General features: G+C 67.7%; 44 protein-coding genes, 1 tRNA gene and 2 rRNA genes (2 of these 47 running past the window's edge). 19 read left to right on the forward strand and 28 right to left on the reverse strand.

The window, feature by feature from the left end; translation table 11 throughout:
• The 3 genes from M2351_RS11095 to M2351_RS11105 form a co-directional block, all read left to right on the forward strand.
• Positions 1–2, forward strand: a 2-nt sliver of a protein-coding gene (locus tag M2351_RS11095) for a zinc-finger domain-containing protein (protein ID WP_406567376.1). Its footprint begins 190 nt before the window's first position; just 2 of its 192 coding nucleotides fall inside the window; the start codon falls outside the window, past its left edge; the stop codon is cut by the window's left edge — 2 of its three bases fall inside, at positions 1–2.
• 274 nt (positions 3–276) lie between these two features.
• Complete coding sequence (locus tag M2351_RS11100; RefSeq protein WP_264656130.1) at positions 277–2,367, forward strand: putative bifunctional diguanylate cyclase/phosphodiesterase; 2,091 nt, start codon at positions 277–279, stop codon at positions 2,365–2,367.
• Between the two features lie 89 nt (positions 2,368–2,456).
• A complete protein-coding gene (locus tag M2351_RS11105) occupies positions 2,457–4,142 on the forward strand; it encodes a P-loop NTPase fold protein (RefSeq protein ID WP_264656131.1) in 1,686 nt (561 codons plus the stop codon).
• A 239-nt stretch (positions 4,143–4,381) separates the two neighbouring features.
• On the opposite strand, the gene M2351_RS11110 is transcribed toward M2351_RS11105, so the two are convergent.
• Positions 4,382–4,780: an HVO_A0114 family putative DNA-binding protein gene (locus M2351_RS11110; protein WP_264656132.1), complete on the reverse strand. Its 399-nt coding sequence runs from the start codon at positions 4,778–4,780 to the stop codon at positions 4,382–4,384.
• Entirely contained in the window at positions 4,777–5,148 is a 372-nt protein-coding gene (locus tag M2351_RS11115; RefSeq protein WP_264656133.1) for a DUF6516 family protein, read from the reverse strand. The genes M2351_RS11110 and M2351_RS11115 overlap by 4 nt, the downstream gene beginning before the upstream one ends.
• Positions 5,149–5,585: 437 nt before the next feature.
• On the opposite strand from M2351_RS11115, the gene polA reads away from it, so the two are divergent.
• Complete coding sequence (polA, locus tag M2351_RS11120; RefSeq protein WP_264656134.1) at positions 5,586–8,489, forward strand: DNA polymerase I; 2,904 nt, start codon at positions 5,586–5,588, stop codon at positions 8,487–8,489.
• 32 nt (positions 8,490–8,521) lie between these two features.
• Here the strand turns inward: polA and M2351_RS11125 are convergent, their stop codons facing one another.
• On the reverse strand, positions 8,522–9,484 hold the full coding sequence (locus M2351_RS11125) for a bifunctional helix-turn-helix transcriptional regulator/GNAT family N-acetyltransferase (protein ID WP_264656135.1): 963 nt from the start codon (positions 9,482–9,484) through the stop codon (positions 8,522–8,524).
• Positions 9,485–9,553: 69 nt separating this feature from the next.
• Positions 9,554–10,381, reverse strand: a complete 828-nt coding sequence (locus M2351_RS11130) for an SDR family oxidoreductase (protein ID WP_264656136.1) — start codon at positions 10,379–10,381, stop codon at positions 9,554–9,556.
• A 189-nt stretch (positions 10,382–10,570) separates the two neighbouring features.
• Between M2351_RS11130 and M2351_RS11135 the strand changes: the two genes are divergently transcribed.
• Together M2351_RS11135 and M2351_RS11140 are read left to right on the forward strand one after the other, a co-directional pair.
• On the forward strand, positions 10,571–11,326 hold the full coding sequence (locus tag M2351_RS11135; RefSeq protein WP_264656137.1) for a hypothetical protein: 756 nt from the start codon (positions 10,571–10,573) through the stop codon (positions 11,324–11,326).
• Positions 11,323–12,321, forward strand: coding sequence for a BMP family lipoprotein (locus M2351_RS11140; RefSeq protein WP_264656138.1), 999 nt, complete (start codon positions 11,323–11,325; stop codon positions 12,319–12,321). Before M2351_RS11135 ends, M2351_RS11140 begins: the two co-directional genes overlap by 4 nt.
• Positions 12,322–12,339: 18 nt before the next feature.
• Here M2351_RS11140 and M2351_RS11145 read toward each other — a convergent pair whose 3' ends face one another.
• Both M2351_RS11145 and M2351_RS11150 read right to left on the reverse strand, forming a co-directional pair.
• Positions 12,340–13,524, reverse strand: coding sequence for a pentapeptide repeat-containing protein (locus M2351_RS11145; RefSeq protein WP_264656139.1), 1,185 nt, complete (start codon positions 13,522–13,524; stop codon positions 12,340–12,342).
• Between the two features lie 72 nt (positions 13,525–13,596).
• Positions 13,597–14,346, reverse strand: a complete 750-nt coding sequence (locus M2351_RS11150) for an isochorismatase family protein (RefSeq protein WP_264656140.1) — start codon at positions 14,344–14,346, stop codon at positions 13,597–13,599.
• Between the two features lie 358 nt (positions 14,347–14,704).
• Between M2351_RS11150 and M2351_RS11155 the strand changes: the two genes are divergently transcribed.
• Positions 14,705–15,268, forward strand: coding sequence for a hypothetical protein (locus M2351_RS11155; RefSeq protein ID WP_264656141.1), 564 nt, complete (start codon positions 14,705–14,707; stop codon positions 15,266–15,268).
• A complete protein-coding gene (locus tag M2351_RS11160) occupies positions 15,265–15,888 on the forward strand; it encodes a hypothetical protein (RefSeq protein WP_264656142.1) in 624 nt (207 codons plus the stop codon). Before M2351_RS11155 ends, M2351_RS11160 begins: the two co-directional genes overlap by 4 nt.
• A 31-nt stretch (positions 15,889–15,919) precedes the next feature.
• On the opposite strand, the gene M2351_RS11165 is transcribed toward M2351_RS11160, so the two are convergent.
• The 4 genes from M2351_RS11165 to M2351_RS11180 all read right to left on the reverse strand — a co-directional run bounded on the left by M2351_RS11165 (position 15,920) and on the right by M2351_RS11180 (position 19,919).
• Positions 15,920–17,254 carry a UDP-glucose dehydrogenase family protein gene (locus M2351_RS11165; protein WP_264656143.1) on the reverse strand — a complete coding sequence of 445 codons (1,335 nt, stop codon included), beginning with the start codon at positions 17,252–17,254 and terminating at the stop codon, positions 15,920–15,922.
• Between the two features lie 133 nt (positions 17,255–17,387).
• Positions 17,388–18,257 (reverse strand): UTP--glucose-1-phosphate uridylyltransferase GalU, encoded by an 870-nt coding sequence (gene galU / locus M2351_RS11170; protein WP_264656144.1) that lies wholly within the window; start codon positions 18,255–18,257, stop codon positions 17,388–17,390.
• 134 nt (positions 18,258–18,391) lie between these two features.
• Positions 18,392–19,138, reverse strand: a complete 747-nt coding sequence (locus tag M2351_RS11175; RefSeq protein WP_264656145.1) for a DnaJ domain-containing protein — start codon at positions 19,136–19,138, stop codon at positions 18,392–18,394.
• Positions 19,139–19,169: 31 nt separating this feature from the next.
• Positions 19,170–19,919, reverse strand: coding sequence for a VWA domain-containing protein (locus M2351_RS11180; protein ID WP_264656146.1), 750 nt, complete (start codon positions 19,917–19,919; stop codon positions 19,170–19,172).
• Between the two features lie 223 nt (positions 19,920–20,142).
• On the opposite strand from M2351_RS11180, the gene M2351_RS11185 reads away from it, so the two are divergent.
• A complete protein-coding gene (locus M2351_RS11185; protein ID WP_264656147.1) occupies positions 20,143–20,844 on the forward strand; it encodes an RluA family pseudouridine synthase in 702 nt (233 codons plus the stop codon).
• Positions 20,845–20,848: 4 nt separating this feature from the next.
• Here the strand turns inward: M2351_RS11185 and M2351_RS11190 are convergent, their stop codons facing one another.
• The 5 genes from M2351_RS11190 to M2351_RS11210 form a co-directional block, all read right to left on the reverse strand.
• The gene (locus tag M2351_RS11190) at positions 20,849–21,952 is read right to left on the reverse strand and encodes a BMP family ABC transporter substrate-binding protein (protein ID WP_264656148.1); all 1,104 of its coding nucleotides are present in this window, start codon (positions 21,950–21,952) and stop codon (positions 20,849–20,851) included.
• Between the two features lie 61 nt (positions 21,953–22,013).
• Positions 22,014–22,274, reverse strand: coding sequence for a hypothetical protein (locus M2351_RS11195; RefSeq protein ID WP_264656149.1), 261 nt, complete (start codon positions 22,272–22,274; stop codon positions 22,014–22,016).
• A gap of 93 nt (positions 22,275–22,367) precedes the next feature.
• Positions 22,368–23,453, reverse strand: a complete 1,086-nt coding sequence (locus tag M2351_RS11200) for a hypothetical protein (protein ID WP_264656150.1) — start codon at positions 23,451–23,453, stop codon at positions 22,368–22,370.
• A gap of 9 nt (positions 23,454–23,462) precedes the next feature.
• A complete protein-coding gene (locus M2351_RS11205; RefSeq protein WP_264656151.1) occupies positions 23,463–24,845 on the reverse strand; it encodes an MBOAT family O-acyltransferase in 1,383 nt (460 codons plus the stop codon).
• A gap of 34 nt (positions 24,846–24,879) precedes the next feature.
• Complete coding sequence (locus tag M2351_RS11210; RefSeq protein WP_264656152.1) at positions 24,880–25,371, reverse strand: GIY-YIG nuclease family protein; 492 nt, start codon at positions 25,369–25,371, stop codon at positions 24,880–24,882.
• A 150-nt stretch (positions 25,372–25,521) separates the two neighbouring features.
• Here M2351_RS11210 and M2351_RS11215 point away from each other — a divergent pair, with 150 nt between their 5' ends.
• Complete coding sequence (locus M2351_RS11215; RefSeq protein ID WP_264656153.1) at positions 25,522–26,229, forward strand: DUF2270 domain-containing protein; 708 nt, start codon at positions 25,522–25,524, stop codon at positions 26,227–26,229.
• A gap of 87 nt (positions 26,230–26,316) precedes the next feature.
• Here the strand turns inward: M2351_RS11215 and M2351_RS11220 are convergent, their stop codons facing one another.
• Positions 26,317–27,429 carry a saccharopine dehydrogenase family protein gene (locus tag M2351_RS11220; RefSeq protein ID WP_264656154.1) on the reverse strand — a complete coding sequence of 371 codons (1,113 nt, stop codon included), beginning with the start codon at positions 27,427–27,429 and terminating at the stop codon, positions 26,317–26,319.
• Between the two features lie 146 nt (positions 27,430–27,575).
• Here M2351_RS11220 and M2351_RS11225 point away from each other — a divergent pair, with 146 nt between their 5' ends.
• Entirely contained in the window at positions 27,576–28,001 is a 426-nt protein-coding gene (locus M2351_RS11225; RefSeq protein ID WP_264656155.1) for an Lrp/AsnC family transcriptional regulator, read from the forward strand.
• A gap of 34 nt (positions 28,002–28,035) precedes the next feature.
• On the opposite strand, the gene M2351_RS11230 is transcribed toward M2351_RS11225, so the two are convergent.
• A complete protein-coding gene (locus tag M2351_RS11230; protein ID WP_264656156.1) occupies positions 28,036–28,428 on the reverse strand; it encodes a GFA family protein in 393 nt (130 codons plus the stop codon).
• Positions 28,429–28,570: 142 nt separating this feature from the next.
• Positions 28,571–29,482 (reverse strand): transcriptional regulator GcvA, encoded by a 912-nt coding sequence (gene gcvA / locus M2351_RS11235; protein WP_264656157.1) that lies wholly within the window; start codon positions 29,480–29,482, stop codon positions 28,571–28,573.
• Between the two features lie 254 nt (positions 29,483–29,736).
• Between gcvA and M2351_RS11240 the strand changes: the two genes are divergently transcribed.
• Both M2351_RS11240 and amaB read left to right on the forward strand, forming a co-directional pair.
• Positions 29,737–31,395 carry a thiamine pyrophosphate-binding protein gene (locus M2351_RS11240; RefSeq protein WP_264656158.1) on the forward strand — a complete coding sequence of 553 codons (1,659 nt, stop codon included), beginning with the start codon at positions 29,737–29,739 and terminating at the stop codon, positions 31,393–31,395.
• 22 nt (positions 31,396–31,417) lie between these two features.
• The gene (amaB, locus tag M2351_RS11245) at positions 31,418–32,923 is read left to right on the forward strand and encodes an L-piperidine-6-carboxylate dehydrogenase (RefSeq protein ID WP_264656159.1); all 1,506 of its coding nucleotides are present in this window, start codon (positions 31,418–31,420) and stop codon (positions 32,921–32,923) included.
• A gap of 80 nt (positions 32,924–33,003) precedes the next feature.
• Here amaB and M2351_RS11250 read toward each other — a convergent pair whose 3' ends face one another.
• The 5 genes from M2351_RS11250 to creD all read right to left on the reverse strand — a co-directional run bounded on the left by M2351_RS11250 (position 33,004) and on the right by creD (position 37,833).
• Positions 33,004–33,201: a hypothetical protein gene (locus M2351_RS11250; protein WP_264656160.1), complete on the reverse strand. Its 198-nt coding sequence runs from the start codon at positions 33,199–33,201 to the stop codon at positions 33,004–33,006.
• Positions 33,202–33,328: 127 nt separating this feature from the next.
• Positions 33,329–33,859, reverse strand: coding sequence for a hemerythrin domain-containing protein (locus M2351_RS11255; protein WP_264656161.1), 531 nt, complete (start codon positions 33,857–33,859; stop codon positions 33,329–33,331).
• A 122-nt stretch (positions 33,860–33,981) separates the two neighbouring features.
• Complete coding sequence (locus M2351_RS11260; protein WP_264656162.1) at positions 33,982–34,917, reverse strand: DMT family transporter; 936 nt, start codon at positions 34,915–34,917, stop codon at positions 33,982–33,984.
• 208 nt (positions 34,918–35,125) lie between these two features.
• Positions 35,126–36,445 carry a glycoside hydrolase family 3 N-terminal domain-containing protein gene (locus tag M2351_RS11265; protein WP_264656163.1) on the reverse strand — a complete coding sequence of 440 codons (1,320 nt, stop codon included), beginning with the start codon at positions 36,443–36,445 and terminating at the stop codon, positions 35,126–35,128.
• On the reverse strand, positions 36,442–37,833 hold the full coding sequence (creD, locus tag M2351_RS11270) for a cell envelope integrity protein CreD (protein ID WP_264656164.1): 1,392 nt from the start codon (positions 37,831–37,833) through the stop codon (positions 36,442–36,444). The genes M2351_RS11265 and creD overlap by 4 nt, the downstream gene beginning before the upstream one ends.
• Positions 37,834–38,002: 169 nt before the next feature.
• Here creD and M2351_RS11275 point away from each other — a divergent pair, with 169 nt between their 5' ends.
• Together M2351_RS11275 and M2351_RS11280 are read left to right on the forward strand one after the other, a co-directional pair.
• Entirely contained in the window at positions 38,003–38,695 is a 693-nt protein-coding gene (locus M2351_RS11275) for a response regulator transcription factor (protein WP_264656165.1), read from the forward strand.
• Entirely contained in the window at positions 38,692–40,332 is a 1,641-nt protein-coding gene (locus M2351_RS11280) for a sensor histidine kinase (RefSeq protein WP_264656166.1), read from the forward strand. Before M2351_RS11275 ends, M2351_RS11280 begins: the two co-directional genes overlap by 4 nt.
• Before the next feature lie 13 nt (positions 40,333–40,345).
• Here M2351_RS11280 and M2351_RS11285 read toward each other — a convergent pair whose 3' ends face one another.
• Both M2351_RS11285 and M2351_RS11290 read right to left on the reverse strand, forming a co-directional pair.
• Entirely contained in the window at positions 40,346–41,698 is a 1,353-nt protein-coding gene (locus M2351_RS11285; protein WP_264656167.1) for a sigma-54-dependent transcriptional regulator, read from the reverse strand.
• Positions 41,695–43,353 (reverse strand): sensor histidine kinase, encoded by a 1,659-nt coding sequence (locus M2351_RS11290; protein WP_264656168.1) that lies wholly within the window; start codon positions 43,351–43,353, stop codon positions 41,695–41,697. Before M2351_RS11290 ends, M2351_RS11285 begins: the two co-directional genes overlap by 4 nt.
• Positions 43,354–43,578: 225 nt before the next feature.
• On the opposite strand from M2351_RS11290, the gene M2351_RS11295 reads away from it, so the two are divergent.
• The 4 genes from M2351_RS11295 (at position 43,579) to M2351_RS11310 (ending at position 46,422) form a co-directional block, all read left to right on the forward strand.
• A complete protein-coding gene (locus tag M2351_RS11295) occupies positions 43,579–44,820 on the forward strand; it encodes an NAD(P)H-binding protein (protein WP_264656169.1) in 1,242 nt (413 codons plus the stop codon).
• A 1-nt stretch (position 44,821) separates the two neighbouring features.
• The gene (locus M2351_RS11300) at positions 44,822–45,289 is read left to right on the forward strand and encodes a DUF2269 family protein (protein WP_264656170.1); all 468 of its coding nucleotides are present in this window, start codon (positions 44,822–44,824) and stop codon (positions 45,287–45,289) included.
• Between the two features lie 14 nt (positions 45,290–45,303).
• Positions 45,304–45,903: a DUF4166 domain-containing protein gene (locus M2351_RS11305; protein WP_264656171.1), complete on the forward strand. Its 600-nt coding sequence runs from the start codon at positions 45,304–45,306 to the stop codon at positions 45,901–45,903.
• A gap of 207 nt (positions 45,904–46,110) precedes the next feature.
• A complete protein-coding gene (locus M2351_RS11310) occupies positions 46,111–46,422 on the forward strand; it encodes a hypothetical protein (protein WP_264656172.1) in 312 nt (103 codons plus the stop codon).
• A 268-nt stretch (positions 46,423–46,690) separates the two neighbouring features.
• Here the strand turns inward: M2351_RS11310 and M2351_RS11315 are convergent.
• The 3 genes from M2351_RS11315 to M2351_RS11325 form a co-directional block, all read right to left on the reverse strand.
• Positions 46,691–46,767, reverse strand: a tRNA-Met gene (locus M2351_RS11315).
• Positions 46,768–46,857: 90 nt separating this feature from the next.
• Positions 46,858–46,973: ribosomal RNA gene (gene rrf, locus M2351_RS11320) — 5S ribosomal RNA — on the reverse strand.
• A 125-nt stretch (positions 46,974–47,098) separates the two neighbouring features.
• Positions 47,099–49,061, reverse strand: a 23S ribosomal RNA gene (locus M2351_RS11325) (it continues 783 nt past the right edge of the window).

Consider the following 49,061-nt stretch of genomic DNA (forward strand, 5'->3'; position numbering starts at 1 on the left):
GAGGCCGGGCACCCTCACCAGCACGAACCAGGGCCGGAGCGATCCGGTCCTTTCTTTTTGCCCGCTCGTTCCCGCTGCGGAACGATGCCGCACCGGCCACGATGGCCCTTTCATTGCAATTGTGAAAAATATAAAACGATCTGCCTTGACGTGCGCCGCGATCCGCTTTCTACTTTTTCGCAGCGCAAAAAGAGGCACGAGTCGAAATCCTTCGTTCGAGTTCGAATAATGCTGTTCCCCGAAGGTGCCGCTCTTGCGTCAGATGAGGCCCGATCCATGAGCCAAGAGACGGAAGAGCAGTACAGAAGTATTTTCGAGAACGCGGTCGAGGGCATTTATCAGACCACGGTGGACGGCCGTTACCTGCGGGTGAACCCCGCGCTGGCGCGGATATACGGCTACGGCTCGCCGAAGGACTTGACCGACAACCTGACGGACATTGCCGGGCAACTCTACGTCGATCCCGGCAAGCGGGAGGCTTTCGCCCGCCTGATGGCGGAGCGCGACGTGGTGACCAACTTCGAGGCGCGCGTCTTCCGCCGCGACGGCTCGATCATCTGGATCGCCGAGAACGCGCGCTGCGTGCGCGACGCCGCCAACCGCATCCGCTACTACGAAGGCACCGTCCAGGACATCACCGAGCGAAAGCAGCACGAGGAGAAGATCCGCCTGCTCGCCACGGTGTTCGAAAGCGTGGCGGACGGCATCCTGATCGTCGATCCGGACATGTCGGTGCAGGCGGTCAACCCGGCCTACGAGATGATGACCAGCTTCCAGCCAGAGGAACTGCTGGGCCGTCCGCTGGTCCTGTTCGCGCCGGGCTCGCACGAGCGCAGCTTCATCGAGGACATCTGGCGCGCCGCGCGCCGCGACGGGCGCTGGCAGGGCGAGGTGACCAGCTTCCGCCATTCCGGCGACGCTTTCGCGGCGTCCCTGTCCGTCACCGCGGTGCGCGCGCCGGGCGGCGCGCTGGAGCATTACGTGCTGACGCTGGCCGACATCAGCCAGCGCAAGTACCAGGAACACCAGATCCGCTACCAAGCCAGCTTCGACCGGCTGACCGACCTGCCCAACCGCTGGCTGGTCTGCGAACGGCTGGAGGAGGCGATCACCCGCGCCCAGCGTATGCGCACCAAGGTGGCGGTGGCCTTCCTGGACCTGAACCGCTTCAAGCAGGTGAACGACACGCTGGGCCATCACGCCGGCGACGACCTTCTGAAGCTGGTGGCGAAGCGCCTGCGCAACTGCACGCGGGTGTCGGACACGGTGGGCCGGCTGGGCGGCGACGAGTTCCTGATCGTGGCCCCGGACGCCGCCGACCGCGCGTCGGGCGCCCGTCTGGTGGAGAAGATCCTCTATTCGATGGGCGAGCCCTTCGCCGTCCACAACCAGGAGCTTTTCTGCGGCGCCTCCATCGGCGTGGCCTTCTACCCCGACGACGGCGAGACGGCCGACCAGCTGCTGCGCAACGCCGACCTCGCCATGTACCATGCGAAGCGCAACCCGGAGTGCAAGTTCGTCTTCTACGAAGACGGCATGCGCGAGCGGACCGGCTTCACCCTGGGCCTGGAGAGCGACCTCCGCCGCGCCGCCGCGACGGGCGACGAGTTCGAACTGCATTTCCAGCCCAAAGTGGAGATGGAGCATGGCAGCCGCAGGGTGATCGGCGCCGAAGCCCTGATCCGCTGGCGCCACCCCAACCGCGGCCTGGTCAGCCCGGCCGAGTTCATCCCCTTGGCCGAGGAAACCGGCCTGATCTGGGAAATCGGCGCCTGGACCCTGAAGGACGCCTGCCGCCGCCTGTCCGGCTGGATCGGCGCCGGCCTGGACATCGCCTCGGTCTCCGTCAACCTGTCGCCCCGCCAATTCCAGGACGCCCGCCTCGTCTCCTTCGTCCGCGACGTGGTCGAGTCCACCGGCGTTCCGCCCGAACGGCTGGAACTGGAACTGACCGAAGGCGCCATGATCGGCGACATCGAAAAGGCGGTGACCATCCTGCACGGCCTGAAGGACATCGGCGTCCGCCTGTCCATCGACGACTTCGGCACCGGCTATTCCTCGCTGGCCTACCTGAAGCGCTTCCCCATCAACACCCTGAAGATCGACCGCAGCTTCGTCCGCGACATCGTCCAATCGGCAACCGACCCGGCCATCGTCGGCACCATCGTAAACCTCGCCGACAGCCTGGGCTTCGACACCATCGCCGAGGGCGTGGAGACGGAGGAACAGGCGGAGATGCTGCGCCGGCAGCGCTGCACAAGGATCCAGGGGTTCTTGATCAGCCGGCCGTTGGACGTGGACGCGTTTGAGCGGTTCGTGGCGGAGAGCAATGGGAGTCAAGCGCCGATAGCCCCAGCGAGTTATTGAGTTATAAATAACCGCAAGAGAGCCTAAAATAATTTAGTCTGGGTCGAGCTTTATATTGATAAAATTCGGTGCAATCGGCGAGGATTATCATGTCCACGGAGCTTATTAAGAGCGAGTTGCTGAGCTTCTTAGGAAGAAAAGACGCGGAAGTTCTATGCATTAGCGGAAAATGGGGTGTTGGGAAAACCCATGTATGGAGAAAACAACTTGAAGAGGCGCAGAGATCAGAAAATATTGCTCTTGAGCGCTATTCATATGTCAGTCTTTTCGGTATTGGCTCTCTTGATGATCTAAAATACGCGATATTTGAAAATGTTGTCCCAACAGCTACAGGGGATTTCAATGCTGACATCAACACCTTGAACGGATTTATAGAAAACAGTTCAGGGTCGTGGAGAAAACTCGCGAGATATGGCCAGTCCATTCCATTGATTAAGAACTTTACGGGCGGGGACACTCCTGCCGCGCTCTCGTTTTTAACTATACGTAAACAGATAATTTGCATTGACGATATTGAGCGTCGCGGCAGCAAGTTGGATATTGCGGATGTTCTTGGTCTAGTATCTTTTCTCAAAGAGCAACGCAGTTGCAAGGTGGCTCTTATTTTGAACAATGAACAGCTAGATGATAAATCCAGAGATAATTTCCATGAACACCTCGATAAGGTCGTAGATCTTTTAATATCTTATGAACCGACACCACAAGAATCGACGTCCATTGCCCTGGAAAATTCGGGTAATATTGCGCATAGCATCTCCGAGCTATGCGTCACTCTCGGAATTTCCAATATCAGGGTAATAAAGAAGATTGATCGTCTAGCGCACAAAGTTTATCCCACTGTAAGTGGTTTTAATGATGGGGTACTTAGAAAAATACTAATGTCACTAGTCCTTTTTGGGTGGGCTTTCTATCAACGCGAAACAGCTCCCAGTCTCGATTTTATAGTCAGCAACGAAAGAAGGAGCCTTTTTGGTCGATCGAAGAACGACAATCTGCCCACAAAGGAGGCGGCGTGGAACGCTTTGCTTGAATCATATGGATTTTGGCGGGCAGATGAATTTGATCTAGTCCTTGCCGAAGGGGTAAGAAATGGATACTTCGATCTTACCAAAATACTCGAGCATGGGAGAGCACTGCACGAAAAAATGGAAGCGCTTAGTGCAGGTGGATCGTTCGAAGAAGCCTGGAGACGCTATCACGAATCTTTCGATAATGACCATGAAGAAGTTCTCGATGAAATTTATTCTTCATTCAAAAAGAATGCAAAATACATATCACCTATAAATGTTAATTCAACGGTTGAAATATTCCGAGATCTACATCGGAACGAGCAAGCATCTGAAATCGTAGCATGCTACTTTGAAGCTTTGAACGATGAAAAAGCTTCTTTGAATTTGAATAGTTATCCTTTTCATAATGAAATAACTGACGCTGAATTGAAGAATGAATTCAAAAAGAGATTTTTTGGAGCAAATAAAGAAGCCAATATACCTGAAATTATGCTCAAACTTAAGAGTGGCTGGAACGATAGCGACCTAGCTTTACTAGCTGAAATGGCAGTTGACGAGTACTATAAAATCTTTAAGCAACATCGGGGCAAAGAGCTTAGAACAATTATCAGCGGATGTCTGCAATTTGATATAATGGAACCAACCTCCAAGAACATAAAAGAGATATCGGCGCGCGCAAAGGATGCTCTGAGGAGAATTGCTGGAGAATCACGAATCAATGCTCATCGAGTCAAGAAATTTGGTATATCGATTGAGGAAAAATGAAAATTTTTATAATCTGCTCAAGCTTCTAATCTGAAGGTAATAATTTTGGACATATTGGATTTTGCAAAGCCGGTATGGGCGGATTTTGTGCACTGAGCGCGCATATTGAACGATAACTCGTGTTTTTCTGTGACGTCTCTTGGGTTTCGCTTACGCTCTACCTAACTACGCTCCCACCTGTCTATCACGATATCGCCATAGAGACACGGAGACACGGAGACACAGATGCACGTAAAGCGTCACTCCACCCCGCGCCGCTCTCCATTCGACGTCGTAGCCAGCAGCGGCAGCTCCACCGACACCCGATCATACACCGTCCGCGGAACCAGCGTCCGGCCTTGCCGGTGCAACTCCACCAACCCGAACCGGGCCAGCGTCTTCAAGGTCCGCGACAGGTTCGGCCCCTTGCGCCCGCTCAGCGTTTCCAGTTCCGCGACCGAAGACGGCTTCTCCGCCGCGATCAGTTCCAACAGAAGCTGGTTCTTCGTGGACAGCACCTGCGCAAAGCTCTCAATCGAGGAAAACCAGATCTTCGGTTCGTCGGGCGAGGGTTTGCGCTCGCCGCGGGCGATGGACATCAGCCGGGCCTTCTGCTGCTCATAACTGGCGATTCCCACCTTGACCACCCGCTCGGTCATGACCGCGCTCCCTTCCCCGTCAACACGGCGTCCACCTTGGCGAAGAAATCGGACAGCAAATCCTCCGCCGATCTGTACTCGTAGTAGCTGATCCGATCACCCAGGTGCTGATGGTCGTATTCGACGCGACGCACTCTCCCAGGCCCGCTCCGCTCCCCGGTCAGCTTCGGGGCGTGGGCGTTGTCGATTGCGTAGACCCGCGGCCCTTCCAGGGTGTGCAGGGTCAGCGAGTATTTCACTCCATGCGGCACCGACGGCGACGGCGTCACCCTGCGCGCCTCAATCTTGAACCAGTAGCCACCGCCAACCTCACCGCACTGCCCGTCCATGTCGAGAAGCGCCTGCACTCCCCACTCGTCGCTGGTCATGCCCGCTCCCGCCGTCACAACACTTATCACCGGATGATAGGTTTTTCAATGAGCGGCCGGTCGGCCTCATCAAAAGGCATGCACATCCTGACGACGATCCCGGTGAAGCGCAGGCGCGCCTATTGCCGCATGCAAATGTAGAGAATCACGCAAGCCATACCCGGCGCCTCACCACCCCGCCCGGCGCCTTTCCGCATCGATCCTCTGTGTCTCCGTGTCTCTATGGTTCACCACCGCCCCGGTTGCGCCCAGCCCCCAAATCCGCTAGGATCAAAGTCACAAAGGGGCGAGATCCGCCCAATGCGACATCACCGCGTTTCGTGTTTCATAGCGTTTCACGACGTTTCATTCCGCCCATCGGCCCGCCCGTCCGCACCCCCCTCGACTCTCGGCCCGCCTTCGGCCATGGTAGCGCCCCAAAGGGAAGAGACCGCGCCATGTCCGACGACCAGACCGCCCAGGCCCAGACCGCCGAAGCAACCGTAACGACCACCGCCGCCCCCGCCGGGGACGGCAGCGGCCTGTACCTCGTGGACGGGTCGGGCTTCATCTTCCGGGCCTTCCACGCCCTGCCGATGCTGAACCGGCCGGATGGGACGCCGGTGAACGCGGTGTTGGGCTTCTCCAACATGCTGCTTAAGCTGCTGGCGGACCTGAAGGCCTCGGCGGTGGCGGTGGTCTTCGATTCCAAGCGGCTGAACTTCCGCAACGACTTCTACCCGGAATACAAGGCCCACCGGCCGGAACCGCCGGAGGAGCTGAAGCCCCAGTTCGCCCTGATCCGGGAGGCGACGGAGGCATTCTGCCTCCCCTGCCTGGAGTTGGAGGGGTACGAGGCCGACGACCTGATCGCCACCTACGCGCGCCTCGCGAACGAGGCCGGGCGCGAGGTGACCATCGTGTCCTCGGACAAGGACATGATGCAGCTGGTGCGGCCGGGCGTGCGGATGCTCGACCCGCTGAAGAACAAGCCGATCGGCCCCGACGAGGTGTTCGAGAAGTTCGGCGTCGCCCCCGACAAGGTGGTAGACGTGCAGGCGCTGGCCGGCGACAGCGTGGACAACGTGCCGGGCGTGCCAGGCATCGGCGTGAAGACCGCGGCCCAGCTGATCACCGAGTACGGCGACCTGGAGTCCCTGCTGGCCCGCGCCGGGGAGATCAAGCAGCCGGCCCGCCGGCAGAAGCTGATCGACTACGCGGAGCAGGCGCGGATCTCCCGCCGCCTCGTCCTGCTGGACGACCACGCCCCGCCGCCGAAGCCGCTGGACGAGCTGCGCGTCCGCGAGCCCGACCACCAGAAGCTGATCGACTTCCTGAAGGCCCAGGGCTTCCGCACCATCGTCGGCCGGGTCGAGGCGGAGATGCGCAAGGACGGCACCATCGCCGACGGCGCCGCCGCCTCGCCTGCCCCCGCCGCGGCATCGACGACCGCAACGCCGACCCCGGCCCCCGCGGGCGAAACCCGCAGCCGCCCCGCCGCGCCGACGGGCGTGGATAAGCGCTACGAACTGGTCCAGGACCTCGGCGCCCTGACCGCCTGGGTGGAGCGCGCCCGCGCCACCGGCATCCTGGCCGTGGATACGGAGACGGACAGCCTGACGCCCGCCACCGCGACGCTGGTCGGCATCTCGCTGGCGACGGAGCCGGGACTGGCCTGCTACATCCCGCTGGCCCACAAGCCGGCCGGGGCCGCCGCCGCGGGCGAGCTGTCCTTCGACGCGCAGGAGGCACCGCCGCAGATCCCCGCCGCCGACGTCATGGCCGCGCTGAAGGATGTTCTGGAAGACCCGTCGGTCCTGAAGATCGGCCACAACTTCAAGTTCGACCACCAGCTGTTCGCCCGGCACGGCGTCCGCGTGGCGCCGGTGGACGACAGCATGCTGATCTCCTACGTGCTGGAGGGCGGCGCCCACGGCCACGGCATGGACGAGTTGGCGGAGCTGCACCTCGCCTACACGCCGATCCCCTTCAAGGAGGTCTGCGGCACGGGCAAGAGCCAGATCACCTTCGACCGCGTGCCGCTGGACAAGGCGCTGGCCTACGCGGCGGAGGACGCCGACATCACGCTGCGCCTGTGGCGGGTGCTGAAGCCGCGCCTTGTGGACGACCGCATGGTCACCGTCTACGAGACGCTGGAGCGCCCGCTGGTCCCGGTCATCGCCGATATGGAATCCTGCGGCATCCGCGTGGACCGCGCGGCGCTGGCCCGCCTGTCCCAAGACCTCGCCGTCCGGCTGGCGGAGATCGAGACGGAGGTCCACAAGCTCGCCAACCGCAGCTTCAACATCGGCTCGCCCAAGCAGCTCGGCGAGATTCTTTTCGACGAGCTGAAGCTCGGCACCGGCAAGAAGGGCAAGACCGGCGCCTACTCCACCGACTCAAGCGTACTGGAGGAGTTGGCGGAGCAGGGCCACACCATCGCCCAGCGGGTGCTGGACTGGCGCCAGCTCGCCAAGCTGAAGAGCACCTACACCGACGCGCTCCAGGCCCAGATCACGGAGCGCACCGAGCGGGTGCACACGGCCTTCGCCATGGCGGTGACCAACACCGGCCGCCTGTCCTCGACCGACCCGAACCTGCAGAACATCCCCGTCCGTACGGAGGAAGGGCGCAAGATCCGCCGCGCCTTCGTCGCCGCGCCGGGGCACAAGCTGATCTCCGTCGACTATTCGCAGATCGAGCTGCGGCTGGTGGCGGAGATGGCGAACATCGCCGCACTGAAACAGGCCTTCCAGGACGGCATCGACATTCACGCGGCGACGGCGTCCCAGGTCTTCGGCGTACCGCTCGACCAGATGACCTCGGAGATCCGGCGCAAGGCCAAGGCGATCAACTTCGGCATCATCTACGGCATCTCCGGCTTCGGGCTCGGGCGGCAGCTCGGCATCATGCCCGGCGAGGCGAACGCCTTCATCAAGGCGTATTTCGAGCGCTTCCACGAGCTGAAGGTGTGGATGGAGGCGACCAAGGCCTTCGCCCGGCAGCACGGCTATGTGGTGACCCTGTTCGGCCGGCGTTGCTACATCCCCGGCATCCACGAGAAGAACGCCGCCCGCCGCGCCTTCGCCGAGCGCCAGGCCACGAACGCCCCCATCCAGGGCACCGCGGCCGACATCATGAAGCGCGCCATGGCCCGCGTCCCCGCCGCCCTGAAGGACGCCGGCTTCGACGACGTCCACATGCTCCTCCAGGTCCACGACGAACTGCTGTTCGAGGTGCCGGAGGCCAAGGCGGAGGCTGCGGCGAAGCTGGTGCGGGAGGTCATGGAAGGCGCCGCCACCCTCGGCGTCCCCCTGGTCGCCGAAGCCGGCATCGGCGACAACTGGGATGAGGCACATTGAGGGGAGCGCATTGACGACGGGAAGCGCCGGGCTCACCCCCGGCGCGGCCGGACGAAGCGCTGCTCGGTCACCTCGGCGCCCCACTGGCTGCCGGGCCACTCCTCGGCGAGCGTGAAGCCGTTCGCCTCGTAGAGGTGGCGCGCGGCGTCCAGGCCGCGGAAGGTCCACAGGTGCGTCTCGGCGAAGCCCTGCCGGTCGCAGAACTCCATGGCCCGCTCCAGCAGCGCGCGCCCGACCCCGGCCCCGCGCAGGCCGTCGTCGACGATGAACCAGCGCAGGTGGGCCAGCCCCGACCCCAGGTCCTCGCCGTCGATGGCCACCGTGCCGACCACCGCACCTTCGACCGACGCACTCCAGAAGCCGTTGGCGGGGCAGTCCATGCGCTCGGCGAAGGCCGCCATGTCCGCCGCAACCCGGCGCTCGAAGACGCGGCCGAAGCCCGCCGTCCGGCTGTAATAGCGCGCGTGCATCTCCACCGCCCGCCCGATCACGCCCGGCCGATAGCCCTCGTCGTAGCGGATCGCCGGGCGCGCCGGCTCCGGCTCCCGCCCCGTCCGTCCGGCGGCCAGCGCCCCGGCGTAGGAGGCCAGCGCGTCGGCAATGGCCGAGCGCTCCGCCGCGGGCAGGAGCGCCAGCGCGTCCTCAACCTGCGTTCGGGCGAAGCGGTCGATGCCCTCCAGCGTCCCCCGCCCCTTCGCCGTCAGGGAGAGCGGCTTGATCCGCCCATCGGTGCCGTGCGCCTCCGCCACGATCTCCCCGGCGGCGGCCAGCTTGCCCAGCATGCGGCTGACGCTCGACTTCTCCAGCGCCAGCACCTCGCAGAGGTCCACGGCGGTCATCGATCCCCGGCGGCCGATCTCCACCAGCGCATGCACCGCCGACGGCGGCAGGGCCGTGCCGGCCAGGGTGCCGCGCAGAAACCCGAGTTCCCGCACCAGCCGCCGCGAGGCGTCGCGAACCGCACCGACCTCCCCGGCGTGAATCGCACTGGTCATGACCAAACCCCTCTCAAATGGTTGCATAATACAACCACTTGGGAGGGCGGAAGGCAAGCGCCCTTGGCGTCAGTCCAGGAAGATGTCCGGCGCCAGTTCCGCGCCCGGCCGCACGGCGTACTGGTCGAGGTCGGTGATCCCCTCCTCCGCCAGCACTTCGTCGTCGATGAAGAAATTGCCGGCGGTGGTCTTGGCGTCCCGGGTCAGGATGGCGTGGGCGGCGTCGGCCAGGATGTCGGGCTTTCGGCAGTTCTCAAATTCAGCCGCACCCTTCAACATGGCGACGGCCGCCGTGCCGATGATGGTCCGCGGCCACAGGGAGTTCACCGCCACCCGTCCGCGGAACTCCGCGCTCATGCCCAGCGTGCACAGGCTCATGGCGTATTTCGCGATGGTGTAGGCGGTGTGATGCTGGAACCAGCGCGGGTTCAGGTTCAGCGGCGGCGACAGGGTCAGGATGTGCGGGTTATCCGCCTTCAGCAGGTGCGGCAGGCAGGCCTGGGAACAGGCGAAAGTGCCCCGTCCGTTAACGCCCATCATCAGGTCCCAGCGCTTCATCGGCGTTTCCATCGTGCCGGTCAGGCTGATGGCGCTGGCGTTGTTGACCAGGATGTCGATCCCGCCGAAAGCCTCCACCGTCTTGGCGACCGCGTCGGCCACCTGCGCCTCGTCCCGGATGTCGCAGAGGATGGGAAGCGCCTTGCCACCCGCGGCCTCGATCTCCTCCGCGGCGGAGTAGATGGTGCCGGGCAGCTTGGGGTGCGGCTCGGCGGTCTTGGCGGCGATGGCGATGCTGGCGCCGTCGCGGGCAGCGCGCAACGCGATGGCCTTGCCGATGCCCCGGCTGGCACCGGTGATGAACAGCGTTTTCCCCTGAAGCGACCGCGTGCCGGCCATGGCGTTCCTCCCCAATGTTGCGAGCCGTGCCCCGGATGACTGTGCGCCGGGACCGGCCTCTTGCACCCATGCTATCACATATGCCGGGCGCGGCGTCCAGACGCTTGGGTTATGCAATTGACCTATGCGTCATGCAGCCCGTTCCGTTTACAGTGGTCGTGCCCCTCCCGCCCGCCGAGCATTGCGCCCTTGCTCCTCCTGGCCCGCCTGCTTCTGCTCCTGGCCCTGCTCACCCCTATCACGCCAGCCCTGGCCCAGGCGGTGGTGCAGCATTTCTTCTTTGAGGCAGTGACCGATGATGTTCCCGCCGACCTGCCCTACGAAGCGCGCCAGCGCCTGACCGAGCGGACATACAACGACCTTGTGCCAGCTGTGCTTCGGGAGAGCGGAGTCGACGCGGCCGGGGCCGCGATTGAGATGCGCATGGGTGGTTACCAGCTGCGCACCAACCCATCGCTGCACATGGCGGTAACGTTGCCCGATGGGCCAGCCGATGGACTCGCTGCGGCGTTGGCCTGGGTGCTGAACCAGGACAGCGTGCTGGTCGCCGACTTCTCCAGTGCCGATGGAGCCACCGGCTACGCGCTGATCCGCTTTCCCGACGGCACGCTGACGCCGGACCTCGCCCAACGCTTCTTCCTGGCCGCTGCGGCGCTCGATGCCGGGCTTGGCGGGGGATACACAGCTTTCGGCGACAGCATGCTGTTCCTCAACCTGCGCGGCGCCGACGGGCGGCCTTACAGCGGCCTGTCCGACGCCGACTTCACGGCGGCACTCGGCCATACCGTGGCAACGTTTCCCGGCGCGGCGCTCGCCGACACAGGGCGTGCCGACGCCCGCCTGATCGAGCGGCCACCGACCGCACCCCTCCCCACCTTGGCGCCGCTGCGGGCACGGCACGTGGCGCTGATCCAGCAAACCCGAACGCCGGAACCCGCCCGATGACCCTGCCCGACCGCCGCTCCGTCCTCGCGCTGGGCGCCGCCGGCCTCGCCTGCCTTGCTGTTTCTCCCTCGGCATTGCCCGCTCACGCGCAGGGCTTCACGCCGGGGCTCGTCTACGCCGTGGGGCAGAAGTTCGACAAGAGCTTCAACGAAGGCGCGCTGGCCGGGGCGGAGCGCTTCAAGGCGGCCAGCGGCGTACCCTATCTGGAGTACCTGCCGGCCAGCACCGCGCAGTTCGCCCAGGCGGTGACGTCCCTGCTGCGGCGCGGGGTGACGGACCTTGCGACCATCGGCTTCTACTACGCAGCACCGCTTGCGATGCTGGCGCCGAAGCATCCGGCCGTCCGCTTCACCCTCGTGGACGCGGTGGTGGAGGCCGCGAACGTGCAGTCGGTGACCTTCAAGGAGCAGGAAGGGTCCTTCCTCGTCGGCGTGCTGGCGGCGCTGGCGTCGCAGTCCGGGACGGTCGGCTTCATCGGGGCGCTCGACATCCCCTTGATCCGCAAGTTCATCGCCGGGTTCGAGCAGGGCGCGCGGCACGCCCGGCCGGACGCCACTGTGCTGGTCAACTTCGTCGGCACGACGCCGGCCGCCTTCAACGACCCGACGACCGGGGCGGAGGTGGCGAAGGCGCAGTTCCAGCGCGGCGCCGACGTGGTGTTCGCCGGGGCGGGCGTGTCCAATTTCGGCATCTTCGCCGCGACCAACGACGCGGGACGGTTGGCCATCGGGGTCGACAGCAACCAGAACCACCTCTATCCCGGCCGAATCCTGACCTCCATGCTGAAGCGAGTCGATCTGGCGGTGGAAAGCGCCTTTCAGGCAGGCCGTGTCGGACGCTGGACGCCCGGCGTCCGCGCGCTGGGGCTGGCCGAGGGCGGGGTCGACTACGCGGTAGACGAGAACAACCGCTCCCTGCTCACCCCCGCCATGCTGGAGGCGGTGGAGGCAGCCCGGCGCGACATCGTCGCCAGGCGCATCACGGTAACCGCGTAATCCCTCGCGCGTGATCTCTCACGCGTACAGGGGCTCCACAGCGGTGGCGAAGGACAGGTCGGCGCCGCGCAGGGTGTCCACCGTCGCGCGGATGCGCGTCAGGTCGGCGCCGTGCAGGATCGCGCGGGCGAGGCTGGTGTCGCGCAGGTCGGCACCGGTCAAGCTCGCCTCCGCGAGGTTGGTCGGCCACAGCCGGCTTCCGTCGCCGGCCAGGTCCACGGGGCGAAGCTTGGCCCGCCACAGCTTGGCCCCGGCGAGGTTGGAGCCACGCAGGTTGCAGCCGGACAGGTCGGCGCTGGTGAAGTCCGCGTCCCGAAGGTCGCAGTAGGACAGGTCCGCCATGACCAGCTTCGCCCCGGAGAAGTCGGCCCCGCGCAGCCCGCAGAAGCGCATCACGCTGCCCGCCAGAAGCTGGTTGGCGAAGTTATAGCCGCGCAGGTCGACGCGCTGCATCTCCAGCCGGGCACCCGTCCCGCCGCTGCGCTCGACCCAAAGCTGGTGGGCCGAGATGGCGTCGGCCAGCCGACCGGCCGGGCTGACCAGCCCCGTGCCGTCCACGTCGATCCCCCGCCGCTCCAGCCGCTGGCGCAGCCCCTCGTCCAGCCGGGCGCCGCACAGCAGCACGCCGTCGAGCGCCGCACGCTCCATCACCGCGCCGACCAGGTTCGCCCCGATCAGGACCGCTCCGGACAGGTCGCCGTTGGAGAAATCCGCCCCCTCCAGGTCGCAGCCGGAGAAGTCGCACTGCGCCATGCGGGCCTCAGCGAGGATTGCCCGCGCCATCTTCGACCCGATGAAGGTCGTGCTGCCGTCGGCGTTGCCGGCCGGCTTCCGCTCGTCCGTTCCCAGCATCATGCCCTGGCGCAGGTCGGCGCCGCGCAGGTTGGCCCCGGTCAGCGTGGCGCCCTCCACCCGCGCCCCGCGCAGGTCGGCGGCGACCAGGGACGCGCCGGTCAGGTCGGCCTTGGACAGGTCGGCGGCGAACAGGTCGGTGTTCGACAGCTCCGCGCCAGCCAGCCGCGCGGCGGAGAGGTTGGCGCCGCTGAGCTTCGCGCCGCTGAGGTTGATGCGGTTGAGGCCGAGCCGCGACAGGTTGTGGAAGCTGAGGTCCGCGCAGCGTCCCTTCATGCTGGGGTCGCGCGCCAGCCATTGCTGGTGCTTGACCAGCTTGTTGCGGATCGCCCTCAGATACCGCTCGTCCATCGGCCCTCATCCATCAACCGACGACTCCGCGCCCAAACTCGGGGCCAAGAAAAAGCGGAAGGCGTGTGTGATTCAGCGCAGATCGTCCGACAGGATCGCCCCGCGGGAGGCCATCATGTACAGCCCCATGTGGTGTGCCGGTCCCTGCGGATGCGCCGCCGTGTCCGGCAGGCCGAGGGACCGCGCGACCTCCAGCGGCAGGTCGTAGGTCGCGCAGCCGGGCTCATACACCACGATGTCCTTCAGCGCCGGCGCCATGCCGTGGTTGCGGGCGGACAGAAGGGTCAGCACGAAGTCCATCACGCAGATGTCCGTGCAGATGCCGACGGTGACCACCGCCTCAAGCCGGTTGCCGTTGATCCAGTCGAGCAGCCGGTTCCGCCCGCCGGCGCCCGTCGCGTCCACCTCCGTCGCACCGACCATGACGTTGATGCAGTCCTTGGCGATCAGGGTCGTCACCGGCTCCGACTCCAGCCACTTCAGCTCCGGCACCAATTCATCGTGGCCTGTGCCGGCGAGGCAGTGCGGCGGATAGGGCGGCTCCGGCCTGGTCGGGTCGTGGCTGTCGAGCGAGGCGCAGACCGGCCATTCGGCCTGCACGAAGCGGCGGGCGAGCCGGTCCGTTTCGGCGATCATGCGCGTCACCTGCCCGTTCGGCGCCGGCGGGGCGAGCGGGCCGCAGCCGACGCTGGCGAAGCCCTGCACCTCGTCGATGATCACCAGCCCGGTGCGCCCGGCCGGCATCGCGTAGGCACCGAAGGCCACCGGAAAAGTGCGGCGGACCGTCTCCAGCGCGTCTTCGCGTTCCAGCAGGTCGAGCATGCATCCTCCGTTTTGTCGGCCCCATGGACAATAGGGCCGGACACGCGTCGACTGTACCGCCGCAGGGCGGAAACCGCCACGGCGTCCCGGGTTGCGGCGCGGCGCATCCGGGAGCGGAGGGATGGGCTCCGCCCCCGGACGAGCACGACAGCCTAAACGCTGCGACACTTTGGCCGTACGCCCCGCGATCCACGGCGACGCGCCGATGGTCCGCGGACCGGACGCAATATTTTTGCGGACTCCGCGCATGATCTGAACAGCCCCCACGGGGGGCTGCGACAGAATGCCGCAAAGCCAAGCGGGCCCAACTCAGTCCTCATGTGTGGAGCAAGGCGCCGTTGCAACCACGGGTACACAAATGGTCATATCGGCCGAGTTCCTGGGCATGCTTCTGCTGATCACCAGCGCCGCGGCGCTCGGCCTGTCCATCGTCATCGACGTCGGCCAGATCAGCGCCGAGAAGGCGCGCGAAACGATGATGCATCGCCTGCACGACAAGAAGAAGCTCGCCTTGACGGAGTGGAAGCGAAAGACCGACCAGAAGCAGACCGACCTGACCGCCCTGCAAGCGCGGTTGACCGAATGCACCGGTCGCCGGCAGAAGGCCCTGTCGGAGATCAAGGCCCTGGAATTCACCAAGGTCGAGTTGGTGCACGAACTGGGCGACGGCGACGGGACGACCGTCTTCTGGTCGCAGCTCGCGGTTCAGGAGAATTTCGGAACCATCGAGCGGCGCGACGTGATCTTCTCCCGCCAGATCTGGGATTACCGCAACGTCGCCCACATCTGGACGCCCACGTCGGAGCAGGCCTTCGCCTTGGTGCGCACGACCTTCACCGCGAAGAACGGCGTCCTGCCCACCCCGGTACTGCCGCTGGCGCTCGCCCCGTCGCAGGACGGCGGCACGGAGGGGCCGGCATGACCGGCATGATGCTGTATCTCAGCCTTGGGCTGATGGTCCTGTCGGTGATCTCCAACCGCTACTGGCGGCGTCAGCTCGCGGCCATGCGGTCGAACCAGGACAAGATCAAGGTCAAGGTCGACGACGCGACCAAGGAGGTGGCGGAGGTCGCGGCCGTCTACGCCCAGCTTGCCCACCAGCATGCCGAGACGGAAAAGCGCGTCGGCAAGGCCGAGCAGGAGATGCAGGCCGCCTTGCTGGAACTGGACAAGCGGCGCGACGGGCCCGTGGTGCGCTACTACGTCTTCGATCGCATCGAACCCCGCGCGGGGCGCTTCTGGGAAGCGGCGGTCCGCCACACACCGGCCGACTCGCCCCTCCAAGACCGGCCCACCCACCGAACCTGGACCGGCATCCGCCGCTACGTGCTGATTGCCGACACCGAGCGTGAGGCGCGGGAGCGCGTGGAGGCCCGCTTCCCGCGCAAAGGCGGGTTCCACCTCATGGAGATGGTGCCTTGCCGGCTGAACGGGCTCGCGGTGAACCGCATCCCGGAATTCAGCACCTTCCGCAAGCCTGGCGCAGCGGAGGAGGAGACGAAGCCGGTCCGGCGTCCCGCCTCAGCGTCGGCGCGCGGTTGACCGGCCCTGCGCGGGCCGGTTCCGGACACCGTTATCCGGCGATCGGCTGCGACGGACGGCCGATGGAGCTGTAGCTGAAGCCGGCTTTCGCCATGTCGCCGGGATTGTAGATGTTGCGCAGGTCGATCATGACCGGCCGCTTCAGCAGCTTCTTGACCCGCTTCAGATCCAGCGCGCGGAACTCGTTCCATTCCGTGAGGATGGCGACGCAGTCCGCGCCGTCGAGCGCGGCGTAGGCGTCCTTCGTCCACTCCACGCCGGGCAGCAGCTTCCCGGCCTCTTCCATGCCCGCCGGGTCGAAGGCACGCACGTGGGCGCCGGCCGCCTGCAGCGCCGGGATGATGTCGAGCGAGGGCGCGTCGCGCATGTCGTCGGTGTTGGGCTTGAAGGTGACGCCCAGCACGCCGATGGTCTTGCCGTCCACCACCCCACCGCAGGCGGCGATGATGCGCTCGGCCATCTGCTTCTTGCGCTTGGCGTTGATGTCCACCACCGTCTCGATGATGCGCAGCGGGCTGCCCACCTGCTGCGCCGTGCGGACCAGCGCCAGCGTGTCCTTGGGGAAGCAGGAGCCGCCGTAGCCCGGGCCGGGGTGCAGGAACTTCTTGCCGATGCGGCCGTCCAGCCCGATGCCGCGGGCAACGTCGTGCACGTCCGCCCCGACCTTCTCGCACAGGTCGGCGATCTCGTTGATGAAGGTGATCTTGGCCGCCAGGAAGGTGTTGGCCGCGTATTTCGTCAGTTCCGCCGTCTCCAGCGAGGTCACCACGATCGGCGTTTCGATCAGGTAGAGCGGCCGGTAGAGCCGGCGCATCACCTCGCCCGCGCGTTCGGAGGTGGCGCCGATGACGACGCGGTCGGGACGCATGAAGTCGCCGATGGCCGAGCCCTCGCGCAGGAATTCCGGGTTGCTCGCCACGTCGAAGTCGGCACCAGGCGCGAAGTCGGGACGGACGCGGCGGATGATCGCCTCCACCTCGCGGCCGGTGCCGACCGGGACGGTCGACTTGGTGACGACCACGGTGTAGTGGTCGAGGTTAGCGGCGATCTCCTCGGCGGCGCCATAGACATAGGACAGGTCGGCGTGCCCGTCGCCGCGGCGCGATGGCGTGCCCACGGCGATGAACACGGCGTCGACACCCTGCATCGCCTCCTTGAGGTCCATGGTGAAGGACAGGCGCCCCGCGGCGACGTTGCGTGCCACCAGGTCGTCCAGGCCAGGTTCGTAGATCGGGATCTCGCCGCGCTTCAGGCGCTCGATCTTGCCCGCGTCCTTGTCGACGCAGCAGACGTGAACGCCGAACTCCGAAAAGCAGGCCCCGGACACCAGCCCGACGTAACCTGTGCCGATCATCGCAATACGCATAGGGATCCCTCGTTGCCGCAATCCGCAGTGCCGGTTGTGTTCAGCCTTCGAACGGCGTGGCCCCGGCATGCGTCGCCCGCCGTCCCGGGGTTAACGGGAACGGCGGGCGGGCGGATCATACCACTTTCGTGTTTCAGCAGTACTTCCGAAGCATATCACGAACCTTGCCGGCCATGTCCGGGCGCTTCAGCGCGTGGGCCAGCGTGGCCTCGATGAAGCCGACCTTGTCGCCGCAGTCGTAGCGCGTGCCCTCGAAGCGCAGGCCGTGGAAGGGCTGGTTGCCGATCAGCTTGGCCATCGCGTCGGTCAGCTGGATCTCGTTGCCCGCGCCGCGCTGCTGCTTTTCCAGGTGGTCGAACACCTCCGGCTGCAGGATGTAGCGGCCGATGATCGACAGCGTCGACGGCGCCTCCTCCGGCTTGGGCTTCTCCACCAGCCCGCGCACCGTCGCCAGACGGCCGTCGTCCTTCTCCACGTCCAGGATGCCGTAGCTGCTGGTCCGCTCGCGCGGCACGTCGACGACGGCGACGACGTTGCCGCCGACCTCGTTGTAGGCCTCGACCATCTGCTTCAGGCAGGGCGTGTCGCCCTGCACGAAGTCGTCGGGCAGGACGATGGCGAAGGGTTCATTGCCGATCACCGCGCGCGCGCACCACACCGCGTGGCCGAGGCCGAGCGGTACCTGCTGGCGGGTGTAGAAGCAGCGCCCGGGGGCGATCTCGCTGTCGCGCACCACCTCCAGGGCGTCGGCCTTGCCGCGCTCCTCCAGCGTGCGGTTCAGTTCGGTGTCGGCGTCGAAATGGTCCTCGATGGCGCGCTTGCTCCGGCCGGTGACGAACACGAAGTCCTCGATGCCGGCGGCCCGCGCCTCTTCCACGGCGTGCTGCAGGAGGGGGCGGTCAACCAGCGGCAGCATCTCCTTCGGGATCGCCTTGGTCGCCGGCAGGAAGCGCGTGCCGAGGCCGGCAACGGGAAACACCACCTTGCGCACGGGTTTTAGCATTGAAGTTCTCTTGCAGTTGCTTGAGGAAATACTTCGAATATGGAGCCACTTTGCGCAGTCGCAAAACGCTCGCGAAGCTTTCTGCCACAGCTATACCAGAGGTGCAACAGACCCTTCTGAGGGCCGGCATTTGGCTAATTGCGCAGCAGCAAATCCTTCGCTTGGTTGATCTTGGCGGCCAAATAGGTTGACCCCCCATGATCCGGGTGCACTTTCATCATCAGCCGACGGTGAGCGTCCTTAACCTGTTCAGGGGTTGCCCCCGGCAACAGCCCCAAAATGTCATAGGCCTCCTCGCGGGTCATGGGACCGCCCTGCGGGTCGCCGGGACCGCCGCGCCCCCCCGCTCCTCGGCCGCCGGCCCCGGCCGCTCCGGCCGCGCCCTCCGCGCTGCGCTCCTGCCAATCGGGATGGGTCCGGTCGAGCCAGGCTTCCAGCACCGTCGCCGACTGCGGGTCGTCGCGTCGGCAATCGCCAAGCAGCGCCGTCAGCTGCTCGATGGTCAGGCTGTCGAGCGTCCGTCCGCGCCAGGGGCCGTGCAGCACCTCCCCCGCCATGGCGCCGCTGTCGTGGAACAGGGTCATGCGCAGGTACAGCGTCTCGACTTTGGACGTCTGCCCGCCCGCCGGGCTGTGCCCGGAATACAGGGTGTCGCGCAGCATCCGCCAGCGCGTGAACAGCGGAAAGGCGACCGCACCCAGCATCAGCGCGGTGCCCAGCCTGCCCGTCAGCGTCAGGAAGACGACGACGACGACCCCCAGCGCCATGCCGCCATAGCGCACCGTGTTGGCAAGCGTGCGCGGGTCGGCGGACAGGAAGACGCGGGCCAGAATGTAGAAGCCGACCACCAGCGCGATGCCCAGGAGAAAGTACCCAAACATCCCGCCCTGCCCCGTTCAACGTGTGGCCGTGTCATGCATGGGGCTGGCTCCCCGACTGCCCGGAACCACCTTGGGAACCAACCTGACTGGACAACAGCCGCACCGCCTCGCCCCGGCCGCGGCTGTAATGCTCAAGCGCCGCCCGGCCGCCGGCCGCGTAGACCGCGACGGCGCTCAGCAGGTCCTTCAGCTGCTGCGCGGACGACCCGTCAAAGGGACAGTAGGCGCCGCCGGACAGCCGCGCGATCGTTTGGAAGGCGCGCTTGGCGATCAGGTCGCCGCGCTCGTGGAAGATGAAGACCGGAACGCCGAGCAGCCCCAGCTCCCCTGCCTGGTGGGCGAGATGGTCGATGTCCTCCTCCATGCAGTCACCGACGAAGACCAGCGCGTTCACCTTCTTCGCGCGGGTCTGCTTGATGCAGTGGGTCAGCACGCGGCCGATCTGCGTCTGGCCGGCCATGCAGGACACCGCCGTCATCCGCCGCAAAAGATCCTGCGAGTTGCCGATCCAGGGGCTCGCCTGGCATTCGCGGAAACCACGGTAGTAGACGAGTTGGATGTCGAGCCCGCCGAGCGTCGAAGTCGCCTGGAACATCTCGCCCTGGATCTGGCAGGCGCGGTCCCAGGTGGGCTCGCGGCTGGCGGTCGCGTCCATGGCGAACATCAGCCGGCCGCGGACGCCGGTGGCCGACCGCGGTATCGCCGCGACCTGGCGCAGGAAGGCGTCGACGTCGGCCTGCGACGACCGTTGCTGCGCCGGAAGATGATCTCGCTCCCCCATGGCCGTCCCTCTCGCGAAAAGCCTTCAGCTTGAGATCATGGACCGCGGCGTGCGGCCGGTCGAGTCTGCCCATGGGTCACACCCGATTCGGGAACTCGAAAGAGTCGGGGTGCCGGAACGGTTCAAACCCACCTCCGGGAACAGGGCGTGTGTGGCGGAGGTTCCACGCCCACACCTGCATCGCGCTTGCCGGGCCGTGCGCCGGTGTGTTTGGGTGCGCGCCATGAGCGACACCTTCACGCCCGAGACACTGCGCGCCCGCATCCTGCACGAGGACTCCGACCTCTTCGTGATCGACAAGCCGGCCGGGCTGGCCGTGCACAAGGCCGGGCGGATCACCGACCATCTCGATCTCTACCTGCCGTTCCTGGCCGGTGAGGACGGTGTGCCGCCGCGACTGGCCCATCGGCTGGACCGCGACACGGCGGGCTGCCTCGTGCTCGGCCGCTCGCCCTGGGCGCTGAAGCGGCTCGGCGACATGTTCGCCGCCGGTCATGTGGAGAAGACCTACTGGGCGGTCAGCGACGGCGTCCCGGAGGAGCCAACAGGGACCATCGCCCATCCGCTGCTGAAGCTGGTCATCCCCGGCGCCTGGAACATCGTGACGCACCCCGACGGGCAGCCGGCGGTCACCGACTACCGCGTGCTGGGTACCGGCGGCGGGCGGGCCTGGCTGGAGTTGAAGCCGCGCACCGGCCGCACCCACCAGATCCGGGTCCACTGCGCCGCCATAGACTGCCCGCTGGTGGGGGAGCCCTACTACGGCCCGGAGCGCCGGCCGCCGGGCAACCTGCACCTGCTGGCGCGCTCCGTCGCCTTCACGCTGTCCTTCGACCGACCGCCGGTGGTCGCGGTGGCCCCGCCGCCGTCCCACATGCAAGACGCGCTCGCCGCCTGCGGCTGGCCCGGCGACGATCTGCAGTAAACCCTTACAGCACGACCTCGCTCACCCCGTCGGCAAGCCAGAACATGCGGTCCAGCGCCGGGTCTGACCCACGCAAGACCTTGCCCTTCGGCAGCACGGTGCGCCCGGTGTTGTCCAGGATCGGCCCGCGGAACACGGCGGCGTTGCCGTTGGCGAGTTGCATGCGCGCGGCATCGGCGTGCGCCCGCGCCTCCACCCCCACCGCCGGGCCATAGGGGGTGTTGCGGACGAAGCCCCGGTCGAAGCCGCCCTGGCGCAGATGCCGCCAGGGCTTGCCGCCGACGATCAACGACACGGTCTCGGCCCAGCAGCGGCCCCAGGACCACTCGGCCCCGGTCAGGAATCCCTGCGGCGCGGCGCCGGACAGGTCGACATGGACGCCGCAGCACAGGAGGCCGGACGCTTCCGCCACCTCGCAGACCGGGCGCGGCTCCTCGACCTGCGCGGCCAGCACGTCGGCCCCGCCGGCGGCGAGCGTCCGCGCGGCGACCGCCACGGACAGCGGCGGCGCCCCCTCGCCAACGAAGGCGACGCGCACCGCGACTGCCGGATCGGCCCGCCGGGCGCCCAGCGCGAAGGCGTTCACGCAGCGCAGGACCGCCGGCGCCGGGTGCGACGCCACGATCCCGATGGCCTTGGCGCGGCTGGCGTAGCCGGCGACGATGCCGGAGATGTGCTGGGCCTCGTCCAGATAGCCCTCGAAGAAGCCGACGTTGACCGGCGTCCGCTCCACATCCATGGGGGACCCGCAGAGAAGGAAGGCCGTGTCGCGGTTGGCATCGGCCTGGGCGAGGAGACCGGGAAGCGCATCGCCGGTCGCGGTGACCAGCACGACCCGGCAGCCCCGGCCGCCGATCAGGTCCTCCACGGCGGTGGCGAGGGTGCCCGCGGCGTTCTCCCGCTCCTCCAGCCGCACGTCGGGCAGCGCGGCGAGGGCGCGTGCAGCCTCCGCATGGGCCTGGTTGTAGCCGCAATCGGTGCGGCTCCCGCCATACAGGATGCCGACACCCAGGGGAGGAAATCCCAGGGCCGGCGGTGCGGCAAGCAGCGCGGCCGCGGCACCGAACCCCTTGAGCACCTCCCGGCGGTGATGGGTCGTTTTCGTCATGCCCGCCTCCCGATTTGCTGGGACTATACCCGCCGGAAGCGCGCGCACCAAACAATTCGCCTTAAATCCCCCCGCGCGGCCCGTTCCGGAAGCGCCAGACACGGTCCCGCGCCGGCACGCGAATGGGATCGGGGCGCCATTCCGGCCGCGGCGGATCAACCCGGTCGGCAACGCGGCCCGCCATGGCCAGCAGTGCGTATAGAGCGAACATGAGGACCACCAGAGCCCCCAAGGGCTGCCGGAGGCCGAGGTCGACCAGCGGTTCCAGCAGCGGAGCCACGGCGTGGTGCGCTTGGACGGAACAGTCGATGCAGTCGGGCATGCACGCTCCTCCCCAATGGCTTGATGAGGCCTGTATGGCTTCAGCTTAGGGGAGAGCCGCGATGCCCAGCGGCGACAATGATGGGACCAGCCGTCAGGAGAGCGGACCGCGCCGCGCCCCCTCCGCCTGGGGTGCCACCAGCAGGCGCCAAGCGCCATCGGGGTCGTCCCGCCGCTCCCGCACGGCGGTGGCGAGGGACCGCTCGATCCAATCGGCGATGCCGACCCGGTAATGGAGATTGTCCCAATAGTTCGTGTCCTCGCTGGTGATGCGCGAGGGGAAGCGGAAGTCCACCAGCGCCGCGCCGTGGGCGGCGGCGATGCGGGCGACGCGGCCCTTGCACTCCTCCTCCCGCGCGGCGAGCGGCGAGCCCGGCTGCGGCATGGCCGCCACGTGGACCGGCATGAAGGCCAGGATGGCCTGTGCGCCGGGCGGCATGCGGCCGACCAGCTCGTCGAGCCAAGCCAGAGCCGGGAAGCGCCAGGACTGACGCTCCGCCTCGGTCGGGCGGTAGGGCGGCTCGGCGGGTGTGATGGGGTGCTTCGGGCCGCCGTAGATCATCGGCTCGACCTTGGCCCAGGTCCACTGGTCGTCGGGCGGCACGAAGACCTCGTAGCCGTCGGGCCCAAGCCGCGGCGGGCGGAGGCCGAGCTGGTACTCGACCAGCCGGGCAGCGATCTCCAGCGTCTTGCCGTTCAGCAGGTAGAGCAGGTCGTTCCAGGGGTCGTCGTCGTACATCCAGGGCGGAAAGGGTCGGAAGGTCAGGCGCTGGCTGTCGGCGTCAGGCTCGCACCACACGCGGTCCAGCCCGACCACGACCGTCCGCACCTTCGGCACGGTGCGCAGGAACAGGTCGGCGATCTTGTACTGCTCCCACGCGGTGGCGCTGTTCATGGCGAGGTTGGCGAAGCGCCCGCCGAACTGCCCGTCGAGGTGGGCCGGCTGCAGCAGCCGGGAGGTCGAAGTGCCGAACACCGCGCTGTCGAAATTGCCGTGGCGCACCAGCCCCGGATAGAGGAAGCGCTGGTTGTCGTCCATCATCGGCCGCGCCATGGGCGGGGAGAAGGGCACGTTGTCGTAGGGATCGACCAGCAGCACGAACAGCATCAGCGCGGCGACCAGCCCGCCGGCGGTCAGCAGCAGGGTCTTCACGAAGCCCGTCCAGGGGGGTTGGGTCATGGCGGCCCCTCAGAACTGGAAGTAGATGAAGTTGACGGGCTGTCCCTTGCCGACCTCCAGCAGGCAGAGGACGGCCACCGCGGCGAAGGCGACCGCCACGACACGGCGGGGCTTCAGCAGGTCGTCCACAAAGGCGAGGCTGGTCGGGCCGAGGGTCGACACGATGGTGGCGGCCGCCAGCAGCGCCGGGCGCTCCAACCCGCCCGCAAAGCCGCCCTCCCCCACCATGCCGGCGAGCAGCCGGCCCGCTGTCGCGAAGTCCGGCGCGCGGAACAGCACCCAGCCGGCGACCACGAACAGCATGGTCAGCGCCCAGGCGAGCGGGAACGGCAGGGGGCGCTTCAGCCCCTGCCAGACGTGGCAGGCGATCAGCCCGACGCCGTGCATCAGCCCCCAGGCCACGAAGGTCCAGGCCGCACCATGCCACAGGCCGCACAGCCCCATGGTCGCGAGCGAGGCCAGGACGTAGCGGCTGAAGCCCGCACGGCTGCCGCCCAGCGGGATGTAGAGATAGTCGCGCAGGTAGCGGGACAGCGTCATGTGCCAGCGCCGCCAGAAGTCGCGCACCGACGCTGCCTTGTAGGGCGCGTCGAAGTTCATCGGCAGGCGGATGCCGAACAGCAGCGCGATGCCCAGCGCCATCTCCGTGTAGGCGGAGAAGTCGAAGTAGAGCTGGAAGCTGAAGGCCAGAGCCCCCGACCACGCCTCGCCCAATCCTGGCACCGCGCCGGCGGCGTGGGCGAAGACGGGGTCGGCGACGCGGGCCAGCGGGTCGGCCAGCAGGACCTTCTTGGCGAAGCCCAGGATGAACAGGGCCAGTCCCTTGCCGAACCGCTCCGCGAAGCCGGGACGCAGCGGGTCGTCGGCGAGCTGGGGGATCAGCTCGTTGTGGCGGACGATCGGGCCGGCGATCAGGTGCGGGAAGAAGAAGACGAACAGGCAGAAGCCGCGCAAGGGGTAGGTCGGCACCCGCCCGCGCCGCAGGTCGATCAGGTAGGAGATCAGCTCGAAGGTGAAGAAGCTGATGCCGATCGGCAGCAGCACATCGCTGTGTGGCAGGTCCCATCCCAGCAACGGGCCCAGCAGGGCCGACAGGCTGTCGAGGAAGAAGTTCGCGTACTTGAAGTAGCCGAGGATGGCGAGGTTGGCGGCTACCCCCGCCGGCACGATCCATTTCATGGGCCAGCGCCGGTGCAGGTGGGCCAGCGCCCAGGTCGCCAGCGTCTGGCCGAGCAGCAGCGGTACGAAGCGCACGTCCCACCAGCCGTAGAAGACCACGGAGGCGATAACCATCACCCACTCGCGCGCCGCCTCCCGCCGGGCCACGGCGTAGAAGAGGATCAGCACGGCGGGCAGGAAGCCGAGCACGAAGGACTGGGTGTGGAACAGCATGGAGGACGCTCGAAACCCGCTTACGGACCGGGCCCTATGGACCGGCCGACTTGATACACCGGATCGTCGGGGAGCCGGATGAAAAATGCGGCGGCAAAAAGCGGGACGGCATCGCCGCCCCCTCCGGCCAGGACAGAAGGTGGCTGGCGCAGGCCCGGCAGTCGCTGCTGCCGAAGCCCGGCACCGGCACGGGCAGCCCCGCCAGTTCCGCGACCAGCGCACACTCGTCTCCGCCGGGCTCGCACCAAGCCCCGGCCATCCGGCCGGCGGTGGTCAGGTGGTCGACGTGCCAGCGCACCGTCTTCTCCCGCCGGAAATGCCGGCCGACCCGCGCCCGCAGGCCGCCCGGGCCGCGCGCGCTGCCGGCGTAGAGGTAACGGCCCGGCGCCAGGACGACCGCCAGCTTGCCGGGCAGGCCGAGGGCGAGCGGCGCCTCCAGCAGGATCAGCAGCGCGTAGGCGCCGGGCACGACTGGGACGGTGTCCGGGCAGTCGTGGAAGCGGAGAGGATCGGCGGTGGGCGGCATGGCCTTTGACACTACGCCATGCCGAGGTCCGCAGCATCCTTATCCAAGGACGCGCGGCCATTTGCCCCTCTTCCGGTGTTGAATCCGGCGAACGGGACGCCGGCGCAGGCCGGGAGATCCCGTAGCAACGAGACCGGGGGGACGACGACCATGGACGACATCGCCGCACACACACCCAAGATGACCTACGACGCGGCCGAGGTGACGGCCCTGTCCCACCTCTACCGCGCCGAGATCTACCGCAGCACCGTCTGGCGCACGCGGCTGGACGCCACGACCAACTGGGCGGTGGTCACCACCGGCATCGCGCTGTCGCTGACCTTCAGCAGCGCCACCGCCTCGCCCTTGCCGCTGGTGCTGGTCGGCCTGCTGGTCGCGGTGTTCCTGTACATCGAGGCGCGGCGCTACCGCTTCTTCGATTTCTGGCGCATCCGGGCCCATGTGCTGGAGCTGTACTTCATCGGCCCGATCCTGCGCGGCGACGGCGTCCAGTTCGAGAAGCACTGGAACGAGACGCTGTTCCAGGATTACCGGTCGCCCCACCTGCACATCACCTATTGGGAGGCGGTCGGGAGGCGGCTGCGCCGGAACTACGGCTGGATCTTCATGATCCAGGTCGTCGCCTACCTCGGCAAGCTGATGATCCACCCCACGCCGCTCGGGTCGCTGGACGAATTGTTCGCGCGGGCGACGATCGGGCCGGTGCCCGGCCAGATCATCCTGCTGTGCGGGCTGGTCTTCCACGCCACCTGGATGACCATCGCCTTCCGCACCCACAAGAGCCGCCGCGGCGCCGACCGCGAGCGCCCGCCCCTGCCGGAAACGGACGCCGTTCTGGAACTGGCGCGGGGGCGGTAATGCAAGATCGAGGTTGGGGAAAGTGGTTGCGTTGAGCCCCCACCCAACCCTCCCCCGCTGGGCGGTGGAGGGCTTTTTAGGCAGCGGTCAGGCCGCGCGGTTCATCGACGATGGGGTGTTTTCCGAGGGGGCGTAGTTGCGGCCGAAGCGGTTGGCGATGAAGTCGGCGTAGGACACGTCCTCCTGCTTCACGAAGCCGCGCTGGGGCAGCTTGCCGGTCGCCAGCAGGTCGACCACGGCGCAGATGCCGGACGCGGTGGTGATCTGGATGCCGTTGTAGAACTTGCCGTCGATCTCACGGCCGTAGATCTTGTTGGCGTAGGTTTCCTGCAACAGGCGACCGCGCTTGGTGCCGGTCACGGTCACGAAGATCAGCACGACGTCCTGCAGGGTCGCGGGGATCGACTGCTCCAGGATGTCCTTCAGAAGCTCGCGCCGGCTGCCGAGCCGCAGGTCGTGCAGAAGCGCCTTCATGAGGTCGCGGTGCCCCGGATAGCGGACGGAACGGTAGTTCAGCGTTCGCACCCGGCCGGCCAGCGTCTCGCACAGCGTGCCGAGCCCGCCCGAGGTGTTGAACGCCTCGTAGAGAACGCCGTCGAGGGAGAATTCCTCGCGCTCCTCCAGCGGCGGCACGTTGATCAGGCGGCCTTCGACGATGGCCTCGCAGGGCTCCAGATACTCGTTGATGACGCCCTCGGTGCTCCAGGTCAGGTTGTAGTTCAGCGCGTTGGACGGGTATTTCGGCAGCGCGCCGACGCGCATGCGCACGGTGTCCAGCGCCTCGAAGCGCGAGGCCACGTCGTTGGCGATGATGGAGATGAAGCCCGGCGCCAGCCCGCATTGCGGGATGAAGGCGCAAGGCGCGTCGGCGGCGAGATCCTTGACCCGGCGGGTGCTGGCGACGTCCTCCGTCAGGTCCAGGTAGTGGGTGCCGGTCGCCCGCGCCGCCTCGGCCACGCCGACGGTCAGATGGTAGGGCAGCGCGCTGAGCACCGCGAACTTGCCCTGCATGGCCGCCGTCAGATCCGCGGGATCGGTCGCGTCGAGCACGCGCTTCTCCACCCGCGGATGGTCGGGCAGCCACTCCAGCGCGTCGGCCGACCGGTCGGCGACCGTCACCCGGTAATCGCCGGTCCCCTTCAGCAGGTCGCAGATGGTCTCGCCGATCTTGCCGCCGCCCAGCAGGAGGATGTCGCGCATGGTCCCTGTCCCTCTCGTCTTCCGGTGTCGTCTTTGGGTGTGTCCTTCTGTCGCAAGCTTGACCGAACGGCCTGTCGATGTGCAGTGTGCGGAGTGACGATTTGCGCGGTTTGGATCGGCAGAATGACACTAATTTCGGCGATCTGATGGACGACCTCGACCAGCGGCTTCTCGACGCCCTTCACGACAACGCGCGCGAACCCACCGCCGCGCTGGCCCGCCGGCTGCGCGTGTCGCGCAGCACGGTGCAGAGCCGCATCCAGCGGCTGGAGGAGCAAGGGGTGATCGCCGGCTACACGATCCGGCTGTCGAGCGACGTCGAGCGCCGGCTGATCCGCGCGCATGTCTCCATCAGCGTGTCGCCGAAGCTGACCGCCGCTGTGGTTCAGGAATTGAAGCGCATCCCGGAGGTGCGCGCGCTGCACGCGATCAGCGGCGCGCACGACCTGATCGCCGTGATCCGGACCGAGACCATGGAGGGCATGGATGCCCTGATCGACCGCATCGGTGCCATCGACGGAATCGAGCGCACGACGTCGTCGATCATCATGGCAACGAAATTCGAGCGGTAAATTCGCCAGCACGAGAGATGCGAATCCAGGGCACCTACTCCTCAAACCGCGTCGTGGGATCACGATCATGGTCGTATCGTCGCGCAAGCGGAAACGGCGGCAACCAGGACTCGCGGCGGACCGTCCAGCTTTCGTAGGTTGGCATCAGTTGGTCAGGGGCATCCAGGGATCCAAGGTTCACTTCGACTTCGTCGCCGGTGCGTCCGAACACGGTTGAGCCGCAGCGGGGGCAGAAAAACCGCCCCGCGTAGTCGCGTGTTTCGCCTTCGATCGTCACCGCATCTTGAGGAAAGATCGCGGACGCGTGGAAGAGTGCCCCGTGATGCTTGCGGCAGTCCAGGCAGTGGCAAAGGCCAACGCGGTATGGGCGTCCCGACGCCGCAATCCGGACATTGCCGCAAAGACAACCGCCGGTGAACCGGTCCATGATGCGCGCCCCTCTGCAATCTCGTGGTCAGGCTGTTTAGGACGAACAGCGCTGTCGATGCTTGGTCACGCCCCTGTCTCGCATCCCAGGGGGCCAAACGGGTTATCTGTGCTTTTCTGCGTTCATCCGTGGACAAAAGCCATCAACGCGGAACGGTGCTATCGACGGAGCATTCCCCCAGCAACCATTCCCGGAAGGCGACCAGCGGCGGGTGATGACCACGCTGCGCGGGATGCACGAGGTGGTAGGCGCGCTCCGCGTTCCGGTACGGGAGGTGCAGCGCCGGGACGAGGTCGCCGTCCTGCAATTCCGACTGGACCAGCAGGGTCGGCAGCAGCGCGACTCCCAGCCCGGTGATGGCCGCCTGGGCGGTGGTGGAGAATTGTTCGAAGAACATCCCCGCCCCTTCGTGCCGCTCGATGCCCTGCGCGGCGAACCAGTCCTTCCACGCCTCCGACCGGCTGGTGGTGTGCAGCAGCGGCAGGGCCACGAGGTCGGCGGGCTCGCGGATCGGGTGGGCGGCCAGGAAGGACGGCGCGCAGAGCGGCAGGACCTCCTCCTCCATCAACCGTTCGCAGACCGCGCCGGGCCAGTCGGCGGCGCCGAAATGAATGGCGGCGTCCAAATCCTCCGACCGGAAGTCGAAGGGTTCCATCTTCGTGGTGAAGTGGATGATGACCTGCGGGTGCGCCTTCTGGAAGGCCGGCAGCCGCGGCACCAGCCAGCGCGTGCCGAAGGTCGGCAGCACCGCCAGCTTCAGCACGCCGCCCTGAGGCGCGGTCATGACCCTCAGCGTCGCCGAGCCGATGCGGTGCAGCGCCTCCCGCACCTCCGCGGCGTAGGATTCGCCGGCCGGGGTGAGGGTCACGCGCTGGTCGCGGCGCACGAACAGCGGGGTGCGGAGCTGGTCCTCCAAGGCCTTGATCTGGCGGCTGATCGCCCCCTGGGTCAGGGCCAGTTCCTGGGCCGCGGTGGTGAAGCTGCCGGTGCGCGCCGCCGCTTCGAAGGCCGAGAGCGCGCTGATGGAGGGGAGAAGGCGTCGTTGCAGGCCCATGGGTCATGACTATACCTCATGACCAGGGGAAAGAAAGTCGGTTGCTTAGCGGCTTGCGGCCCGCCAGAGTCGGCGGGATTTTCACCACCAAGGCACCAAGACACCAAGGTGGACCGCCCCGGCCCCCGCGCCGATTGCGCGCCGACCGGCAGCCCGAGCCGAACGGGCCTGGCGATTCTTGGTGCCGTGGTGCCTTGGTGGTGAATTCCTTGCCATCGACCCGCGACACGCCCGCAAAAAGGAACCCGCCCGCCATGAAGACCGGAGGCCAGTTGATCGTCGAGGCGCTGGAGGCGCAGGGCGTCGAGCGCGTGTTCTGCGTGCCGGGCGAAAGCTACCTCGCCGTGCTGGACGCCCTGTGCGACAGCCGCATCCGCACCATCAACGCCCGCCACGAAAGCGGTGCGGCCATGATGGCGGAGGCCGAGGGCAAGCTGACCGGGCGGCCGGGTATCTGCTTCGTCACCCGCGGCCCCGGCGCCACCAACGCCTCCCCTGGCGTGCATGTGGCGCAGCAGGATTCCACGCCGATGATCCTGTTCATCGGCCAGATCGAGCGCGGCATGCGCGGGCGCGACGCCTTCCAGGAGGTGGACTACACGCGCATGTTCGGCGGCATGGCCAAGTGGGTGGCGGAGATCGACAGCGCCGACCGCGTGCCGGAGATGATCAGCCGCGCCTTCCACACCGCCATGGCCGGCCGGCCAGGCCCGGTCGTGCTGGTGCTGCCGGAGGACATGCTGGTCGAGACCGCCGACGCCGCCCCCGCCCAGCGCGCCGAGCCGGTGGACAGCGCCCCCACCCCCGCCCAGGCCGCGGAGTTCGGGCGGTTGCTCGCCAACGCCAAGCGCCCATTGATCATCGCCGGCGGCTCCCGCTGGACGGAAGAGTCGGTCGCCGCCCTGCGGTCCTTCGCCGAGTCCTTCGCCCTGCCCGTCGCGGTCACCTTCCGCCGGCAGATGCTGTTCGACCACACGCACCCGAACTACGCCGGCGACGTCGGGCTGGGCATCAACCCGAAGCTGGTCGGGCTGGTGAAGGACGCCGACCTGATCCTGCTGCTGGGCGGCCGATTCTCCGAGGTGCCGTCGCAAAGCTACGCGCTGCTGGGCATTCCGGAAACCGGCAAGACGCTGGTGCACGTGCATCCGGGCGCGGAGGAGCTTGGCCGCGTCTACCGGCCGGATCTCGCCGTCAACGCCACGCCGGGCGCCTTCCTGGAGGCCGTCGCCGGGCTGACGCCGCCGGCATCGCCCGCCTGGATCGGCCAGGCGGAGAGCGCCCACGCCGCCTACGGCGCGTGGAGCGTGCCGCCGACCTCCGGCCCCGGCGCGGTGCAGATGGGCAGCATCATGGCCTGGCTGCGCGACAGCCTGCCGGACACGGCAACCCTGACCAACGGCGCCGGCAACTACGCGACCTGGATCCACCGCTTCTGGCACTTCCGCCGCTTCGGCACGCAGGTGGCGCCGGTCTGCGGCTCCATGGGTTACGGTCTGCCCGCCGCCATCGCCGCCAAGCTGCTGCACCCGGAGCGCGACGTGCTGTGCTTCGCCGGCGACGGCTGCTTCCAGATGACCGGGCTGGAGTTCGGCACCGCCGTCCAGGAAGGCGCCAACGTCATGGTGCTGGTCGTCGACAACGGCATGTACGGCACCATCCGCATGCACCAGGAGCGGGAGTATCCCGGCCGCGTGTCCGGCACCGCGCTGAAGAACCCGGACTTCGCCGCGCTGGCCCGCGCCTATGGCGGCCACGGCGAGACGGTGGAGCGCACGGAGGACTTCGCCGCCGCCTTCGAGCGGGCGCGGGCTTCCGGTTTGCCCGCCATTCTCCATATCAAGCTCGACCCCGAGGCCCTGACGCCCAGCCGGACCCTGTCCGAGATCCGCGCCGCCGGCCGGCCGCGCTGAGTTTATTCCAAGGATACGACCCATGCAGCACAGCGACCTTCTCTCCCGCCTCGGCCTGGAGCTTCCCGCCGGCGGTTCCGGCCTTGCCGTCCGTTCGCCGGTCGACGGCGCGTCGCTCGGCACCGTGCCGGTCACCGCGGCCTCCGAGATCCCGGACATCGCCGCCCGCTCGCAGCGCGCCTTCGAAGCGTGGCGCAACGTTCCGGCCCCGCGCCGCGGCGAGTTGGTCCGCCTGCTCGGCGAGGAACTGCGCGCCGCCAAGGAGGACCTCGGCCGGCTCGTCACGCTGGAGATGGGCAAGATCGTCCAGGAAGGCCTGGGCGAAGTGCAGGAGATGATCGACATCTGCGACTTCGCGGTCGGCCTGTCCCGCCAGCTCTACGGCCTGACCATCGCGTCGGAGCGGCCGGGCCACACGATGCGCGAGACCTGGCACCCGATGGGCCCCTGCGCGGTCATCTCCGCCTTCAACTTCCCGGTCGCGGTCTGGTCGTGGAACGCCGCCCTGGCGCTGGTCTGCGGCGACCCGGTGATCTGGAAGCCGTCGGAGAAGACTCCGCTGACCGCGCTCGCCTGCCAGCGCATCTTCGAGCGCGCCGTGGCCCGCTTCGGCAGCGACGCCCCGGCCGACCTGCTGATCGTCGTCAACGGCGGCCGCGACGTGGGCGAGGCGCTGGTCGCCAGCCCGCTGGTCCCGATCGTGTCGGCCACCGGCTCCACCCGCATGGGCCGCGAGGTCTCCGTCAAGGTGGCGGAGCGCTTCGGCCGCTCGATCCTGGAGCTGGGCGGCAATAACGCCATGATCGTGGCCCCCACAGCCGACCTGGAGATGGCCGTGCGCGCCATCGTCTTCTCGGCCGTCGGCACCTGCGGCCAGCGCTGCACCACGCTGCGCCGGCTGATCGTGCACAAGGACGTGCGCGATGCCCTGCTGCCGCGCCTGAAGGCGGCCTACGCGTCGGTTTCCATCGGCAACCCGCTGGAGTCCGGCATTCTGGTCGGCCCGCTGAACGACAAGGGGGCCTTTGACGGCATGCAGCGCGCGCTGGAGCAGGCGAAGGCCGACGGCGGCGTGGTGACCGGCGGCGAGCGTGCGCTGGCCGACCAGTATGCCGACGCCTGGTACGTGAAGCCGGCCATCGTCGAAATGCCGGCCCAGACCGACATCGTCCGGCACGAGACCTTCGCCCCGATCCTCTACGTCATGACCTACGAGACGCTGGAGGAAGCCATCGCGCTGCAGAACGCGGTGCCGCAGGGCCTGTCCTCCTGCATCTTCACCACCGACATCCGCGAGGCGGAGACCTTCCTGTCAGCGGCCGGCAGCGACTGCGGCATCGCCAACGTCAACATCGGCCCGTCGGGTGCCGAGATCGGCGGCGCCTTCGGCGGCGAGAAGGAAACGGGCGGCGGGCGCGAGTCCGGCTCCGACAGCTGGAAGGCTTACATGCGCCGGCAGACCGCCACGGTGAACTATTCCAAGAACCTGCCGCTCGCCCAGGGCATCAAGTTCGAGATCATGGGCTGATCGTTTAGGGTTTCTGAAAAGAAGAAGGGCCGCCCGATCTCCCGGGCGGCCCTTTTCGTTTGGGCTGATTTTGGTCCGCGTCAGGCGGCCTCAGAGTGAAGCCGCGTGGGATTGGCGTCTTGCGGGTTCGAGCGACGCAGATGCTCGGCAATGGGGGTAAGCTGCGCCAGAACTTGGTCCCGGGTCAGGCGGTCGCGCCGGAGCACGGCCTGCGCCACGGGATCATTGAGCAGTTCGGCAACGCGGCAGCGCCACGTCTGCTTGGGCAGTCCGTCCATGGCTGTTCTCGTTGCTGTGGGGCCAAAGGTGCCGGCCGTCCCCGGCGGCTGCACCGTACGCGAAGCATGTTACAGATCGACGCGTACGGCCCGTGATATTTCGGGTACCTGGACGTCCAGCGTACGCCTACAGCAGCAGCGCCTTTTCCCGCCGTACGTTTCCCGAAAGACGCGCGATGGCCCGCCGGCCCAGCGCGTCGCGCAGCTTCGGGAAGTCGACCGCCTCCTCCTGGTGGATGTGCTCGGCGATCAGCATCTTCAACTCGGTCACGCGGCCGAGCCAGTCCGGGTCGTCCTTCGGCATCCGTTCCAGCGCGGAGAGATGCATCTTCATGTCCGCGTGCTCGCCGTAGAGCCGGCGGGTGTCGCCTTCCTCGTGCGCCCGGTCGTGGAGCAGCGGGTAAACCACGTCCTCCTCGGCGAGCGCGTGGGCAGCGAGGCGGCGCTTCAGCCGTAGCAGGAGCTGGGTCCGGCGGAAGGTGGCGTTCTGCGGCGTCTGCTCCATCTCGGTCAGCAGCGCCATGATGTGGCGGTGATCGTCGGCGAGCGCCGCGAAGGGGTCGCGCCCCGACACCGACCCGGCCGCCTGCGCGAACAACGGCGGCAGCAGGCGGCTGGCAATCAGCGCCACCACCGCCCCGCCGGCAAAGGCGGCCACGCTGCCCCCTACGCCGCCTGCGGACAACAGTCCGGTTCCTCTCCTGGCCATGGAGCCCGTCCCTCCTGTTCTGGGAATTGATGGACAGGCAACCAACAGGCCGGGAGGAGAGCCGTTTCGCGTCAGGTGGCCGTCGAGTTGGCCGCCGCCGCGGACGCGACCGCCGCGCGGCCTTTCCTCTGCTCGCGGTGGAAGATGTACAGGCCGCTTCCCACGATGACGAGGCCGCCGGCCAGGGTGGTGGCGCTGGGCACCTCGCCGAAGACCAGCAGGCCGTACAGCACCGCCCAGACCAGCGAGGTGTAGCCGAAGGGCGCCACCGTCGCGGCGTCGGCCGCCGTGTAAGCGCGGATCAGGCAGAAATGGCTGCAGGCCCCGATGGTGCCCAGCAGGACCATCAACGCCACGGCCGTTGGGTCGGGCGTCATCCAGTTCCAGGGCAATGCGGCGCTGGTCATTACCGTGCCGGCGAGGCTGGTGTAGAAGAAGGTGGTCATGGTTGGATCGCTGCCGCGCAGGACCCGCGTGACGATCTGGTACAGCGCGTTGCACAGCGCTGCGGCGAGAGGCAGCAGGATGAACCACTGGAAGGTCAGGCTGGCCGGCCCGATGATCAGCATCGCGCCGACGAACCCGGCCAGCACGCCCAACCAGCGCCGCCACCCCACCCTCTCCTTCAGGATCGGGATCGATAGCACCGTGACGAACACCGGTGCCGCGTTGGCGATAGCCGCGACGTCCACGAAGGGAAGCAGACGGTAGGAAAGTGCAGCCAGCAGGGTGAGCACGCCCAAGAGGGCGGAACGCAGGATCTGCACCCCCGGCCGCTGCGACCGGATGGCGTGCGGCGCCCGGATCGACACGAGGAGGAAGGCGATCAGGAAATGAACGGCGAAGCGCGCCCAGGCGACCTCGACGACTGGATAGCTCTGGACCAGGACACGCATGGTCGCGTCCTGGGTGACGAACAGCAACGTGGTCAACACCATCCACGCGATGCCCGCCCTCGCGGACGATCCAGACGGCGCAACGGACGCCGTCTTCTCGGCAATCGACATCGTATCCAGGGTTCCTTATCCAGCGGGCGCAATGGGCGCGCCTACCCTGACGCACGCGGGCGCCAGGGTCAAATGCACTCCTGGTATATCAGTTGGCACGCGGAGCCGTTGGACAACAAAATGCCCGTGGGGTGCCGGGCCTGACGGCTGATTTGGTTGCGGGGGAGCAATCGCCATTGTTTGCTGCTCTCGGCGGAGCGCCTTCCTCTCAGCCGGCGGGGGTAGGTGACGGCCGCCCACTCACGCCGGTGGTGCCCGCGCCGCCGGAAATGCGGTCGAGCCGTTCGCGGCTGGCTGCCAGCGCGGCCGGGTCGAGTTCACCGCGCCTGGCCGCGTCCATGGCGCAGGCCATGGCGCGATAGAACTGCGTGCCGTCGAACGCGACGAGCAGCAGGTCGACCCCGGCGTTGAGCGCTTCCCCCACCGCCCGGCACAGGCCGTACTGATAGACGGGCGTCATGACCAGATCGTCCGTGACGATCAGGCCGTCATAGCCCCAGTCCCGGCGGATCACCCCGTCGACCACGCGGCGCGAATGGGAGGCCGGCCGGTGGGGATCGATGGCGCTCAGGACCACGTGGCCGACCATCAGCAACGCCTGCGGGTTGCCCGCCAGCACATGGCGGAAGGGTTGCCAGTCCGTGGATTCCAACGTCTCGCGGCTGTCGGCGATGGCGGCGCGGAAATGGTGGGTGTCGCGGGCGACGCGGCCCAGGCCGGGGAAATGCTTGACGGTCGGCCGGACGCCGGCCTCGGCCAGCCCGGCGGCGTAGGCGGCGGCGACCTCCTGGACGACCGCCGGGTCGCCGGAGATCGCGCGGCGCGCGATGAGGCTGTTGAAGTCCAGCGGGTCGGACGCCCCGTCGTTGCGCAGGTCGACCACCGGCGCGAAGTTGATGGTGACGCCGAGCGACCGCAGATCCCGGCCATGGTCGCGACCCAGGGCACGCGCGGCGGCGCGACGCTCGTCGGGGGCCAAGCCGGCCACCGTGGACGGGGCCGGCCGGTGCGGCAGCCACGGCGACAGCTTCGACACGATCCCGCCCTCCTGGTCGGCCGCCACCCGCAGCGGCGGAAGCCCGGCGCGCCGGCGGATGTCCTGCAGCCGCCCGATCTCCGCGCGCAGGGCCTCCGCCGAGCGGCCGGCGAGGTTGCGCCGCGAGACGAAGACGCCGCCGATCAGCCCGCGGGCGGCCAGCGCCTCGACCTCCTCGACGCGCTCGTAGCCGACGATGAAATGCCGGCCCAACTCGGCCGCCAGCGGGCCCGGCGCCGACAGGACGGTGCCCCGGCGCACCTGGAACACGCCCTCCGCCCCCAACACCGCCAGGGGCACCGCGGCCCAGAGAACCGCCAGCGCCAGCCGCCGCCGGACGCCACGCCTCAGCACGACCAGCAGGCCGCACAGTCCGACCGCCGCAATGGCCGGCGCCGACCACCCGCGCACCGGCATCAGGTAAGGGTCATGGATGTTGACCCCAGCGAAGACCAGCGCCAAACCGAGGCACCAGCCGATCACGCGCCTCATGCCTCGCGCGCCCGCCAGTCCACGCGCTGGGTCACCGCCATCACCACGGACAGCACCAGGAACAGCACGACCGACCCCACCAGCAGGGAGTAGGTTTCCAGGCTGAGGAGCACATACAGGAACCCGAACAGTCCGCCCAACGCCGCGGCGAAGACCAGGGTCGGCACCGCGCGCCGGGTGACCGCCGCGGTGTAGATTGATGCCTGAAGCAGGACCAGGGCGGCGCCGATCCAATAGCCGGCGGTGTAGCCCAGTGGTTCGGCGATGGACACCAGCAGAAGGGGAAACAGGGTCATCGACAGCCCGAGCAGCCCGTACTGGATTGTGTGAATGCGCAGCGCGGAGAGAACCTCGACCAGCGCGTAGACGGTGAAGGACAGGACGACGAAGAGGATGCCGTATTTCGACGCGCGGTTGATCATGCGGTAGGTGGGGACCGCCTCCAGCAGGTCGACCCCGATCGACGGGGCCCGCTGGTCCGCGACCGCCTCCCCCAGCCGGGTCGCGGTCCAGAGCGGCGGCTGGGAATAGTCGACGGACCGCCAGTGCGCCGCGAAGTCATGATCGGTCACGGTCGAGTCCGACGGCAGCACCGTGCCGGTGAAGCTCGGCGTCGGCCAGGGGGCGGCGATCGCCGCCTCGACCTGCCGTCCCTTGAGGATCTGCCGGTAGGCGCCGGTCCCGCGCAGGGTCACCGTCGCCTGGAACGGCACCTTGTCCCCCGCGGCGGGCGCCGACGCCAGCGGCAGACGGGCGACCAGCAGGGCGCCCTGGCAATCCTCGGCGGTGTTGACCAGTTCGCCGCAGCTGCGCCAGGGGAGCGCTTGCCCATCCCAATCCGCGCCGTCCGTGGTGGTCATCCCGGCCAGGTCGGACGCTTGCAGCACCAGCAGGCTCTCCGTCCACAGGATCGTGGCGCCGCGCCCGACGAGCGTTTCCAGGCTGGCCTTGGAGGGCATCGGGAAGCGTCCCGCCATCCCGACCTCCGCCGTGTAGACGGTGGCGGAAAACAGGCCGCGCGCCTTCCGTTCCGGGACCAGCGCCACCCGCGTCGACAGGGTTTCCGGCGCGATCTTCAGATACTGGCGCGACGGACGGTCGGGCTGGACATAGGGGATCACCAGGAGCGGCGCACGGACGACCTGCTCCGGCCCCCAGCTTTTCGCGAAGTCCGCCCGCAGGCCAGCTTGGCGCGCCTCGCGCTCCCAGACGATTCCGGAGATCAGCCAGCCTGCGACCAGCGTCGCCAGCAGGAGCGAGGCGACCTGCACGACCTTGGACGAGCGGCGGCTTCGGGACGCCGGCGGCGGCGCCGGGTCCGGCGGTGTCTGGTCGGGCAGCGGTTGATTGGGCGGTTGTTCGGGCGGTTGTTCGGTTGGGGTGCTCACGCGGAGTCTCCTGGAAGCGTTGACCGGGTTGTGCCGTCACCATGCACACGCGCCGTGCCGTAGCGATGACGCGGCCGTGCAACCGCAGAGGAAACCCTGTGCAGAACTCGTGCAGATTTTCGGATAAGGTGGCGCCGCCCATCCCCAAGACCGCCCAGCACCAGATCACATGCCCAAGATCCTGCTGATCGACGACGATCCCCACATCCGCAACATCGTCCGCTTCGCCCTGGCGCGCGAAGGCTACGCCGTCGTGGAGGCGGAGGATGGCGTGCGTGGCCTTCACCTCGCGCGGCGGGACGCACCGGACTTGGTCCTGCTGGACATCGCCATGCCGGAGATGGACGGCACGGAGGTCTGCCGGCAACTGCGCCGCGACAGCCGGGTCCCGATCATCTTCCTGTCGTCGCGCGACGACGAGATCGACCGGGTCCTGGGGCTGGAACTCGGCGGCGACGATTATGTCACCAAGCCCTTTTCCCCGCGGGAACTGGTGGCGCGCGTCAAGGCGGTGCTGCGCCGCGCGGCCCCGCCGGAACCGCCGTCCGCGCCCCCACCACCGCCGGAGCTTCGTCACAACCGCCTGCGGCTGGACCTGGACGGCGTCCGCGCCTTCTGGGACGGGGCGGAGGTGGTCCTCACGGCGACGGAATTCGGCCTGCTGCGCACCCTGGCCGAGCGTCCGGGGAAGGTCTTCAGCCGCGACAGCCTGATGGACGGAGCCTACGCCACCGAACACTATGTCGCCGACCGCACCGTGGACAGCCACATCCGGCGGGTCCGCGCCAAGTTCCTGGCCGTGGGCGGCGCCCCGGTCGAAACCGTGCACGGGCTGGGCTACAAGCTGTCGGACTGCCGATGAGGGCGCGCCTGCCCATCGGGGCCCTGTCCATTGGGCGCCTGTCCATTGGCCCCCTGTCTATTGGGACCGTGCTGCTGGTGATGACACTCACCGCCCTGGTCCTGCCACTGAGCGGGCTGTGGTTCCTGCGCCTTTACGAAAGCGCCCTGATCCGCCAGACGGAATCGGAGCTGATCGCGCAGGCCGGCGTCGTCGCCGCCTTCTACCGCGACGCATGGCGCCACGCCGGGGGACGAACGGACGGGCTCGGCCCGGCCGTCGATCCGCCCTGGACGCATCCGCCGGGGTTCGAGGCCCCCTGGACGCCCCGCTTCGCCGGCCTGGATCTGGCGGAGGATGCGGTCCTGCCGGCCGCCCCCGATCCCGCACCGGCGACAGCCACGCCTGACCCCGCCGCGCAAACGGCCGGGGCCTCGCTCGGCCCGATCCTGCGCGAGGCGCAACGCGTCACGCTCGCCGGCATGCGGGTCACGGACCCGCAGGGCATCGTCGTCGCCAGCACCGGCGAGGATCTGGGCCTGTCGCTGGCCGGGCAGGAGGAGGTCCGCCGCGCCCTGGCCGGCGAGGCCGCCAGCGTCCTGCGCGAACGCACCGGCCGGTACCACGGGCGCGTCGACGGGCTGGCCGCGCCCGAGCGCAGCCGGTTGTTGCGCATCTTCACGGCCCACCCCGTGCTCGACGCCGACCGCGTCGTCGGCGTGGTGCTGCTGTCGCGCACGCCGCGCAGCCTCGCCGACACCCTCTACGGCAAGCGCTGGCACCTCGCCGGGCTTGCGGTCATCCTGCTCGCCTCGGTGGGCGTGCTGGCGTGGCTGGGCAGCGTCGCCATCGGCCGCCCCTTGCGCGCGGTGACCACGCTGGCCAAGCGCACGGCGGACGGCGAACGGGGCGTGATGACCCCCGTGCCGCGCCCGGTCGTGCGCGAGGTCGCCGAACTGTCCGAGGCCCTGACCCGGATGGCCGCGACGCTGGAGCAGCGGGCGGACTACATCCGCGACTTCGCCGCCCACGTCTCCCACGAGTTCAAGACCCCGCTGACTACCATCCGCGGCACCGTGGAGCTGCTGCGCGACCATCTGGACAGCATGTCGGCGGAGGAGCGGGACCGGTTCCTGGCCAACATGGACGCCGAGGCGGATCGGCTGTCGCGCCTCGTCCGCCGCTTGCTGGACTTGGCGCGGGCCGACGTGATGCGGGTGACCGAAGAGGTGGCGACCGACGCCGTGCCGGTCGCGGCCCGCCTCGCCGCCCGCCATGGAGCGGAGGCGTCCCTTCCCCCGTCGCTTCCGGTCGCCATGGGGTTGGAGGCGCTGGAGAGCGTCCTGGCGAACCTGATCGAGAACGCCCGCCGCCACGCCGGTCCGGACGCGCGGGTGAACGTCACGCTCACGGCCGACGGCGACGGCGGCGCGGTGCTGCGGGTGTCCGACGACGGACCGGGCGTGTCGCCCGCCAACGCCGGCCGCCTCTTCACCCCCTTCTTCACGACCGCGCGCGGAAGCGGCGGCACCGGCCTGGGGCTTGCGATCGCACGCGGGCTCGTGGAGGCCCATGGCGGGACCATCGCCCTGCTGCCATCCGACCGCGGCGCCCTGTTCGAGGTCCGGCTTGTCCGACCGAGAGCCGAGAGCGCCTGAACCACCGCCCGCGCTACGGACCGGACCGCCGCAACCCCAGCCGAGTCATCATTTTCAGCAGCCCAACCCGCGACAGGCCGAGCCGGCGCGCGGCGGCGCTGTGGTTGTTCCCGGTAGCCGCGAGCGCCGCGGCGATCATCCGGCGCTCCAGCGCGGTCACCGCCTCGGCGAGCGTGCCCGGCGGGGCCGGGGCGAGGGTGGCTGGATCGCCGGTGCGCGCGAAGGCGAGGTCGGCGGCCGTGACGGCGTCTCCTTCCGCCAGCGCGGCGCCGGTCGTGACCACCGCGCGCAATTCGCGGACGTTGCCCGGCCAGTCCTGCTCCGCCAGCCACGCCAGCGCGTCGGGCGCGAGCCGAAGGCGGCGCTTGGACAGGTCCGCCAGGAAGCGGACCGCCAGCAGCGCCACGTCCTCGCGCCGCTCCGCCAGGGCCGGCGTACGCAGGATCAGCCCCTTGAGGCGGTAATAGAAATCCTCGCGCAGCGATCCTTGCGCCACCATGGCCTCCAGGTCGCGATGGGTGGCCGAGACCACGCGGACGTCGGCCGTCACGGGCTGGCGCCCGCCCACCGGCGTGTAGGTGCCTTCCTGCAGGAAGCGCAGAAGCTTGACCTGCATGGCCGGCGGCATCTCGCCGACCTCGTCGAGGAAAAGGGTTCCGCCGTCCGCCGCGGCCAGCAATCCCAGACGGTCCTGATGGGCGCCGGTGAAGCTGCCCTTCAGGTGCCCGAACAGCTCGCTTTCCAGCAGATCGGCCGGGATGGCGCCGCAATGGACGGGCACGAAGGGTCCGGCGCCGCGGGAGCTTGCCGCGTGCAGGGCGCGCGCCACCAACTCCTTGCCGCTGCCGCTGGGGCCCAGCACCATCACCGGCACCTCCGCCGGTCCGACACGGCGGATCATCTCCTTCAGGCGCAGGACCGCCGGGCTGACGCCGACCATCCCGTCGTCCGGCGCCTGGGCTTTCGCCTGGGCGGCGCGCAGGGAGGCCAACTCCGTCTCCAACCCGCGCTTGGCAAGGGCGCGGCCGACGACGAAGCGCAGCAGCTCCGGCTCCACCGGCTTGGCCAAGAAGTCCCACGCGCCCTCCGCCACGGCCCGCAGCGCCAACTCATGCTCCGCGTGCGCGGTCAGCACCACCACCGGCACGGCCGCAAAGGCCGGAACAAGGGCAAGCCCGGCCTCCGGCGTCCGTTCGGGCGGCATAACCAAGTCGAGCAGCACCAGATCGGGCCGCTCCCGCTGGAAGAGGTCGCGCGCTTGGGCGCCGTCGGCGGCGGTGACCACCCGGTGGCCCTGCTTCTCAAGCCACGCCGCGGCGAGGCGGAGGAAGGCGGGTTCGTCGTCGACGAGAAGCAGCGTGCTCATGACGGAAACCTCAAGCGGACGCAGGTGGACCATCCCGGCCGTTGGGCCAGCGACACCGAACCGCCGTGCGCGGCCATGACCTTGGCGACGATGGCTAGCCCGAGACCCGTGCCGCCCTGGCTGCGCGACACGAAGGGCTGGAACAGCGAGGCGCGGATTTCCGCCGGGATGCCCGGGCCGTCGTCGCAGACGTCGACGACCACGCCGTCGGGGCGACGCTCGGCGGTCAACAGGACGCGGCCGCCGGCCGCGCGAGCGTTGTCCAGCAGGTTCGCCAAGGCCTGCCGCAAGCGCCCCGCGTCAGCCCGCAGCGACAGGTCCGGAGAAATGTCGGTCGCCACCTCCCCGCCCAATTGGGAGAGCGTGTCCGCAAGATCGACGTCGGTCGCTTCCACCCGCCACGGCTTGGCGTAGTCGAGGAGGTCGCGCACCAGGGCATCCATGCGGGCCAGCTGGATCCTGACCTCGCCGCGCGTGTCCGGCGCAGCGTCGGCCACCGCCATGGCGATGATGTTCATGGGATTGCGAAGGTCATGGGCCACGGTGGCGGCCAGCGCCCCCAGTTCGGCCAGGCGTTGGCGTTCGGCGAAGGACCGGCGCCGGTCGAGGTCGTCGCGGGCTTGCGCGACCAACTCCGCCAGCACCCCGGCCACACGGCGCGGACCGGGCGGAGCCCGCTCAAGGTCGAAGGTGTCAAGGTCAGTGGGGTCGGCAAGCGCGAGGCGCTCGCCCAGCAGCCGTTCCGCGGTTGCCGCCAACGCGGCTTCGTCCCCGGCCTCCTGCAACTCCCGGCGCCAGCGGGCCAGATCGTCGGCGGTCACCTCACCGCCGGGATACACGATGCGGTCCGCCAGCCTGCGCAGCGGACCGGCAAGGCCAAGGCCCCCCAGCAACGCGGCCGCGGTCCACAGGAAGGGCGCGCCGGCCCGCTCCGCGGCGAAGCCCGCGCTCAACGCCGACACCAGCGCCGCCAGCGCGACCAGCAGCCCCCAGCACACCGCCCGCACCGCCCAGCGATTCACCGCCATCAGCCGATAGCGCAGCACGGCGTAGGCGAGTACGACCAGGTAAACGGGAAGCAGCAGCAACGGCCACGGATAGGCCTCGATGCCAAACACCGGAAAGGCCAAGCCGCTGACCGACAGCAGGCCGAGGGCGGAGGACAGCAGAACCGACGTCAATTGCCGGCGGCGCACGCCGTCGGCCGTGCTTCTCGCGGCCACCAGCATCGCGTGCCCGGCCGCCGCGAGGGCCACGGTGGCCGCGCCGGCGACCAGCCCCGCCCCTTCGTAGCGAAACAGCGTGCCCGCCCCCGGCCAGGGAAGGAAGCGGCCGGTCCCGCCGAGGAGCGCGATGAGCGCAGCGACGGCACCCACCGCGTAGGCCCAGCGAATGTTCCGCCCGGCACGCCCCGTCAGGGCGGCGGCGACATGGACGAACAGCGCGCCACCCAGCGGCGCCAGGGCCATCAGCGCCGCGCCGAACCGGCCGGGGATCAGCAAACCGACCGACCAGCCGCCGACCAGCAGGAGGAAGGCCGCCAGCGGCCTGGTTCCGGGAAGCGCCCGTCCGTGCCGCCACAACAGGGCGGCCAGCCCGGTGCCCCCCAGCGCGCAGAGGCCCATGGCCGTGACCAGCGCCGCCGATGCAACCACCCTGACCGCCTCCCAATCCAACGCCGCCATCTCACGCAGGTGTATCCAGCGTTGACAGGGAAACTACCGCAATTCGCAACCGCAGTTAACAGGCGATCCGTCCCGGCCGCCAAATCCGTGCAGCTGCGGCTTGGCACGCCCCTTGCCATTCCCGCTGTGCAACGGAATGAAACCGGGGGTCTCAATGTCGACGGAAGTGTTGTTGTCAGTCCGGTGGGCGCCGTCGTGACCGCGATCCTGATCATCGGCGGCTGCGGCTTCATCGGCCGGCATCTGCACGCCGCTCTCGCCGCCGCCGGCCATCGCGTGACCGCACCGGGCCGCACGGGGTTCGACCTGGTCCGCGACGACGAGGCCACCCTCGCCGCCAAGCTCGCCGGGCAGGCCGTGGTCATCAACGCCGCCGGCTTGGTGCAGGGCCGCGCCGGCAACAGCATGGAGGCGGTGCACGCGGAGGGAACGGAGCGGTTGGTCCGGGCCTGCCGGATGGCCGGCGTGCCGAGGCTGATCCACCTGTCGGCACTGGGCGCCGCGCCGAACGGACCAACCCGATACCAGCGCACGAAGGGGCGTGGCGAAGCCGCGCTGGAGGCCGGCGCCGGCATGGATTGGTGCGTGCTCCGCCCTTCGGTCGTCATCGGGCGCGGCGGGGCCAGCACGACGCTGTTTTCCGCCCTGGCAGCCTTGCCCCTGCCCCCGCGCATCGGCCCCGGCGGCGGGACGATCCAGCCCGTGCACGTGGACGACCTCGCCGCGCTGGTGGTCCGGCTGGTGTCCTTGGATGGCCCCCTGCCCCGCCGCATCGACGTGGTCGGCCCGGAGCCGATGACCACCAATGCGCTGACCATGACGCTGCGAACATGGCTGGGCCTACCGCCCCGGCGCTTCCTTCCGGTTCCCGAACCGCTCATCCGCGCCGCCGCCATCGTCGGCGAGCGCCTGCGGAACGGTCCCATCAACCGCGAAACGCTTGCCATGCTGAAGGCCGGCAACACCGCCGATGCGACGCCCCTCGCTGCGGCTCTCGGCCGGGCGCCGCAATCTCTGCCGGGCGCCCTGGCCCGTCACCCGGCATCCGACGCCGACCGCCTGCATGCGCGGCTTTACGTCCTAGGGCCGGTGTTGCGCTGGAGCCTTGCGCTGTTGTGGATTCTCACCGGCCTGCTGTCCTTCGGCCTGCATCCGCTGGCGGACTCCCACCGCCTGCTGGCTTCCGTGGGGTTGCAGGGTCCATTGGCCGACTTGGCCTTGTTCGGCGGTGCCGGTCTCGACCTGATCCTCGGGCTTCTCCTGCTCGCCCGATGGCGCCCAGTGGCGGTCGGCGGCGCCATGCTCGCCAGCATGGCGGCCTTCACCATCATCGCGACCGGCCTGCCCCTGGACCACTGGACGCACCCCTTCGCCCCGCTCCTGAAGAACCTGCCCATCGCCGCGGCGACGCTGGCGATGATGGCGATGGAGGCCTGATATGGACCCGACCGCGCTCAAGCTCATCCATATCCTGTCGGCCATCCTGCTGTTCGGCACGGGCCTGGGGACCGCCTTCCACGGCATGGCGAGCAACCTGTCCAAGGACGTGCGCGCCATCGCGGTGGCCAGCCGCAACGTCGTGCTGGCGGATTGGCTGTTCACCACGCCCACGGTGGTGATCCAGCCGGTCAGCGGCCTGTGGCTCGCGCTGGAACAGGGATGGCCGCTCACCTCCGGCTGGATTGTCGTGACGCTGGTGCTCTACGCCGTGGCCGGCGCCTGCTGGCTGCCGGTGGTGTGGCTGCAAATCCGCATGCGGCGCATGGCGGAGGACGCCGTCGCCGCAGGAACCCCGCTGCCCCCGCTGTACCGCCGCTATTTCCGCATCTGGTTCGCCCTCGGCTGGCCCGCCTTCGCGGCGATGGTCGCCATCGTCGGGCTGATGGTGTTCAAGCCTGACTTTTAAGGGAGTAAGCCGCCATGACCCCGTTTCAGCGCATCCTCGGCGCCGCGTTCAACGACCTGCCCGCTCCGGTGCGCGTCCTGCATGCGCTCACCACCAGCGTCCACACCGCCGGCTTGGCCGACATCCGAGCCGCCGCCAATCCCGGAGTCTGGCTGTTGTGCAAGGTCGCCGGCCTGCCGAAGCCCGGACAGGGCGTGCCGGTCAGCGTCTCCTTCCATCCCGATGGCCGAGGGCGCGAATTCTGGAACCGTCGCTTCGCCGGGCGCCGGTATGCCAGCACCATGGAGGCCGGACGCCGCCGTGACGACGGACTGCTGATCGAGCGCTTCGGCCCCTTCGACCTGCTGTTCCGGCTGGAGCCGACGCAGGACAAGCTTGCCTGGTCGCTGGTGGGCTGGAGAGTGCTCGGCGTGCCCCTGCCGGCCTGGAGCCGCCCGATCATCGAATGCAGCGAGTCCGGCGACGGCACGCGCTTCCTGTTCGACATCGACGTCGCGTTTCCACTCGTCGGCCATGTGGTGCATTACCGGGGATGGCTCGACGTGATCGATCAGGTTCACGCCGGTGGCCGGGTTCACGGAACGATGGCCCGTAGCGTCCATGGAAATCCGTAGGTTGGTTGGATGCGCCACTGAGAGATGCCTGGTCAACACCCGCCGATGACGGCAAAATTTTCCCGAAACAGACAGCACCACCCGATCAAAGGGTGGGTTCGCCCGGCAGGTCCCACGGCGCTGCGGTCAGCGCGTCGCACCAACAATCGGATGCCTCGGGCCGGTCCATATCTTTCCGGGGGAAACTCATCATGGCCGAAACGCCTTATGGCGGATACGAAGCGGACCGCCTTCTTCACCCTGCTCAGCCACGCGCTCGACGAGGCGCTGCCCTTCGTGGCCGTCGCGACGCTGCGCGCCGATTCCCTGGCCAGCCTGCAATCGGCATTCGCCCTGACGGTCGCCTTCGATTCCCGATCGCTCGACCCGATCCCGCTGGCCCCCATCGCCGCGCTGGTGCGGCGTCGGACGATCGCCGGCTACGAGATCCCGGCGATGGTGCGTAAGGGGCGGGTCGCCGCCATCCCCGCCAACGACATGCCCGCCCGGACAACCTTCATCGCCAGCCTGTTGACATAAAGGTGCCAAGCGACCGTGCTGGAAAGCCCGCGCCAACGGCTGACGGAGCCGAAGTTGTTCGAGGTGTTCTGCGAGTCGTTCACCATGGAAATGGTCTGTCGGCGTGCCGCTGAGAAGGGGACTCTGGAGCAGGCCGAAACAGAGTCGGCACGGGTTGAGCGTGCGCATGGCCAAAGTGATGGACGCGATCGCGGTCGGAGTTGGATCCGATCGGTGCACCGTCGGACAACGAAAAAGCCCGTCGGGCTCTGGGCCTGACGGGGTGATTTGGTTGCGGGGGCAGGATTTGAACCTGCGACCTTCAGGTTATGAGCCTGACGAGCTACCGGGCTGCTCCACCCCGCGGGTGTGGGTCGGGACGCTGTGAGGACGGGTGCAAGTGACGGTGTACTGGTCGGCCTGTCCGGGCGGGTTGGCCTGGCGTGTGCCGTGGTGACCTGGCGGCGACCTACTCTCCCACGTCTTGAGACGCAGTACCATCGGCGCTGAGGCGTTTCACGGCCGAGTTCGGAATGGGATCGGGTGTTGGGAGCCTCGCCATGACCACCAGGTCACCAAGGCACACGCGAGCCATCCAACCGGACGGGCTTGTTTGATCGTTGAGGACGTTTGCTTCTTGCGGCGGAGTTGCTGTTGCTTGTGTGTGGGCTGGCCGCTGCGCGTGGGCACGCGCGGTGGGATCAAGCCGATCGAGCGATTAGTAAGGCTCAGCTTCGGGCGTTGCCGCCCGTCCACATGCCTCCTATCGACGTGATGGTCTGTCACGGCTCTCAAGGGAGTTCTGGTTTAGAGGTGGGTTTCCCGCTTAGATGCTTTCAGCGGTTATCCCGTCCATACTTAGCCACCCGGCGATGCGACTGGCGTCACAACCGGTCCACCAGAGGTATGTCCATCCCGGTCCTCTCGTACTAGGGACAGATCCTCGCAAAACTCCGACACCCACGGCAGATAGGGACCGAACTGTCTCACGACGTTCTAAACCCAGCTCACGTACCACTTTAATCGGCGAACAGCCGAACCCTTGGGACCTGCTCCAGCCCCAGGATGTGATGAGCCGACATCGAGGTGCCAAACGACTCCGTCGATATGGACTCTTGGGAGTCATCAGCCTGTTATCCCCGGCGTACCTTTTATCCGTTGAGCGATGGCCCGTCCACGTGGGACCACCGGATCACTATGGCCGACTTTCGTCTCTGCTCGACTTGTCGGTCTTGCAGTCAGGCTGGCTTATGCCATTGCACTCGTCGAGCGATTTCCGACCGCTCTGAGCCAACCATCGCGCGCCTCCGTTACACTTTGGGAGGCGACCGCCCCAGTCAAACTACCCGCCATGCAGGGTCCCGAACCCGGATCACGGGTCGCGGTTAGATGCCAGAGACCTCAAGGGTGGTATTTCAAGGATGGCTCCACCCGAGCTGGCGCCCGGGCTTCCTAGCCTCCCACCTATCCTACACATGAGATCCCTAGCACCACTGCAAAGCTGTAGTAAAGGTGCACGGGGTCTTTCCGTCTGACCGCGGGTACTCCGCATCTTCACGGAGAGTTCAATTTCGCTGAGTTGGTGTTGGAGACAGCGGGGAAGTCGTTACGCCATTCGTGCAGGTCGGAACTTACCCGACAAGGAATTTCGCTACCTTAGGACCGTTATAGTTACGGCCGCCGTTTACCGGGGCTTCAATTCGGAGCGTGAACCCCTCCTCTTAACCTTCCGGCACCGGGCAGGCGTCAGACCCTATACGTCGCCTTGTGTGGCTTCGCAGAGCCCTGTGTTTTTAGTAAACAGTCGCTACCCCCTGGTCTGTGCCCCCCGCCCGCGCTTGCGCACGAACGGGGCCCTCTTCTTCCGAAGTTACGAGGGCAATTTGCCGAGTTCCTTCAACACCATTCTCTCAAGCGCCTGGGTATGCTCTACCAGTCCACCTGTGTCGGTTTCGGGTACGGTCTATACGGTGGGGCTGTTTCCTGGAACCCCTCTACAGCATGTCCAATCCGATCAGGACATACACGCGTTGGAATTCGTCACACACCACCAGGCCCAGGACTATTAACCTGGTTCCCATCGACTACGCCTCTCGGCCTCGCCTTAGGGGCCGGCTCACCCTGCGTGGATTAACCTTGCGCAGGAACCCTTGGACTTTCGGCGACAGTGTTTCTCACACTGTTTGTCGCTACTCATGTCAGCATTCTCACTTCCGATACCTCCAGGCACCCTCGCGGGGGCCCTTCGCAGGCTTACGGAACGCTCCGCTACCACGTATCTTGCGATACATCCGCAGCTTCGGTACACGGCTTGAGCCCCGATACATTTTCGGCGCAGGCCGGCTTCACTAGACCAGTGAGCTATTACGCTTTCTTTAAAGGATGGCTGCTTCTAAGCCAACCTCCTGGTTGTCATGGCCTTCCCACATCCTTTCCCACTTAGCCGTGATTTGGGGACCTTAGCTGGCGGTCTGGGCTGTTTCCCTCTCGACGATGGACCTTAGCACCCACCGTCTGTCTGCCGGACTGTGCTCCACGGTATTCGGAGTTTGGTTAGGTTTGGTAAGGCTCGCGCCCCCCTAGCCCATCCAGTGCTCTACCCCCGTGGGCAATCGTCCGACGCGCTACCTAAATAGCTTTCGCGGAGAACCAGCTATTTC

The sequence above is a fragment of the Azospirillum canadense genome (genome assembly GCF_025961225.1).
Classification (GTDB): Bacteria; Pseudomonadota; Alphaproteobacteria; order Azospirillales; family Azospirillaceae; genus Azospirillum; species Azospirillum canadense.

Bases quoted from the DNA above. Each gene is read 5' to 3' on its own strand.
- M2351_RS11215 (WP_264656153.1), top strand. From the start codon at position 25,522: ATGGACGACATCGCCGCACACACACCCAAGATGACCTACGACGCGGCC.
- M2351_RS11140 (WP_264656138.1), top strand. From the start codon at position 11,323: ATGACCCTGCCCGACCGCCGCTCCGTCCTCGCGCTGGGCGCCGCCGGC.
- M2351_RS11100 (WP_264656130.1), top strand. From the start codon at position 277: ATGAGCCAAGAGACGGAAGAGCAGTACAGAAGTATTTTCGAGAACGCG.
- M2351_RS11195 (WP_264656149.1), bottom strand. From the start codon at position 22,274: ATGCCCGACTGCATCGACTGTTCCGTCCAAGCGCACCACGCCGTGGCT.
- M2351_RS11220 (WP_264656154.1), bottom strand. From the start codon at position 27,429: ATGCGCGACATCCTCCTGCTGGGCGGCGGCAAGATCGGCGAGACCATC.
- M2351_RS11225 (WP_264656155.1), top strand. From the start codon at position 27,576: ATGGACGACCTCGACCAGCGGCTTCTCGACGCCCTTCACGACAACGCG.
- M2351_RS11175 (WP_264656145.1), bottom strand. From the start codon at position 19,138: ATGTTTGGGTACTTTCTCCTGGGCATCGCGCTGGTGGTCGGCTTCTAC.
- M2351_RS11230 (WP_264656156.1), bottom strand. From the start codon at position 28,428: ATGGACCGGTTCACCGGCGGTTGTCTTTGCGGCAATGTCCGGATTGCG.
- M2351_RS11240 (WP_264656158.1), top strand. From the start codon at position 29,737: ATGAAGACCGGAGGCCAGTTGATCGTCGAGGCGCTGGAGGCGCAGGGC.
- M2351_RS11165 (WP_264656143.1), bottom strand. From the start codon at position 17,254: ATGCGTATTGCGATGATCGGCACAGGTTACGTCGGGCTGGTGTCCGGG.
- M2351_RS11305 (WP_264656171.1), top strand. From the start codon at position 45,304: ATGACCCCGTTTCAGCGCATCCTCGGCGCCGCGTTCAACGACCTGCCC.
- M2351_RS11280 (WP_264656166.1), top strand. From the start codon at position 38,692: ATGAGGGCGCGCCTGCCCATCGGGGCCCTGTCCATTGGGCGCCTGTCC.
- M2351_RS11150 (WP_264656140.1), bottom strand. From the start codon at position 14,346: ATGCTCGACCTGCTGGAACGCGAAGACGCGCTGGAGACGGTCCGCCGC.
- M2351_RS11105 (WP_264656131.1), top strand. From the start codon at position 2,457: ATGTCCACGGAGCTTATTAAGAGCGAGTTGCTGAGCTTCTTAGGAAGA.
- M2351_RS11145 (WP_264656139.1), bottom strand. From the start codon at position 13,524: ATGGACGAGCGGTATCTGAGGGCGATCCGCAACAAGCTGGTCAAGCAC.
- M2351_RS11200 (WP_264656150.1), bottom strand. From the start codon at position 23,453: ATGACCCAACCCCCCTGGACGGGCTTCGTGAAGACCCTGCTGCTGACC.
- M2351_RS11155 (WP_264656141.1), top strand. From the start codon at position 14,705: ATGGTCATATCGGCCGAGTTCCTGGGCATGCTTCTGCTGATCACCAGC.
- amaB (WP_264656159.1), top strand. From the start codon at position 31,418: ATGCAGCACAGCGACCTTCTCTCCCGCCTCGGCCTGGAGCTTCCCGCC.
- M2351_RS11185 (WP_264656147.1), top strand. From the start codon at position 20,143: ATGAGCGACACCTTCACGCCCGAGACACTGCGCGCCCGCATCCTGCAC.
- M2351_RS11275 (WP_264656165.1), top strand. From the start codon at position 38,003: ATGCCCAAGATCCTGCTGATCGACGACGATCCCCACATCCGCAACATC.
- M2351_RS11250 (WP_264656160.1), bottom strand. From the start codon at position 33,201: ATGGACGGACTGCCCAAGCAGACGTGGCGCTGCCGCGTTGCCGAACTG.
- M2351_RS11300 (WP_264656170.1), top strand. From the start codon at position 44,822: ATGGACCCGACCGCGCTCAAGCTCATCCATATCCTGTCGGCCATCCTG.
- M2351_RS11260 (WP_264656162.1), bottom strand. From the start codon at position 34,917: ATGTCGATTGCCGAGAAGACGGCGTCCGTTGCGCCGTCTGGATCGTCC.
- M2351_RS11180 (WP_264656146.1), bottom strand. From the start codon at position 19,919: ATGGGGGAGCGAGATCATCTTCCGGCGCAGCAACGGTCGTCGCAGGCC.
- M2351_RS11285 (WP_264656167.1), bottom strand. From the start codon at position 41,698: ATGAGCACGCTGCTTCTCGTCGACGACGAACCCGCCTTCCTCCGCCTC.
- M2351_RS11115 (WP_264656133.1), bottom strand. From the start codon at position 5,148: ATGACCAGCGACGAGTGGGGAGTGCAGGCGCTTCTCGACATGGACGGG.
- M2351_RS11125 (WP_264656135.1), bottom strand. From the start codon at position 9,484: ATGACCAGTGCGATTCACGCCGGGGAGGTCGGTGCGGTTCGCGACGCC.
- M2351_RS11205 (WP_264656151.1), bottom strand. From the start codon at position 24,845: ATGCTGTTCCACACCCAGTCCTTCGTGCTCGGCTTCCTGCCCGCCGTG.
- gcvA (WP_264656157.1), bottom strand. From the start codon at position 29,482: ATGGGCCTGCAACGACGCCTTCTCCCCTCCATCAGCGCGCTCTCGGCC.
- M2351_RS11265 (WP_264656163.1), bottom strand. From the start codon at position 36,445: ATGAGGCGCGTGATCGGCTGGTGCCTCGGTTTGGCGCTGGTCTTCGCT.
- M2351_RS11190 (WP_264656148.1), bottom strand. From the start codon at position 21,952: ATGACGAAAACGACCCATCACCGCCGGGAGGTGCTCAAGGGGTTCGGT.
- M2351_RS11160 (WP_264656142.1), top strand. From the start codon at position 15,265: ATGACCGGCATGATGCTGTATCTCAGCCTTGGGCTGATGGTCCTGTCG.
- polA (WP_264656134.1), top strand. From the start codon at position 5,586: ATGTCCGACGACCAGACCGCCCAGGCCCAGACCGCCGAAGCAACCGTA.
- M2351_RS11310 (WP_264656172.1), top strand. From the start codon at position 46,111: ATGGCGGATACGAAGCGGACCGCCTTCTTCACCCTGCTCAGCCACGCG.
- M2351_RS11110 (WP_264656132.1), bottom strand. From the start codon at position 4,780: ATGACCGAGCGGGTGGTCAAGGTGGGAATCGCCAGTTATGAGCAGCAG.
- M2351_RS11130 (WP_264656136.1), bottom strand. From the start codon at position 10,381: ATGGCCGGCACGCGGTCGCTTCAGGGGAAAACGCTGTTCATCACCGGT.
- galU (WP_264656144.1), bottom strand. From the start codon at position 18,257: ATGCTAAAACCCGTGCGCAAGGTGGTGTTTCCCGTTGCCGGCCTCGGC.
- M2351_RS11210 (WP_264656152.1), bottom strand. From the start codon at position 25,371: ATGCCGCCCACCGCCGATCCTCTCCGCTTCCACGACTGCCCGGACACC.